Annotated in this window: 48 protein-coding genes (1 of these 48 running past the window's edge); 28 read left to right on the top strand and 20 right to left on the bottom strand. The window is 55.9% G+C overall.

Annotated features, from left to right (window positions below; translation table 11 throughout):
- The 10 genes from GH722_00970 to GH722_00925 form a co-directional block, all read left to right on the top strand.
- On the top strand, window positions 1-1,899 hold the 3' portion of the coding sequence (locus tag GH722_00970; GenBank protein MRG70326.1) for a hypothetical protein. Its footprint begins 486 nt before the window's first position; only the last 1,899 of its 2,385 coding nucleotides appear in the window; its start codon lies off the left edge, out of view; its stop codon occupies window positions 1,897-1,899.
- A gap of 2 nt (window positions 1,900-1,901) precedes the next feature.
- Window positions 1,902-2,336, top strand: coding sequence for a hypothetical protein (locus GH722_00965; GenBank protein MRG70325.1), 435 nt, complete (start codon window positions 1,902-1,904; stop codon window positions 2,334-2,336).
- Between the two features lie 73 nt (window positions 2,337-2,409).
- Window positions 2,410-3,384 (top strand): hypothetical protein, encoded by a 975-nt coding sequence (locus GH722_00960; GenBank protein MRG70324.1) that lies wholly within the window; start codon window positions 2,410-2,412, stop codon window positions 3,382-3,384.
- Window positions 3,381-4,790, top strand: coding sequence for a hypothetical protein (locus GH722_00955; protein ID MRG70323.1), 1,410 nt, complete (start codon window positions 3,381-3,383; stop codon window positions 4,788-4,790). The genes GH722_00960 and GH722_00955 overlap by 4 nt, the downstream gene beginning before the upstream one ends.
- A 9-nt stretch (window positions 4,791-4,799) precedes the next feature.
- Complete coding sequence (locus GH722_00950; protein MRG70322.1) at window positions 4,800-5,453, top strand: DUF4376 domain-containing protein; 654 nt, start codon at window positions 4,800-4,802, stop codon at window positions 5,451-5,453.
- A 25-nt stretch (window positions 5,454-5,478) separates the two neighbouring features.
- Window positions 5,479-5,823: a hypothetical protein gene (locus tag GH722_00945; protein MRG70321.1), complete on the top strand. Its 345-nt coding sequence runs from the start codon at window positions 5,479-5,481 to the stop codon at window positions 5,821-5,823.
- Window positions 5,824-5,937: 114 nt separating this feature from the next.
- The gene (locus GH722_00940; protein MRG70320.1) at window positions 5,938-7,383 is read left to right on the top strand and encodes a hypothetical protein; all 1,446 of its coding nucleotides are present in this window, start codon (window positions 5,938-5,940) and stop codon (window positions 7,381-7,383) included.
- A gap of 250 nt (window positions 7,384-7,633) precedes the next feature.
- The gene (locus tag GH722_00935) at window positions 7,634-8,521 is read left to right on the top strand and encodes a hypothetical protein (protein ID MRG70319.1); all 888 of its coding nucleotides are present in this window, start codon (window positions 7,634-7,636) and stop codon (window positions 8,519-8,521) included.
- A 123-nt stretch (window positions 8,522-8,644) separates the two neighbouring features.
- The gene (locus GH722_00930; GenBank protein ID MRG70318.1) at window positions 8,645-10,327 is read left to right on the top strand and encodes a formate--tetrahydrofolate ligase; all 1,683 of its coding nucleotides are present in this window, start codon (window positions 8,645-8,647) and stop codon (window positions 10,325-10,327) included.
- 73 nt (window positions 10,328-10,400) lie between these two features.
- The gene (locus tag GH722_00925; protein ID MRG70317.1) at window positions 10,401-10,700 is read left to right on the top strand and encodes a hypothetical protein; all 300 of its coding nucleotides are present in this window, start codon (window positions 10,401-10,403) and stop codon (window positions 10,698-10,700) included.
- On the opposite strand, the gene GH722_00920 is transcribed toward GH722_00925, so the two are convergent.
- Complete coding sequence (locus tag GH722_00920) at window positions 10,697-11,437, bottom strand: hypothetical protein (protein MRG70316.1); 741 nt, start codon at window positions 11,435-11,437, stop codon at window positions 10,697-10,699. The two genes, GH722_00925 and GH722_00920, sit on opposite strands and share 4 nt — an antisense overlap.
- 85 nt (window positions 11,438-11,522) lie before the next feature.
- On the opposite strand from GH722_00920, the gene GH722_00915 reads away from it, so the two are divergent.
- Genes GH722_00915 through GH722_00900 form a run of 4 tightly spaced genes read left to right on the top strand, consistent with a single transcriptional unit; the run spans window position 11,523 to window position 13,868 of the window.
- Window positions 11,523-12,587 carry a methyltransferase domain-containing protein gene (locus GH722_00915; GenBank protein MRG70315.1) on the top strand — a complete coding sequence of 355 codons (1,065 nt, stop codon included), beginning with the start codon at window positions 11,523-11,525 and terminating at the stop codon, window positions 12,585-12,587.
- A complete protein-coding gene (locus tag GH722_00910; protein ID MRG70314.1) occupies window positions 12,584-13,105 on the top strand; it encodes a hypothetical protein in 522 nt (173 codons plus the stop codon). Before GH722_00915 ends, GH722_00910 begins: the two co-directional genes overlap by 4 nt.
- A complete protein-coding gene (locus tag GH722_00905) occupies window positions 13,105-13,506 on the top strand; it encodes a hypothetical protein (GenBank protein MRG70313.1) in 402 nt (133 codons plus the stop codon). Before GH722_00910 ends, GH722_00905 begins: the two co-directional genes overlap by 1 nt.
- Window positions 13,503-13,868, top strand: a complete 366-nt coding sequence (locus GH722_00900) for a hypothetical protein (GenBank protein ID MRG70312.1) — start codon at window positions 13,503-13,505, stop codon at window positions 13,866-13,868. The genes GH722_00905 and GH722_00900 overlap by 4 nt, the downstream gene beginning before the upstream one ends.
- 30 nt (window positions 13,869-13,898) lie before the next feature.
- Here the strand turns inward: GH722_00900 and GH722_00895 are convergent, their stop codons facing one another.
- The 4 genes from GH722_00895 to GH722_00880 are packed head-to-tail and all read right to left on the bottom strand — an operon-like array spanning window position 13,899 to window position 19,136.
- Window positions 13,899-14,507: an isochorismatase family protein gene (locus GH722_00895; GenBank protein ID MRG70311.1), complete on the bottom strand. Its 609-nt coding sequence runs from the start codon at window positions 14,505-14,507 to the stop codon at window positions 13,899-13,901.
- A complete protein-coding gene (locus GH722_00890) occupies window positions 14,504-16,567 on the bottom strand; it encodes a hydantoinase/oxoprolinase family protein (GenBank protein ID MRG70310.1) in 2,064 nt (687 codons plus the stop codon). Before GH722_00890 ends, GH722_00895 begins: the two co-directional genes overlap by 4 nt.
- On the bottom strand, window positions 16,564-18,300 hold the full coding sequence (locus tag GH722_00885) for a hydantoinase B/oxoprolinase family protein (GenBank protein MRG70309.1): 1,737 nt from the start codon (window positions 18,298-18,300) through the stop codon (window positions 16,564-16,566). Before GH722_00885 ends, GH722_00890 begins: the two co-directional genes overlap by 4 nt.
- 14 nt (window positions 18,301-18,314) lie before the next feature.
- Window positions 18,315-19,136, bottom strand: a complete 822-nt coding sequence (locus GH722_00880) for a UTRA domain-containing protein (GenBank protein MRG70308.1) — start codon at window positions 19,134-19,136, stop codon at window positions 18,315-18,317.
- 72 nt (window positions 19,137-19,208) lie between these two features.
- On the opposite strand from GH722_00880, the gene GH722_00875 reads away from it, so the two are divergent.
- From GH722_00875 to GH722_00860, 4 genes are all read left to right on the top strand, one after another.
- Window positions 19,209-20,645, top strand: a complete 1,437-nt coding sequence (locus GH722_00875; GenBank protein MRG70307.1) for a hypothetical protein — start codon at window positions 19,209-19,211, stop codon at window positions 20,643-20,645.
- 199 nt (window positions 20,646-20,844) lie between these two features.
- Complete coding sequence (locus GH722_00870) at window positions 20,845-21,618, top strand: SDR family oxidoreductase (protein ID MRG70306.1); 774 nt, start codon at window positions 20,845-20,847, stop codon at window positions 21,616-21,618.
- 30 nt (window positions 21,619-21,648) lie between these two features.
- On the top strand, window positions 21,649-22,368 hold the full coding sequence (locus GH722_00865) for a hypothetical protein (protein ID MRG70305.1): 720 nt from the start codon (window positions 21,649-21,651) through the stop codon (window positions 22,366-22,368).
- Window positions 22,369-23,109, top strand: a complete 741-nt coding sequence (locus GH722_00860; GenBank protein MRG70304.1) for an SDR family oxidoreductase — start codon at window positions 22,369-22,371, stop codon at window positions 23,107-23,109.
- 73 nt (window positions 23,110-23,182) lie between these two features.
- Here GH722_00860 and GH722_00855 read toward each other — a convergent pair whose 3' ends face one another.
- Genes GH722_00855 through GH722_00845 form a run of 3 tightly spaced genes read right to left on the bottom strand, consistent with a single transcriptional unit; the run spans window position 23,183 to window position 26,072 of the window.
- Window positions 23,183-24,172 carry a hypothetical protein gene (locus GH722_00855; GenBank protein MRG70303.1) on the bottom strand — a complete coding sequence of 330 codons (990 nt, stop codon included), beginning with the start codon at window positions 24,170-24,172 and terminating at the stop codon, window positions 23,183-23,185.
- A gap of 28 nt (window positions 24,173-24,200) precedes the next feature.
- Window positions 24,201-25,496 (bottom strand): TRAP transporter large permease subunit, encoded by a 1,296-nt coding sequence (locus tag GH722_00850; protein MRG70302.1) that lies wholly within the window; start codon window positions 25,494-25,496, stop codon window positions 24,201-24,203.
- Window positions 25,497-26,072: a TRAP transporter small permease subunit gene (locus GH722_00845; GenBank protein MRG70301.1), complete on the bottom strand. Its 576-nt coding sequence runs from the start codon at window positions 26,070-26,072 to the stop codon at window positions 25,497-25,499.
- 137 nt (window positions 26,073-26,209) lie between these two features.
- On the opposite strand from GH722_00845, the gene GH722_00840 reads away from it, so the two are divergent.
- From GH722_00840 to ureG, 7 genes are read left to right on the top strand one after another with little or no spacing between them, the layout of a single operon-like run.
- Window positions 26,210-27,082 (top strand): hypothetical protein, encoded by an 873-nt coding sequence (locus GH722_00840; GenBank protein ID MRG70300.1) that lies wholly within the window; start codon window positions 26,210-26,212, stop codon window positions 27,080-27,082.
- 13 nt (window positions 27,083-27,095) lie between these two features.
- Window positions 27,096-27,398 (top strand): urease subunit gamma, encoded by a 303-nt coding sequence (locus GH722_00835; GenBank protein ID MRG70299.1) that lies wholly within the window; start codon window positions 27,096-27,098, stop codon window positions 27,396-27,398.
- 13 nt (window positions 27,399-27,411) lie between these two features.
- Window positions 27,412-27,723 carry an urease subunit beta gene (locus GH722_00830; protein MRG70298.1) on the top strand — a complete coding sequence of 104 codons (312 nt, stop codon included), beginning with the start codon at window positions 27,412-27,414 and terminating at the stop codon, window positions 27,721-27,723.
- A 2-nt stretch (window positions 27,724-27,725) separates the two neighbouring features.
- The gene (ureC, locus tag GH722_00825) at window positions 27,726-29,438 is read left to right on the top strand and encodes an urease subunit alpha (protein ID MRG70297.1); all 1,713 of its coding nucleotides are present in this window, start codon (window positions 27,726-27,728) and stop codon (window positions 29,436-29,438) included.
- Window positions 29,438-29,884 (top strand): urease accessory protein UreE, encoded by a 447-nt coding sequence (locus GH722_00820; GenBank protein ID MRG70296.1) that lies wholly within the window; start codon window positions 29,438-29,440, stop codon window positions 29,882-29,884. The genes ureC and GH722_00820 overlap by 1 nt, the downstream gene beginning before the upstream one ends.
- Window positions 29,881-30,564: an urease accessory protein UreF gene (locus GH722_00815; GenBank protein ID MRG70295.1), complete on the top strand. Its 684-nt coding sequence runs from the start codon at window positions 29,881-29,883 to the stop codon at window positions 30,562-30,564. Before GH722_00820 ends, GH722_00815 begins: the two co-directional genes overlap by 4 nt.
- Window positions 30,561-31,175: an urease accessory protein UreG gene (gene ureG / locus GH722_00810; protein ID MRG70294.1), complete on the top strand. Its 615-nt coding sequence runs from the start codon at window positions 30,561-30,563 to the stop codon at window positions 31,173-31,175. Before GH722_00815 ends, ureG begins: the two co-directional genes overlap by 4 nt.
- A gap of 32 nt (window positions 31,176-31,207) precedes the next feature.
- On the opposite strand, the gene GH722_00805 is transcribed toward ureG, so the two are convergent.
- The 3 genes from GH722_00805 to GH722_00795 all read right to left on the bottom strand — a co-directional run bounded on the left by GH722_00805 (window position 31,208) and on the right by GH722_00795 (window position 33,829).
- A complete protein-coding gene (locus GH722_00805) occupies window positions 31,208-32,455 on the bottom strand; it encodes a CoA transferase (GenBank protein ID MRG70293.1) in 1,248 nt (415 codons plus the stop codon).
- Window positions 32,455-32,931, bottom strand: a complete 477-nt coding sequence (locus GH722_00800) for a hypothetical protein (protein ID MRG70292.1) — start codon at window positions 32,929-32,931, stop codon at window positions 32,455-32,457. The genes GH722_00805 and GH722_00800 overlap by 1 nt, the downstream gene beginning before the upstream one ends.
- Before the next feature lie 304 nt (window positions 32,932-33,235).
- Entirely contained in the window at window positions 33,236-33,829 is a 594-nt protein-coding gene (locus GH722_00795) for a hypothetical protein (GenBank protein ID MRG70291.1), read from the bottom strand.
- A 208-nt stretch (window positions 33,830-34,037) separates the two neighbouring features.
- On the opposite strand from GH722_00795, the gene GH722_00790 reads away from it, so the two are divergent.
- Window positions 34,038-34,655 carry a glutathione S-transferase gene (locus tag GH722_00790; protein MRG70290.1) on the top strand — a complete coding sequence of 206 codons (618 nt, stop codon included), beginning with the start codon at window positions 34,038-34,040 and terminating at the stop codon, window positions 34,653-34,655.
- Window positions 34,656-34,864: 209 nt separating this feature from the next.
- On the opposite strand, the gene GH722_00785 is transcribed toward GH722_00790, so the two are convergent.
- The 9 genes from GH722_00785 to GH722_00745 all read right to left on the bottom strand — a co-directional run bounded on the left by GH722_00785 (window position 34,865) and on the right by GH722_00745 (window position 44,021).
- The gene (locus GH722_00785) at window positions 34,865-36,496 is read right to left on the bottom strand and encodes an NTP transferase domain-containing protein (protein ID MRG70289.1); all 1,632 of its coding nucleotides are present in this window, start codon (window positions 36,494-36,496) and stop codon (window positions 34,865-34,867) included.
- A 6-nt stretch (window positions 36,497-36,502) separates the two neighbouring features.
- Window positions 36,503-37,210, bottom strand: a complete 708-nt coding sequence (locus GH722_00780) for a xanthine dehydrogenase (GenBank protein ID MRG70288.1) — start codon at window positions 37,208-37,210, stop codon at window positions 36,503-36,505.
- On the bottom strand, window positions 37,207-37,536 hold the full coding sequence (locus GH722_00775; protein MRG70287.1) for an XdhC family protein: 330 nt from the start codon (window positions 37,534-37,536) through the stop codon (window positions 37,207-37,209). Before GH722_00775 ends, GH722_00780 begins: the two co-directional genes overlap by 4 nt.
- Window positions 37,518-38,777 carry a VWA domain-containing protein gene (locus tag GH722_00770; protein MRG70286.1) on the bottom strand — a complete coding sequence of 420 codons (1,260 nt, stop codon included), beginning with the start codon at window positions 38,775-38,777 and terminating at the stop codon, window positions 37,518-37,520. The genes GH722_00775 and GH722_00770 overlap by 19 nt, the downstream gene beginning before the upstream one ends.
- Window positions 38,778-38,781: 4 nt before the next feature.
- Entirely contained in the window at window positions 38,782-39,708 is a 927-nt protein-coding gene (locus tag GH722_00765) for an AAA domain-containing protein (GenBank protein MRG70285.1), read from the bottom strand.
- 73 nt (window positions 39,709-39,781) lie between these two features.
- On the bottom strand, window positions 39,782-40,576 hold the full coding sequence (locus GH722_00760; GenBank protein ID MRG70284.1) for a carbon monoxide dehydrogenase: 795 nt from the start codon (window positions 40,574-40,576) through the stop codon (window positions 39,782-39,784).
- Window positions 40,577-40,588: 12 nt separating this feature from the next.
- The gene (locus GH722_00755) at window positions 40,589-42,964 is read right to left on the bottom strand and encodes a molybdopterin-dependent oxidoreductase (GenBank protein ID MRG70283.1); all 2,376 of its coding nucleotides are present in this window, start codon (window positions 42,962-42,964) and stop codon (window positions 40,589-40,591) included.
- Between the two features lie 4 nt (window positions 42,965-42,968).
- Window positions 42,969-43,436, bottom strand: a complete 468-nt coding sequence (locus GH722_00750) for a 2Fe-2S iron-sulfur cluster binding domain-containing protein (protein ID MRG70282.1) — start codon at window positions 43,434-43,436, stop codon at window positions 42,969-42,971.
- A 129-nt stretch (window positions 43,437-43,565) separates the two neighbouring features.
- A complete protein-coding gene (locus GH722_00745) occupies window positions 43,566-44,021 on the bottom strand; it encodes a carbon monoxide dehydrogenase (protein MRG70281.1) in 456 nt (151 codons plus the stop codon).
- Window positions 44,022-44,089: 68 nt separating this feature from the next.
- Between GH722_00745 and GH722_00740 the strand changes: the two genes are divergently transcribed.
- Together GH722_00740 and GH722_00735 are read left to right on the top strand one after the other, a co-directional pair.
- Window positions 44,090-45,892, top strand: coding sequence for a class I poly(R)-hydroxyalkanoic acid synthase (locus tag GH722_00740; protein MRG70280.1), 1,803 nt, complete (start codon window positions 44,090-44,092; stop codon window positions 45,890-45,892).
- Between the two features lie 341 nt (window positions 45,893-46,233).
- A partial coding sequence (locus tag GH722_00735; protein ID MRG70279.1) for a hypothetical protein occupies window positions 46,234-57,671 on the top strand: 11,438 nt, incomplete at its 3' end.

Genomic DNA, 57,671 nt, shown 5'->3' with positions numbered 1-57,671 from the left:
GGCAATTTTCTGACCCTGAGAATAGGGACGACGGCTGGTGGGAGTGACATTCTTGAAGACACCGATTGTCAGGCAGGATTCCATACCCGTGCCTTCACACCGGGTGAAGGAAACGAGACATTTCATATCCGCTTTCTTTTTGGTGCGGGAACCCCGGCGCTCGATGATGTGCGCTTCATTGACGACATGGTCGTCGAAGTGGGTTCCCCTTATGGTCATGAAGACCTGTCAGACCTGCATTATACCCAGTCGGCGGATATCCTCTATCTCGCGCACAAGGACCATCCGCCGCGACGGTTAAGCCGGAGCGGGCACGGGTCATGGTCACTGGAGGAGATAAGCTTTACAGGCGAGCCCTCCGACTGGGAGGAGGGCAATTATCCGCGGGTTGTCGGGTTTTACGAAGACCGGCTTGGCTGGGGTTCAACACCTGACCAGCCACAGACGCTGTGGTTCTCGAAAACCGGTGATTTTGAGGACCTGACGATTGGCTCAGACGATGATGACGGTCTTGAGTTTACGATCTCTGCCGGGCAAGTGAACGCGATCCGATGGATTGCTGAAGACCAGCAGTTACAGATCGGAACGTCGGGTGCGACGCGGACGCTGGCCGGTGCCGGTGTTGATGAGGCGCTGACGCCGAACAGCGTGAAGGGAAAGCGACACACGACTTTTGGCTCTGCTGCCATTCAGCCGGTGCAGACCGGTGCCGTTACCCTGTTCATTGGCCGTAACCGGCGGCGCATCCGTGAATTTGTCTACAGTTTTGATGTGGACCGGTTCGTCTCTCCGGATCTGTCTCTGCTCAGCGAACATATGACACGTTCCGGAATTAAGGAAATCGCCTACGCGCAGGACCCGGACTCGATTATCTGGATGTGCCTGAATGATGGCCAGCTGGTTGGCATGACCTATGAACGGGATCAGGACGTTGTTGCCTGGCACCGGCACCATCTCGGCGGTCAGTCAGAAGACCGCAATTATGGTTTTGTCGAAAGTGTTGTGGTTGTTCCGGGGACTGTTCGTGATGAACCCTGGCTGATCGTCCGCAGGACCATCGACGGTGTTTCCCGGCGATATGTTGAGCAGCTCACATCCGTTTATGACTCCGTGACACTGGAAGGCGGTGCCGAAGAAGCTTTCTTTGTTGATAGCGGGTTGTCCTACATTGCGACGGCAGTTCCCGTAACGGGGGCGACATCGGCCAACCCGGTTGTCATTACGGCTGCCGGACATGGCATTCCGGAAGATGGCCTTGTCCGCTTCTCGGATATTACCGGAATGTCGCAACTGAATGGCCCAACATTCCGTGCAGTCAACCCGACAACTGACAGCTTCGAACTGGCAACAGCTGCCGGTGCTACCGTTGATGGCACGGCATTTGATAGCTTTGTTTCCGGTGGCAGTGTCCGATTGCTGGCAACTTCCGTGCAGGGACTGGATCACATCGAGGGAGAGGTCGTTTCCATCCTGGGTGACGCGGCGGTTTACCCGCCTCAGACTGTTACCGGTGGCGCCGTGTCTCTCGCCAATGGCGGTCAGGCTGCTGTTATTCACGTGGGCCTGCCCTACAAGGCTGTCGTCCGGACGTTGCGCCCGGAAGCCGGGGCTGCAGACGGAACATCCCAGGGGCGACGCAAGCGGATCCACAAGGTGGTGGTGCGCCTGCGTGACACTCTTGGACTGAAGATCGGTCGAAATGAATCCGAACTTGATGTGATTCCTTTCAGGCGGGCGGGCGATCCGATGGATGGTGCACCGCCCTTCTTCGAAGGCGAGAAAAGCGTTTCATTCAATGGCGGCTGGGACAGTGCCGGTCAGGTCACGGTCGTTCAGGACCAGCCTCTGCCGGCACATCTGCTCGCCATCATTCCACATCTGACAACGACGGAGGACTGATAATGTGTGGCGTTACAGAAACGCTGATGGCGGCAGGCACGATTATGAGTGCGGTCGGACAATATCAGCAATCGAAGGCGACGGCTGACGGCTATCGACGACAGAGCGAATTTTTGACGCAGAAGGCTGCTGTCGAACAGGAGCGGCTGCGACGAAAAACACGGTCGGACGCAGCCCGACAGAGGGTCCGCTATGCGACGTCCGGCGTCCAGATATCAGGGTCACCTGCTGAAGTTCAGCTGAACATCCTCAAAGAAGGTGATCTCGATGCCCGACTTGTCGGATGGGAGACTGCGAACCGTGCAAATTCACTTCAGGCAGATGCCAGTGCTGCGGGCAAGGCAGGTGAAAGCCTGCTGGCGTCCTCAGTCGTCAAGACCGCCGGACAGTACGGTGAGCCGTTCTATGATGAGTTGAAGAAAAAGTTCTTTCCCTGATTCCGGGCTATGCCTGAAGCGGGAGTCCGCAGAGCGATATCCATTCCATTTAGAAACTTAGCAGGAGCAGCTCATGACTGTGAGTAGCGATCAGAGTCGCGGCAGCTATGTCGCGAATTCAGGGCCGTACGTATTTGTTGTGCCGTTCTATTTTCTCGAAACATCTCATGTACGTGTTGTTCGGAGAAACCCCGCAGGGGTTGAGGAAATTCTGACGGAAGGCGTTGATTATGACGTCTCCGGAGCCGGTGATGCCAGTGGCGGGTCGATAACCTTCAAGGCTGGAAAAGAGCCGGATTCAGGAGATGGAATCGTTATCATCCGCAATCTGCCGATAACGCAGGAGACTGATTATGTCGAGAATGATGCCTTTACCGCGGAAACCCATGAGCGGGCTCTCGACAAACTGACGATGATCAACCAGCAGCAGACGGAGGAACTTAACAGGGCGATCAAACTGCCGATTGGCTATGGCGGGAATGCGGTGACGCTGAACGACCCGGTGGCCTATCGCTTCCTGCGGTTCTCGTCTGATGGAACGGCTATTGAACCGGTTGAGGTGACGTCTTCTGTGACGGAGTTTGCCCCCGTACTTTCCTCGCCGGTCGCAGAACATAGCCTCCTGAAATATGAGGGAGGCAACTGGAGTGATGCCTCCGGGCCTGAGCTGTTGTCTGATATTGGTGCTGAACCGGCCGATGCCGATATCCTCAAGGCAGATACGAGCGATAATCTGACGGCGGGTTTCACAACGGATCTGGAGGAGCTCGGCGACAGCGGAACAGCGACAGCGGTGATTGACCTGACCAGAGAGCACCTGAAAACGCTGACGGTTACCGGCAGCTTTACACTGGCTGCTCCGTCTTCCGGCAGCGGTGCCTGTGATGTTCTGGTAACGACAAATGCTACCGGTGGCTACACAATAGACACAAGTGATTATGATCATGTCGTCGGCAGTTACGACAATTCTGCCAACTCGGTTCACCTGTTCTCTCACCGCTCATTCGGTGACGTTCATGTGCTGCTGATAACGGGGCTGGGATCATGAGCCTGATATTGCCGTCGCCTTGCGCCGGTACTGCCGGGCCGGTGATCCGCAACAGTCTGGCTTTTAACAAGTCTGATGCGGGATACCTTAAATTCACGCCGTCAGGCTCTCCGACGTCACTCAAAAAAGGTATTGTCAGCTTCTGGATGCGCGGAACCGGTGTGTTCGACGGAAGCACCCATGACTACCGTCCATTCACGGTCTTTCAGTCGTCCGGAAATCTGCAGTTTGCCTGTGGCGCGAGTCAGGGTGGGGCAATCGATTTCTATCAGTATAACGGATCTGGTTTTACATTTCGTCTTACCTCAACTGCGACGACACTGATTTCTGACCGGGGATGGCATCACTTCATCTTTGTCTGGGATACGGCGCAGGCTGTCAGCACGGACCGGCTGGCTGTCTATGTTGACGGGAGCAAGGTTACTTCATTCGCAACGTCAAATTATCCGGCGTTAAATACAGATCTGTATCCCGGATCTGCCCGTGAACATTTCATTGGCAGGTTCGCAGCAGGCAATGTCACGTCAGAGGCCCTTGTCGCACTTCTGGTCTATCAGGACGGTCAGGGCTTTGGTGATGTTTCTGATTATTACAGTAGCGAGGGAATGCCTGTTGACCCTTCTGACCTGGCGCTCGGATCAGAGGGTGACATCTGGAAATTCCAAGGCTCGACACTCTCGGAGATCATTGCAGGTCAGCGGGGTCTGCATGTCATGTCCAGTTCCAACATCTCCACAGATGATCAGAGGATCGATATACCTGATGTCCCGTCCGGTGGAAATCAGGCGGGTGAATTTGCCATTTTCGACCTGGCAGATGCTGACACGGTTTCTGTCGGGCAGACCGGCGTTCTGGCAACTGGGAACAAGGCATCTGACAGTATTGAACTTTCTCAATCTGTCACTTCTGGCCGATGGTTTGCTGCTGTTATTCCGTCGACAGGGGCAAGCGAGATCAAGTTCGGGATCGTCAACCAGACTGTTTCAACACCGCCAGGCGCATTTGTCGATGCTGCGGGCGGTTGGGGTACCTACTGGAATCCGGGCGGCAGCTCGATCTATGCAGAGAACAACAATACGGTCATTACAAGCGCCTGGCCCGTTTCACTCACTTCCGGCGACTATATGCTTGTCGCCTTTGATGCGGATCACGGGAAACTCTGGCTGGGTCTGCATGATGTTTCCAGCGGCCTGAATTACTGGTTCGACAGTTCCTTTACCTACCGCACCACCGATGAACCGGGGTTGGGAACCAACCATACCTATACATTAACCGGCACTTCCTGGCGTTTCGCGGTCACTCTGGACAGTGCCGCGACAGCGACGCTTCTGACCGGAGCGGAACAGGTGCTTCAGGATGTGCCGCAGCCATCCGGCTTCAAATATCTCTCAAGCTCAAATCAATAGGAATACAACATGATGATCAGCAAGCGAAACGCCGACGGTGAACTCGTTGGCTTGTTCAGGAATGGTGACGTGCCGGGTATTGCCGGTCGGTTCACCTCGTTGCCTGTGGAACAGGGCGGGTTCACGTACCGCCAGGTCCTGGTTCAGCCAGAACCGGCATTGTATCCATGGGAACATATCACCGGTCAAAGCGGACCGGTGCTCCGGGATAATGATGCCGAGCAGCTTTCTTATGTCATCGAAAACCTGTCTCTCGATCAGGCCCGCCAGCGACTGAAGGAACTGCTGGCGGCGGAACGGTATCATCTGGAAACCGGGGGAATCACGTTCTCCCCGTCCTCCGGCCCGGAGGTTTCAGTCCCGACAGACAGAGACAGTCAGGTCCGGGTCTGGGGGTTCTATTTGCGGGTCAGCCAGATGGACGAGGCGGCGTCTGTCATCTGGAAACATCCGGACGGATATATCAGTCTCAGCAGGACGGATGCGCTGCGTATGGCATCAGAGGTAGGAAGTCACATTCAGGAAGCGTTCGATCGGGAAGCGGCTGTTGCCGCCCGGATTGATGCGGCTGTCAGTCTCGAAATGCTGAAGGAAATCAGCATTGATCTCTCCGGCAGCGCAGATGAGGACGCAGCATCATCTCAATCAGGAACAGGGACATGATGGACTCTCTGATGGCGGCCGGCCAATGAACGACAGTATAGCGAACTGGCAAATGGACCGGCGTATTCCGGTAGCTCTTGTTGCGGCCTTGCTGTTGCAATCGGCGTCGGTGATCTGGTGGGCCAGCGGACTGGAGGGACGGGTGTCTTCTCTGGAAAGTGAAATCAGCGCTGCTCTTGCCGAGCGGGCAGCATCCCGGGCCTTTCATATCGAACAACGACTCAGGTTATGGGACCGGGTTAATGAGGTTCAGGCGCAATCAAATGAAACCAACGCGCGTTTGTCACGTCTTGAAGGCTCGCTTGTTGAGATTTCATCAAACATGAACCTGCTGGTCGATCATGTGATTGGTGGTCAGCACAGCAAATGAGCCCCGGATTCTGTTCCGGCACTGAGGCGATGCTCTCTCTCCTGTTCTGAAGTCAAAATACAGTCCTGTCCAACCCGCCGGTGAGCGGGTTTTTTTGTGTCTGGAGAACCAAATATGGAAGTCATTTTTTCTAAAAACCAATTCTGGAAATCACAGCCTGGAAGCGGCTTTCAGCCTCATTCGATTGATGAAATGAAAAGGCTGGAGATATCGCGTTGGCCGACAGCCATTACTGTTCTGATCCATGGCTACTCATTTGATCCGATGACAACTGGACTGGATAATCCGTTCCAGAATCAGTACCCGATCTGGAAACGGGCCCTCGGGAAGAGGGGGTATATCGAATTTGGCTGGTACTCGGCACCCCGGTCCTTCTCCGCTATCCGGTCTGCCTGGCGATCCGGGCACTGGACAACTTACGGCTGGGCCTGGGGTCTGGCCAGGCAGGCGGGTGAGGCGCTGGCGCAGATCCTCTCCCTCTATGATGGTGAGATAGTTATCGTCGCGCATTCGCTTGGCAGCCGGGTTGCGAATTGTGCTCTGGAGAAACTGCCCGCAAACCGGGTTTCAAAAGTGATGTTCTGGAACGGAGCGGATTATGTTCGTAACGCCGAACGCGTGGCCGTCAGGTCCACAGAGACCCGGTTTCTGAATATCTATTGTCCTGACGATACAGTTCTGGAGCGGCTGGGTGATGTTTTTGCCCCGGACTCAGGCCGTTGTATCGGTAATGACGGTTTGTCAGAACAGGCTCCCGGGAACTGGATTGATGTGGACCTGGATGCCCCGGTCTATGCCGACTGGGCTGAGCAACTGGAGACAATAACCCGGGGAGATAACCCCTATGAGGTCGGTGACCACTGGGAGACATTTCGCTACCCCGGGAATTGGCCTCTGTATCGCGCTTTCCTGAATGATACGCCCCCGTTTGCTGCAAAAGCTGACATTCCGACTGTTCTGTCCGCAGATCAGGTCTTTGACAGCTTTCTGGTAAATCTACTGAAGCGCGAGGGTGGATTTGTTCATCGCAAGGAGAGTGATGACCCGGGGGGTGCGACCAGTCAGGGAATATCATCACGTTTACTTTCGTCTCTGAAGCTTGACGATCACTGGCCGGAGTTGCCATCTGATGTCAGAAAACTGACGGAAAGACAGGTCGCTGAAATTTACCGTGAGATATTCTTTGATCCGCTGCAATTGCCGGAGATTGCCTCGCTCTGTCAGGCGTCCGGGGCGGCGTTGTCTCTTCCCGAGTTCTTGTTCGACATCGCTGTTATGAGCGGTGTCCGCAATTCTGCGGTCATGCTTCAGAAAGAGCTTTCCGATAGTTTGAAGATACCATTGGAGGTTGATGGTATTGTTGGTCCGAAAACCATATCAGCGTTTTCCGACATGCTGGACCGAAGAAAATATGACCAGTGTCTCAGGTCGCTGGTTGCCAGCCGGTTGCGATGGCTGGAACAGTTATCCCATTCTGATGCAAACCCGGGCTGGATATCGCGAACGCTGAGTTTCTTACCTGTTGTCGATGAAATGGCTGATATTTCATCAGGGCGGTGATATCAGGCGGGCCCGGAGCGCCTCCGGGTATGGATATTCTTGTGTTCTCTGTCTTCCGGCGGCTTTGCCGTTCCCGGAATTTACTACGTATTTTCCGATATCGAAGCTTTCTCATTAACGGTAGTATAATAGTGGTGTCGTGTTGAATGGGACTCTGGATCGAGCCCTGTCTTTATTAAATGTATACGGGACTTGAATCTTGTCAGAGCCGGCAACAAAAGCAAACTCCACAGTTTCAATAGATGAGCTGATGGCTGAGAATGAGCGGCTCCGTAATCGGATCGGGCGCATGGTGAGCGACGTTGCCAGGCTGGAAGATGATATCGCCGTCATGATGCGGAGGTTTCAGGCGGATTCCGAGGCTGTAACCCTGCAGATGGCGAATTTTGCCCATGAATTCCGCAATCCACTCAATGTGATTGTCGGCTATTCGGAATTGCTGAGAGATACGCCGGACCTTAACTCGTCAGATAAACGCCATAGCGACTACTGCAATGCTATATATGATGCTGCACAGCTTTTGCTTGGTGTTGCGACCGGGGTGATTGACACATCATCCGCGGCAACGAACCTGCCGCCTGTTGCGCTGGAGAAGGTCGATGCCTCCCGGGTGATTGACGAGATGATCCGGATGTTGGCCGAAGAGGCGCGGAAAAAGAATATTTCCTTGCTGGCGCATTATTCCCCGAACTTCCCGTTAATTCAGGCCGACAAGCTGAAGCTTCAGCAGGTCCTGATGAACCTGATGTCTAACGCGATTAAGTTCACCAAGTCCGGAGGGCGGGTCACCATTTCGACCGAGATTTCTGATGATGGTGAAAATCTGATCCTTGTTGTTAGCGATAATGGCGTCGGAATGACTGAGAAGGAAACCGAGGAAGCGATGAAGCCCTGGGGCCGTATTGATTCGATGATTGATCGTCAGGCCGGGGCCGGGCTTGGTCTTCCGATCACCATGCGTTTGATTGAAATGATGGGCTGGAAATTTGCTCTCTCCAGCAACAAGGGTTCGGGGACTACGGCCCGTATCATCATCCCGCAGAGAGTCATCTTTGCTAAGTCCGGTGGGAAACAGTCTGCGGCCAGCGATGCCGTCATGACCAATACGGCATTGTCAAAAGTTGCCAAAGCCGGGTGAATGCGCCCTCGCTGGCGCATCGGGACAAACTTCTGTCGCAGCGATTGAAACTATCATGATACACCACGGTTACTGCTGACGAGTACGCCAAGGAGCGTATTCGCGATTAACCGGGAGGGTTTCATGGGAAATGACGTCAAAAGCGATATCGAAATCGCACGCGCTGCTGACATGCAGTCTATCGAGAAAATTGGTGCGAAGCTGGGCATCCCGTCAGAGGCCCTGTATCGCTATGGTCCAACCAAGGCAAAGATTTCAACCGAGTTTGTTGAAGGCCTGGCAGACCGGCCAGACGGTAAGCTGATTCTTGTCACGGCGATGACGCCAACTCCTGCGGGTGAAGGAAAAACCACGACAACGGTTGGTCTGGGCGACGGGCTCAACCGGATCGGCAGGAAAGCGGCGATCTGTCTGCGTGAACCAAGCCTTGGTCCCTGTTTCGGTGTGAAGGGAGGGGCGGCCGGAGGTGGATATGCTCAGGTTGTCCCGATGGAGGATATCAATCTCCATTTTACCGGTGATTTCCATGCGATCGGTTCTGCTCATAATCTTCTGTCGGCGATGATCGACAATCATATTTACTGGGGCAACGAACTGGGTATCGACCAGCGCCGGGTGACCTGGCGCCGGGTCATGGATATGAATGACCGGGCGCTGCGTTCTATTGTGAACAGTCTGGGTGGCGTGGCAAACGGCTTCCCGCGGGAAGATGGCTTCGACATCACGGTCGCCTCCGAGATCATGGCAATTTTCTGCCTTGCGACAGATCTTGCTGATCTGCAACGTCGCCTTGGCAATATCATTGTCGGTTACACACGGGACCGGGAGCCGGTACGGGCCAGTGATATCAAGGCCGACGGGGCTATGGCGGTTTTGCTGAAAGACGCACTTACGCCAAATCTTGTACAGACACTGGAAAACAACCCGGCATTCATTCATGGCGGACCATTTGCCAATATTGCACATGGATGCAACACCGTCATTGCGACCAAAACGATGCTCAAACTGGCGGACTATGTCGTCACTGAAGCGGGATTCGGGGCTGACCTGGGGGCAGAGAAGTTCTTTGATATCAAATGTCGTAAAGCCGGACTGAAACCGGCTGCGGTGGTGATTGTTGCAACGATCCGCGCTCTCAAGATGCATGGCGGCGTGGCAAAAAGTGATCTTGGTTCCGAGAATGTGCAGGCCGTGAAAGATGGTCTGGAGAATCTGGGCCAGCATATCAGAAATGTCGGGCAGTTTGGTGTTCCAGCCGTTGTCGCGATAAACCGTTTCAGCGGCGACAGTGCGGCAGAAGTTCAGGCTGTCAGAACCTACTGTGGTGATATTGGGGTTGAGGCCTATGAATGCACACACTGGGCAGAAGGTGGTGCCGGCACGGAGGCGCTGGCGACACGGGTTGCAGAAATCGCTGACAGCGGAGCCGCGCAGTTTAAGCCGCTCTATGGCGACGACTTGCCGTTGTGGGAGAAGGTCCGGACGGTTGCGCAGACAATCTATGGAGCTGAGGATATCACCGCCGACAAGAAGGTGCGCGACCAGTTCAAACAGTTTGAAGAGGCTGGTTTCGGCTGGTTCCCGGTCTGTATGGCAAAGACGCAATACAGTTTCTCCACGGATCCGGCCCTGAAGGGCGCGCCAAAAGGGCACACGGTGCCGATCCGGGAGATCAGACTGTCGGCAGGTGCTGAGTTTGTTGTCGTGGTTTGCGGTGAAATCATGACAATGCCGGGTCTGCCCAGAGTGCCGTCAGCCGAGAAAATTCACCTTGATAAGGAAGGTTTGATTCAGGGCCTGTTCTGACAAGCGCGGGAAAGCACTCTTGCCCTTGTTCCCGACTTCCGGTTGGATCACTTTGTTCAACCGGAGGTGAGACATGTCAGAACGAACTGGAAGTAACGGACCACGACCGGAACAGACTTTCTTTGATGACCCGGCGATTGACCGGCTGATGGGGGTCGTGATGTCGCTGGCTACGGAAGTCTATGTGCTGCGTGACAGACTTGGCGCGCTGGAAGCAGAACTCGATGATAAGGGGCTTGTCAGTCGCGCTGTTCTCGGTGCTGAGCCCTCTGAAGCGCAGAGGGCTCAATCCGCGGCGGACAGAGATGCCTTTGTTGAACATCTCCTCGGTAATCTGCTGGGGCAGCAGCAATCCAAAGGCGCGCTGCGTTAACTGGCAGGCCCCTTGCCAACAGACTCGTCATAGCCACCCTGGCCGGGCATGTCGGCCCAGGCTTTGAAGGTGGGGGATGCCGAGACTTCTCCGGCGGAAATCATTGTTTTCCAGTGGTCTGCCGCATCGACGAAGTTGGGAACGCCGCCGGGGAACATGGTGAGCGAGATGGCTTCAGCCAGATCACGCTCCGGAACTTTCTCCCGGTAGGCGCCGGCGATATGAAGCTTCAGGGCCCACCATTGACGATGGCAGGTGTGCGTTGCTGCAAGCGCCATTTCGATCAGACCTTTCGGGATATCATAGTCTTTTGCGATGGCATCAACCCCGGCCCGGTAGGAACGTTCGGCATCGTAGTCAGGAAGGTGCGGGCTCCAGTGTTCAGCGACAAATTCGAAACGGTCGACACCCATGGCGTAAGCACAGAGCCGTACTGCCAGTTCCAGTTCCTCGTCGGTTCCGCCACCATCCCTGAAACGTTTGATATGATGGGTTGCGATGGCTTCCTCGGTCGAGGTGAGGATCACCAGCCAGACAAATTCCTTGGCATGCTCAGACAGTGACCGCGGTGTCAGTGTCAGCGCAGTGTAGGTCTGATCATAAGCTTCAAGCAGGCTTGGCTCGGCCACAGCCAGCAAACCATGGTGCGGCAGAAGATATCCACGTTTGTCCTTCAGGGACTTCAGGCGTGCGGTAACTTCTTCCACAGAGTCGAGAGAACTTGATGAATCAGCCATGGCATGTCCTTTTCGTAGCCATTTTGAATGAGATAATGTTATTAATATAGGACATATAAAAACGACTTCATCAAGGGTGCCGGCCATGATTGATGGGAGAAGCTTCGTTGCAGCGCAGGATTTCCTGCTGGGTGCAAAGATCTACTGGACCACGCAGTTGTACCCTGAACTGCGTGAGGAGTTCAGGCAGCGGCAAAGCACAGCTCCCCAGCCCGCAAAAAATGCGGAAGATGTCGCCGAATTGATGGCCGACAATGTGCTGTATCAGAACTTTGCCTGGCTGGAACGTCACCTGCAGCGTTTTAAATATTCCGGCAGATACGGGCTTCAGCCCTGGCATGACCAGCAACGGGACAAATTGGCTGCGATGCTGGATGCGCCGGGGGCAGACAGTCTGCTGGCCCTTGATGATGATCTGGAGCTGCCGGCTTATTACACCAGTGTTGATATTCATCAGCATCCGGGTGGCGTTTATGGCGATGAGATTGCGGGCTTTGTTTATGAACGTGGTGCGCGTTCCACCACGCCAATGCTGGGCGGGTCGCACAAGGATCTGCATTATCGGTTTGCTGACATCCTGCTGAATGAAATCGGGAACGCGCGCCGTGTGGTTGATCTCGGATGCGGGTTCGGAAAATCGACCCGTCCGATTTATGAAGGTTTCCGTGACGCGGATGTTGTGGGTGTCGATCTTTCTGCTCCCTGTCTGAAACTGGCTGCGACGGAAGCGGCAAAAGCGCAGGCAAGAAATATCCGTTTCCGGCAGGCCTCTGCGGAAGCGACGGGTCTGGACGACGGTTGCTGCGATGTGGTGACGTCGACCATGTTGCTGCATGAGATGCCGCCGCCGGCCATCAGAGACCTGTTTTCTGAAAGCTTCCGGCTGCTGGAGCCGGGTGGGCGGATGTCACATCTGGATTTCTATCTGCTGCCGGACCCGTTTCTGCGGTTCATGCATTACAGTCACAGCCGCCGGAATAATGAGCCTTATATGGCGCCGCTTGCCGAACTGGATATCGAGCAGGAACTGTCGGACGCCGGATTTGTGAATATCAGTATTCAACCGTTCGAGGAAGCTGTCGGGGCGCTTAATAACAACAGGGCCTGGCGATTTCCCTGGACGGTCATCAGTGCGGAGAAACCGGCATGACGGGTAAACAGCTGACGCATTATCCGAAAGACCATCTGAAGGAAGATGGTCTTGATGATATCCGCGAGCCGCTTTCCAGGGCTCTGGACCTGTCATCGGAAGATTTCGACCGGATGTCACCGGAAGTGAAAAACCTGCTGTCCGGACGGCGGAATCTCGGGGTGACATGGCTCGACGATTATGAAGTTGTCGTCGAGGTCGTCAGTAATGAGCGATGCGGATGCGGTGTTTCTCCGGGCCAGAAGACGGTGTTCGATATGCGTCACCGGATAAAGCCGGAGAAGAGTGATGCCCCGATGTGCATGCATATGCTGGCACCCATCCTGCCAATTTTCTACATGACCTTTGACCGGGCATCTGAAGGCCTCAACCCGCTGACACGTATCTGGAACCATTATGAATGCGGTGATACCGGAGATGACGAAGGCGCGTCGAAAGCCCGGACGCTGGTTTATCTGAGACGCTCGGATACGCACGAGGTTGTGACAGATCCGGCCCCCGGACAGGGAGGCATCTGATGGCCACTAATCTCGATCAGCGCCGGGCGTTCAGACATCCGGAATGGAAAGACCGCTATGAACTGGTGGCAACAGTGACCTCGGCAATTCATTGCGCCAACTTCGTCGAGAAGGACCAGACTTACGTCTTCTCGCTGGATGGCATTCTTGATCCGGACAAGTCGACGGCGAATCTCTGTCTGGGTATGCTGGCCCGCCTGCAGCCGGCATTGCTGATGGCGGCTGACCGGGCGACATTGGGCGCGCATCCCGTCAGTAGTGGTTGGCAGACATTCGATTGTTATGACACGGGCCTCGACCATGGTGGCATGGGAAAGGTTTGTGTCCGGCTTTCACTCCGAGACAGAGCAAGTGGCGAACCGGTCGCAGACGCGGCAGCAGAGGAAGAGGTGAACAGATGAAACCGGCTGAGATGGTTGATAACTTCCTGCGCACGATGGAGGCCCGGGATCTGGAAAAGGCGAAGAGCTTTCTCGCACCCGGCTTTACGATGACCTTTCCGGGGGATGCTGTCATGAGCAGCCTTGAAGAGCTCGTTGTCTGGTCGAAGTCACGCTATCTGTGGGTCCGTAAAAGCTATGATCAGATCGACGTCGTCGATCAGGGCACACATCAGATCGTCTATTGTTTCGGACGCCTCGAAGGTGAGGGGCTGGATAACGTGCCCTTCTCTGGCATTCGTTTTATTGACCGGTTCTCGATTAAAGACGGCAAGTTTACGGATCAGAAAGTCTGGAATGACATGGCCGAAGTGCGGGGCTGATACAGGTTTTCTTCCCGGACGGTCGAACAGTCAGTTCAGGGTTTTGATGAAGTCGGCACAGGTCATGACCTTTGACATGGTGCGCATTGAGGCGATCGCGGCGTCATGAGCTTTTGTGCCGAATGCGGCACAGCCGTCTTCGAGAACAATCGGATGAAAGTCACGGACATGGGCACCGCGAACGGTGCTCTCGACACCGCCGTTCGTGACGATTCCGCCAAACACAACGGTTTCGATGCCGGCCCGGTTCAGGACGAATTCAAGCCGGCTCATATAGAAGGCATCGTAAGCGACTTTCTCGACCTTCAGGTCAATGGGCTGAAGCTCGTCAATCACATCATGGCCGAATGAACCGGGGGCAAAGTCTCCCTTTTGCAGGAACGGGCGCAGTTCCTTCAGATGGGGCAGGATAAAAGGTTCGCCGTTTTTGCCAGGGACCAGGGTGAAATGGGTGGAAACAATCCACCCGCCTTTGGCACGCACGGCGTCAGCGACAGGCTTCAGCCGGTGTTTCAGGCTGGCGATGCCATCATCTGAAGCTCCGCCACGGGCATAGGCGCCTTTCTCATGCAGAAAGTCGTTCTGCATGTCGACGAGAACAAGTGCCGTTTTTGACATCTCCATTTGTGCCATGATCAGCCCTTCCGCGAGATAACGATATTACCAAACCGGTCGACCTTTCCATAAAGGTCGGGGTCGATGAAGATTGTTGTATCCGGCTGTTCGAGCAGGGCCGGGCCGGGGATTTCCGCATCAATCGGCAGGCTGAGCCGGTCGAAGATTGCTGCCTTGTGCCATTCTCCATCAACGAAGACATCCCGTTCACCGGTTCGAGAGGCTTCAATGGAACCGCCGTCTTCCGGGGCCAGCAGCGAAAGGTCAAACTTGGGCCGCTTGCCGATCACGGATGTCCGGAGATTCAGAATGCGGATGCCGATACCGGAGAGAAGACGACCGTAGGTTTTTTCATACTGCGTCTCGAAGGCTTTCCGGAGAGTTTCCCTGGTCACACCTGTTGTCTTGTTCGAGACGGTCACCGGAATGGCAACCGGTACTGTATGGGTTTGGCCGAGATAAGACATATCCAGTTCAAAGACGGTGTTGAGTTCGTCCAGTGTGACGCCACTTTCATTCAGCAGACGGCGGCCTTCCGTGTCGGTGCGGACCATCTCTTCATCAAGTGAGCTGATATCGATGCTGTCGACCATATCGTTCAGCGTATGGACGAAATCGTGGCGCATATCGGCAATGACACAACCCAGCGCACTGGTGACGCCGGGATAGCGGGGGACCAGTGCGTTGGCGAGACCAACTTCCTTGATCAGCGCGCCGGTGTGGAGAGAGCCACCGCCGCCAAACGGCATGGCGACAAACTGCTCCGGGTCAAAGCCGCGTTCGATGGAAACCAGTCGGATCGCACCGGCCATGCGCGAGTTGGCAACACGGATAACGGCCTCTGCGGCCTGAACGGCACTCAGACCAAGTGGTTTGCCGATATGTTCTTCAAGGGCGGCCTCGGCGGCAGCGACATCAAGACGGGCCAGCTTTCCGCCAATCGGGCGGTCGGCATTGATGCGCCCGAGGACGACGTTGGCATCTGTGACGGTCGGCCGGGTATTACCAAGTCCGTAACAGACCGGCCCTGGATCTGAGCCTGCTGATTCCGGTCCAACCTGTAACATGCCACCGGCGTCGATTGATGCGATTGAGCCGCCACCGGCTCCAATGGTTGTGATCTCGATCATCGGTGTACGGACGACCATGCCGAAGTCGATGGAAGTCTGTGCCGCCAGTGCGGCTTCACCGCCGGCAACCAGACTGACATCGAAACTGGTGCCACCCATGTCACAGGTGATGATATTCGGAAAGCCTGCGTTTTCAGAAATGTAGGCACCTGCAATCACACCGGCTGCCGGACCGGACAACGCCGTGCGGACGGGCAGCTTCTGCGCTGTATCGACGGTCATGACACCGCCGTTGGACTGCACGATCAGCAATTGCCCGGCAAAGCCGCCATCGGTCAGGCTGTTGTCGAGATTCTTGAGATACTTTCCGACGGGCGGCTGGAGATAGGCGTTCAGTGCGGTTGTCGATGCACGTTCAAACTCCCGGATTTCCGGCAGGATGTCACTGGACGCATTGATATAATCATTCGGCCAGACCTCCTTGACGGCAGCCAGTGCGATTTGCTCGTTCTCAGCATTTGCATAGGCGTTGATGAAGAAGATGCAGATTGATTCGGCACCCCTTTCCAGCAGCAGCTTTGCCGCCTGCTTTACTTCTTCCGGGTCGACCGCGGTATGGACCTGTCCGTCAGCCAGCGTGCGTTCACTGACTTCGACACGTCGGTCACGCGCTACCACAGGATCGAAAGAACCCCATAGCCCCCAGGTTTCGGGACGGTCCCGGCGGCGCATTTCCAGCACATCGCGGAAACCCTTTGTGGTGATAACGCCGGCCTTTGCCCCCTTGCGTTCGAGCAGGGCGTTGGTGCCGACAGTGGTACCGTGAATTACGGTTGCGATTGTCGAGAGATCATCAACGCCGCTGCCAATACCTTCAAGGAAACCAACAGCCTGATTGGAGGGTGTCGATGGTGTCTTGCGGGTGAAGGCGCGACCTGACTGTTCGTCGAGGAAAAACAGATCGGTGAAGGTGCCGCCTACATCGACGCCGATAACGAAATTACGAGCGCTCATTGGGCAGTCTCCTGACGAAATGTTCTGGTTTTATCGGGATCGACCCTGCCATTTGCATCAACGACGACCCGGTATGTTTTTTCTGCCGCTGCCGGGGAGATGTAGCCCAGGTCGAGATCGCGCTGGATGCTGTCCAGTTTGCGTTCTTCCACATGGCCGTATCCGCCGCCGCCAGGTGTCTCCAGCAGGATTTTCTGCCCTTGTTTCAGCTTCATATTGACCATTTTTGAGACCATCGCAGGGTGATGCTCTCCATCATCCTGTTCGTAGGTGAAGACCGTCGGGAGGGCTTCGCCACCACCGAACACACCTTGCGGGCAGTATTTTCCGCGTTCTCCGAACAGGAAGACATCGGCATTCTTTTCGAGCAGCTCAAGTTCGTACTGAGCACCCAGTCCGCCGCGATGTTTGCCGGCACCGCCAGAATCCTGACGCAGCGCCCATTTTGTGAACATGACGGGGTATGCAGCTTCCAGAATTTCGACGGGCGGGATGGTTGCCGTTGAGATGGGCGCATTTCCGTGGTTCAGCCCGTCGCCTTTCGGGTTGCCGCCATGTCCGCCGCCAAAGAACGAGAACATCACCCAGCGTCGTCCGTCCTGCCGGTGGCCTGCAAGGCTGAGGGCGTTGATGGTGCCATAGGCATGGGCGTTGGTGCGCTCCGGCGCAGCCTGCGCCATCACGGAGAACATCACGTCAATGACGCGCAGAATGGTTTCCGTATAGCCGCCAACCGGCTTTGGTGCCTTAACCTTCAGCAGGCTGCCATCCGGAATGATGAACTTGATCGGGCCAAGCACCCCGGCATTGGCAGGCACATCGGTAAACACATGTTTCAGCGCGACATAGCAGCTGGCAACGGTGGTTGATTCTGAAATGTTCACCGGCCCGGCGCAGGCGGGGGAGGTGCGTGAGAAATCAAGGGTCATTTCGTCCCCCCTGATCGTCACATCCAGAGCGATCTTCAGCGGTTCATCGACGATGCCATCATTGTCGAGAAAGTCTTCAAAGGAATACTGACCATCAGGGATGCTCTCAATATTCGAGCGCATCAGTTTTTCAGCGCGGACAGTCAGTTCTTCAACACAATCTTCAACCAGCTTTGCGCCGTATTCATCAAGCAACTGGCCAAGGCGGCTGGCACCGAGGTCCAGCGCGTTTACCTGTCCATTGAGGTCACCGTACAGTGACCCCGGCAGGCGTGAATTGGTTTGCAGAATATCGACGATATCCTGATTCAGGACGCCCTTCCGGAAAAGCTTTACCGGCGGGATATGCATGCCTTCCTGAAAGCTTTCCGTGGCTGATGGATTGTAGTTGCCGGGGACGTTTCCGCCGACATCATGCCAGTGACCAACGGACGCCAGATAACAGAACAGCTCGCCATCTCTGTAATAGGGCCGGACCAGCTTGAAGTCGCTGAGATGGGTGCCGCCTTCATAGGGGTCGTTGAAGATATAGACGTCACCATCTTCCATATCGCCATCTTTGGCTGCCTTGTTGATCACGGCGCGGACGGCAAATGCCATAACACCGACAAAAATCGGCAGGCCCGATTTCCCCTGAACCAGGGTGGCTCCGGTATCACGGTGGTACAGACCATGGCTGGCGTCATGCGCTTCGGCGATGATCGGGTTGAAGGCAGACCGGAACAGGGTCGCGTCCATTTCGTCGGCGATCTGTTCGAGGCGCCCCTTGAGTACCGCAAGAGTGACGGGGTCGATATCAGGCATTGATTGGCTCCTTGTCAGATCGAATTCAGCGTGTCGGTGGCTTGCCAGAGGCTTGCACCATCATCCACAGAACGGGAGAGTTGCATGCGGTAAGCGTAACGGTCGGGACGGTAGAGGGCGGTGATGAACTCAATGACGCGACCATCGCTATCCTTGACGACCCGGTTGAGGGCAAGCAGCGGCGCACCCGGTTCAACCCCGAGATGAGTGGCGATCGTCGGCTCAGCCGAAATGGCGTTGATGGTCTGGCGGGCTTCGGTTGCAATCACGCCTTTGGCTTCAAGCAGAATGATCAGAGGTTTGGCGGTCAGTTCCTGCTGGGTATAGAGACGGCCAATATCCGCCGGTACATATGAGGTGACATGTGCCATCGGACCATCAGGTGTCGTCCGGATGCGGACAGCGCGCTGGACACTTGTGCCCAGAGCCAGCCCCATGGTTTTGGCGACGTCAGAGGGGGCGCCAGTCTCCGCAAATTCAAGATGCCGGACCCTGGTGGTTTCGCCAAGCGACATGACGTTTTCAAACAAGCCATGAACACTGGCGTTGACCGGCCGGGTTCGTGTCTGGGCGGCGACGCGGGTTCCCCGGGCACGCGCCCGGTAAACCAGTCCGTCTGCCGCAAGCTCGTCGAGAGCCCGCTTCGCCGTGATGCGTGATACCCCGAACAGATCGACGAGTTGCTGTTCACTCGGCAGCTTCTCGTCTTCTTCATAGGCACCGTCGAAAATCCGGTCGCGCAACAGCGTGAATAACTGATGATAAAGCGGCGTCGGGTTGGAGGGGTCGACCCCTCCGACCAGCCGGGACCGGTGAGAATCCATCTCTTGCTGCATATGGAAACCAAAGTACCGGTAGGTTGAAAAGACAGGTGACAGCTATACACATAATGATATATCAATGCAACCATGTTGGATGCAGCGACACCGATATTCAGCCTTGGGAATTTTCTCAAGGAAGCCAAGAATTCGGTCCATCATGTGGATGGGCCGATAAGCACGGCCTATGATATTACCGCCTTGCAATATGCCATTGGTGATCTTGGCCGGTTCCCCGTTATCTATGTCGAAAAGCCGCTGCTGATGGATGGTACGGTCAGCGATATTCCGCTGATCTGTAACCTGACGGCGAGCCGGGAACTGACGGCACGGGCACTTGGCCTTGATGACCACCGGTATGCAGCCCGGGTATATGCCGACCGGACATCAGCAACCATCGAACCTGTGATTGTTCCGTCGGCGGATGCCCCGGTGCAGGAGGTTGTTCTGCGCGGGGATGATGCGGATCTGACCAGACTTCCGGCTGTGCGTCAGCACATACTTGATCCGGGGCCTTATCTGACCTCGGCCCACGCGACGACCTATGATCCGGAGACCGGGATCGACAACACGGCGATTCAGCGTTGTTGGGTCAAGGGGCCGAAGGTCATGAGCTATTTCCCCTATCCGTCATCGCATAATGCCCGGAACATGCGGAAATTCTGGAGCAGGGGGCAAGCCTGTCCTGTCGCTTTCTGGATTGGCCATCATCCGGCTGTTTTGATGGGTACGCAGGCCAAGCTGAAATATCCGGAGAGTCACTGGGGGGCGACCGGTGGTCTGATCGGTGAGCCCTTGCGCATGGTACCGTCGGTCACGCATGGCAGTCATATCATGGTGCCGGCGGATGCCGAGATCGTTATTGAAGGCTGGGTGCCGGCAGATGTCCTGCAGGCAGATGGGCCGTTCGGTGAATATACCGGATATTCCGGACCGCAGACGCCGGCACCGATTTGTGAAATCACCTGTATCACCCGTCGCCGGAATGCCATCTATCATGACTATGGTTCCGGTTTGCCGGATATGCTGGTGCCGGACAATATGGTCATGGAAGGCAAATTGTTCTCGATGGTGAGGGGCGTTGCCCCTTCGGTGAGCAATATACATGTGCCTAATTCAGGCCGCCGCTTTCATGCTTATATACAGCTCGACAAACCGTCACTTGGCGAAGCCCGAGACGCACTTACTTCGGTGCTGTCCTATCGCCGGATCAAGACAGCTGTCGCGGTTGATACGGATGTGGATATTTTCTCTGATTCTGATGTGATGTGGGCACTTGCAACGCGGGTGCAGTGGAACCGGGACAGCTTCTCGATTGACGGGCTGTCCGGGTCGATGCTGGACCCTTCGATGTCGGCGGGTGCCCGGACCACTTCGAAACTCGCAATTGATGCGACAATGCCTGCAACCAGTGTCACCGGAGCACCGAACCCGGTTCCACCACGAGCCAGGGTGCCGGATGATGCGGCGGGCCGGGCACGCGACAGGCTGGATGGCATAGATTTCAGCAGATGGCCGGTCGCATGAAGCCTGGTAATACACAACATCTGACCATCGGCCAGTGGTGGGAGAAGAGCGGTAATGCGTCCTGGGCTCAGTGTCCGTCCTGCGATGGATGGTTCCATTTATCGGCGTCCATGCTGACCAGCGGCATTGATCTTCATTGTCCGCATTGTGCCTCTGGTTTCAGTCAGACAGACGCCAAGAAGCTGGTGAGGGTGGATTGATGGCTCAGAAGTTTGACCTTGTCCCACCAGCCGGTAGCCGGATTGTTGTCGTTGGCGGCTGTGGTGGTATCGGGCGTGCTGTGGTCGCAGCGCTGGTCGATGCGGGATGTCGTGTCGCCGTTCTGGATCTGCCGGCTTCTGTCGAACAGCACCCGCCCGGCTCCGTCGAGATGACGATCAGTCTTGATGCGAGTGAAGAGGCACCGGTCAATGCGGCCTTCAAGCGGCTGGCAGAACATTTCACCGCACTCGACGGACTGGTCAATCTCGCAGGCTTTACCAGAGCCAAAATTCCTGTAGCAGAAATGGCGGTGACGGACTGGGAAGATATCATCGCCGGCAATCTGAAAAGTACCTTCCTGTGCTGCAAGGCGGCAATGCCATTGCTGCGGCAGGGCATCAAGCCTGCCATCGTCAATATGGCCTCGGGACTCGCGACACGGCTGATGCCGGGATATGGCCCTTACGGTGCGGCGAAGGCTGGCGTAATTGCCATGACCAAGGCTCTGGCGATAGAGAATGCACCGGATGTGCGTGCGAACACGGTCGCGCCGGGTGCCGTTGATACCGCCTTTCTGCGTGGTGGCACGGGGCAAAGCCGGGAAAGTAATTCAACTCAGCTTGATGTGACGGCCTACACGAAAACCATACCAATGGGCCGCATCGCAGAACCAGCGGACATTGTCGGGCCTGTGCTTTTTCTGCTGGGGGGAGGATCTGCATATATGACCGGCCAGGTTCTGCATATAAACGGCGGGTCACTGACCCCCTGACCTAAATTCAGATATTCAAACAGGAGAGAAATGATGACTGCACTGATGGACAAGGAAACCTTTTTCGAGGCGCTGGAAGCCGCTCGTCAGCCACAGCATGGTGGCGGGCATCCCTTCAGTCGCGCCTTTGCGAATGGTGAACTGACAAAGGGCGAACTGGGGTTCTGGGCGACACAGCATTTCTATTATATTGATCCGATTCCGCAGCAGTTTGCGCATCTGTTCTGCCGTCTTCCCGACCTGGACGCACGTCAGCATCTGCTGGAAAACCTGCTGGGCGAAGAAATGCCGGAAACGCCGGAGAAGCGCCATCCGGACCTGCTGGTGAAGTTTGCGAAAGCCTGCGGCCTGACGGAAGCCGATGTCCGTGATGCTGAACAGCTTGGTAATGTTACAGCGGGCGCACGTGCGATGCGTGCCTGGATTTGGGAACTGGTGGCTTTCCGCAATCTGGCCGAAGCCTGCGCTGGCATCATGGTTGCGCTTGAAGGGCAGTTGCCGACACTTTATCCGAAATATGTCGAAGCCCTGCGCAAGATCGGCATGACAGACGATGATCTGGAATTCTTTATCGTGCATATCGAAGGGGATGAAGAACATGCGGGTATTGGTCTTGAACTGACCCATCGCTATGCGACGACGCCGGAATTGCAGCAACAGGCTATTGCCGCCGTGCGGGCCTCGGTGTCGGTCCGCTGGCAACTGCTGGACAGTGTTTATTCGGCTATCAAAGAAAAACAGGCGGCCTGAGTGGGGCCGCAGTTACTCGACGCTACCGGTAAAACCGCCTGCATTATTGGTGCAGCGGGCGGGATCGGCAGGGCTACCCTTGCCATGATGCGAGGCTGTGGTGCGCGGATCATTGCGATGGATTTGCCGGGATCGACCAGGCCGGATATGGGGTCTGGCGACCTCTGGTATGATCTGGATTGCAGTGATGAGGAAGCCGTAACCTCTGTCTTCGCTGACTTAGCGTCGAACTCCGTCACCATTGATTATCTGGTCAATGCTGCGGGCATTACCGGGCATGGAGCAATCAGTGAGATAAAGCTGAGCGACTGGCAGAACGTTATGGATGCCAATCTGACAGCGGCTTTTCTGGGTGCGCGGGAAGCGGCCCCCCTTATGGCAAAGCCCGGTGGGGCGGTTGTGCTGATGTCGTCTACCAATGGTCTGAATGGTGGAACGCGGTTTTCCGGCGCCGCCTATGGTGCGGCAAAGGCGGGGATTATTAATCTCACCCGGCATCTGGCGAAAGACTGGGCAAAAGAGGGAGTTCGCGTCAATTGCCTTGCGCCGGGGCCGGTTGATACCCCGATGCTGTACCGGCTGACGGAGGAAGAACATGCGGCTGTCCGTAATTCTGTTCCGCTGAGGCGCTACAGCACAGCGGATGAGCTGGCAGCGACGATCTGTTTTCTCTGCTCGTCACACGCGGCCTCGATCACCGGAACAATCACGAATATTTCCGGTGGTCTGGTGATCGACTGATCCGGACATGCATCAAAATGAAAGAGCCCGGAACCAGACTGGTCCCGGGCTCTTTTAAGTTAAGGCAGGATCGTCAGGCAGCGACGATCTTGTCCCATGTTCCGGCGCCGAAAACATCGTCTGCGAGAGACCGGTTTAGTGGCTCCATCGCTGTCTGGGCGGCAGCCGCATCCAATTCAACGGCAGTGCCTTCACCATTCAGCTTGTTCCAGTCGGCCCAGATGCCCGGCATTGAGTCCATGGTGTCCTGGAAATAACCGGCGGGTTCCATTTCGATGAATGTGCCGGTGAGGTTGTCCTGCTCGGATTTTGACAGGCTGCTCCAGCTGTTCATGTTCATGACCTGCTTATCAAGGCCGAACCCGAATTCATTCGTGTAGATATGCTTCACCACTTCGTAGAATTTCATGGTGACGCCGAGACTGGCCAGTGTGACCATACCGTCGACAACACCCTGTTGTAGTGCTGAATAAAGCTCGTTGAAGGGAACAACGGTCGGCTTTGCGCCCAGATGTTCCAACCCCTTGATCTGCCCCTCAATCTGGGGAGCACGAATTTTCATGCCCTTGAGGTCTGCAAACGAGGACAGTTTTTCTTTCGTGAAAAGCGCCCAGGGGCCGGCGCGACCGACATGCATGAACTTCGCATTATAGCGCTGCTCCAGAACCGCATCGAGTTTGGCGGGCAGCAATTTGTTGACGACGCTGGCGGCATGATTGCCGTCGCGGAAGAAATAGGGGGAATACAGAATATCGAATTCACGGGTGCCGGTATAGGCACCGTTGTAAATATCGATCGTTCCAAGTGCCACACCATCCAGCAGATCTTTCTCGCCACCCTTGGTGCCGGTGAACATCTGGAAAGTCAGATCGCCTCCCGTGCGTTTGGTCACTTCGTCGAGCCATGCCTTGGCGAATTTGTTGGAATTCGTCGTTGCGTTTCCGGCATTGGCGTAACTCAGTTTCTTTGCAGCAAGTGCTGAAAGCGGAGCACCCACAGTTGTCGCGGCGGCAATACCTGCGGCCGCTCGTCCGAACTGGCGTCTTGTCAGATTGATTGTCATATCCACCTCCTGTTTTGGTTTGATAATCTTATTGTGGGAAAACGGCGTTGGGAATGGCGAGTGTCAGTTCCGGGACATAAGTGATCAGCATCAGGACGCCGACGAGCACCAGAAAATAGGGAACAGCCTCACGGAATATCTCTATGACCCCGACTTTTCCGATGGCTGAAATGACGAATAGGTTCAGACCGATCGGCGGTGTTATCATGCCGATCATCAGATTCAGGACCATAACCACACCGAAATGAATCGGATCGACGCCAAGGTCGCCCAGCATCGGGAACAGAACCGGAGCCAGAATCAGCATGATCGGCAGAATTTCCATGAACATGCCGAGTATCAGCAACAGCACATTTATCAGGAACAGCAGAACATAGAGGTTGTCCGTCAGTGTCAGCATGGCGCTGGTCAGGATTTCCCCGAGCTGTTCATGTACCGCCAGCCAGGCAAACATCTTGGATGTCGCAACTGTCAGCATGATGACGGAAGTTGATATGGCGGTATTGCCGGCAGCTTCGATCACATCTTTGATAGAAGTGTTGCGGTAAACCACCATGCCGAGAAGAAGAACATAGGCAACGGCGACGGCCGCAGATTCTGTCGGTGTGGCGATACCGAAGATAATGCTGCCGACAATGATCAGCGGGGCCACTAAGGCCAGTGAACCGTCGAACAGGGCTGATCGTCGTTCAGACCAGTCCGCCCGGATTTCGATGGGATAACCACGAGACCGGCATATCCACCAGGTGAGGATGAACATGGTGCCGAACATGATGACGCCAGGCACGATGCCGGCGAGGAACAGTTTGCCGACAGAAATTTCGACGATCGCACCAAGCAGAACAAAAGAGATGGAAGGTGGCACGATCGGTCCGACCGTCGCAGCAGAGGCAATTACTGCGCTGGAGAATGCAGGACGGAAGCCTCGGCGTTCCATCTCCGGCAGCAGTACCGAGCCGGTTGCTGCTGCGTCGGCAAGGGCTGAACCGGAGCAGCCGGACATGATGAAATTTGCCGTAACGCCAACATTCGCGAGCCCGCCGTTCCGGTGTCCGACCATTGCGGCGGCCATCCGGACGATGCGCTGGGTTACACCGCTGACATTCATCAGTTCCCCGGCAAAGATGAACAAGGGAATTGCCAGCAGAACGAAGGCGTCGACGCCGGTTGTCATCTGTTGCGAAAACAGCACGTATGGCATGCTGCCACCGGAAAGCTGATTGAGGAACAGATAGCCAAGACAGGCAATACCAATTGCCCAGGCGATTTCCATTCCGATCAGGGAGAATATAAACAGGAAAATCAGCAGGGAGATTAGCAGCATTTAGCGATTCCCCGCACTGCGTTCGCCATATTCAACAAACCCGCGAAGCATGATTCTGATCTGATAAAATGCCATCAGCGCGCATCCGACGGGCAGCGCGGCGTAGGTCCAGGCATAGCTCCATCCCGTCGAGAGCATGGATCCGCGTGCCTGTAACTGAAGGATCGGGAAGCTGTTCCAGAAGATCACCACGATCATGATAATCACCAGCAAATGCATGATGGTTTCAAGAATCAGGCGGGGGCGGGGAGCGATTTTCTCAATAAAAAAAGTAACACGTATGTTCTGGCCGCGTTTTGTGGCAACGGCGATCCCGAGATAAACACTCCAGAGAAAAAAGACGCGAGGCGCATCCTCTGCCCATAAAGGGGGAGAGCCGAGCACATAGCGTGCAAAGACCGCATAGCAGACCAGAGCAGAAATAATCAGGACCAGCCAGGCCGATGTTTGAAAAAGTAACTTCTCAAGCAGGTCGTCAGCTTGTCTGAGCCGACGGATCAACGTGTCGTTCAAGCGAAATCTCCCTAATCTCCCCTGATGAAGCTTAGTGCATCGAAGAAAAATGGATAGTTGAATTTCCGGATTTCATCTGAAATTCCGGAAACGCCCTCTCACAAATGCAAAAAACCGTTTCAACGCCCTCCCGGCATCTGTTAGCGTTCCGGTGCGTTGTCGGTGGGGCGGCGCAAGTTTGACACTATGGAACTTGCCGAATGCTGCGAAGCGTTCCACCCATCGGTATGGAAACTCCTGTTCTGCCTGAAATGCAGCGGTCTCGTGGCCATTGCCGACTTTCGTTTGACGGATCCCGTCCGGAACAACAGTTGCGCCTGCTCGACCAGACGCCGCCTTGTCGGGTGCTGTTTCCCCGTCCGGCAAAAGCCGGTGTTCATGAGGCCGCGATCGTTACGACAACCGGCGGTATGACAGGTGGTGATCATATTACGATGGCGCTTGCTGCCCAGAATGATGCGCGCATCAGCATTTCCACTCAGGCTGCTGAGAAAATTTACCGGTCAACAGGTGATATCGCCGGTATCGAGGTGAGCATCGAGGTTGACGGGACATCCGCACTGGAATGGATGCCGCAGGAAACGATCCTGTTCGACCGGTCACGCTTTGACCGGAAATCGGTCATCAGCATTGCCGGAAGCTCCCGCTTGCTGGCCTGCGAGATGACGGTATTCGGACGGGAATCCCATGGGGAGACAAATCCGGATCTGGATTTCTGTGATCGCTGGCGGATATACCGTGACGGTGATCTGGTCTGGGCTGAGAATTTCGGGTTTCAGGGTAAGCTGGTGGATGTTCAGCAATCGCGTGCTCGTCTTCATGGGGCTGGTGCGGTTGCGACATTGGTCATCGCGGCTCCTGGGCTTGATGAAGGACTGGGGGACATTCGTGAATTGCTGAATACCTGCAAATCCGTGACGGCTGCTGTGACCAGTTTTGGCGACATGGCAGTTTGTCGTATTGCCGGTCGGCGGGCACTGGATGTTCGTAATGCGCTGATGTCGCTTTGGCTGATGGCCCGCCAGTCTTCACTTGATTTCGGCTCGCGCCTGCCGCGGGTCTGGTCCGTATGAAACAGGAAATGACATGCAGTTAACGCCAAGAGAGAAAGACAAACTACTGGTCGCCACAGCGGCGATGGTTGCCCGCCGGAGGCTTGAGAGAGGCGTGAAACTGAATCATCCCGAGGCTATCGCGGTGATAACCGACTTTGTCGTTGAAGGGGCAAGGGATGGCCGTTCGGTTGCGGAACTGATGCGCGATGGAGCAACGGTGCTGAGCCGGGAACAGGTCATGGATGGCATTGCCGAGATGATTCACGAAATTCAGGTGGAAGCCACCTTTCCGGACGGTACGAAGCTGGTGACCGTCCACCAACCTATCCGCTGATACGGGAGAGATCATGCGTCCTGGGGAAATTATGGTTGCTGACGGCGACATTACGCTGAACGCAGGCGCGCCGACAAAGCTGCTGGAAGTGGGTAATACAGGCGACAGGCCGGTTCAGGTCGGATCGCATTATCACTTCGCCGAAGTTAATGAAGGACTGTCGTTTGACCGGGCGGCGGCTGTCGGAATGCGCCTCGATATTCCTGCCGGTTCTGCAGTTCGGTTTGAGCCGGGGCAGACACGGGAAGTCCGACTGGTCAGTTATGGTGGCCTGAAACGCGTTGTCGGCTTCAACGGGATTTATAATAAAGTGGTAGGGGAATAATCATGGCATTTGAAATTTCCCGTGCCGCCTATGCGGATATGTATGGGCCGACCACCGGCGACCGTGTTCGTCTGGCAGATACGGAACTGGTGATTGAAGTCGAACGGGACCTCACGACCTACGGTGACGAGGTGAAGTTTGGCGGCGGTAAGGTTATTCGCGATGGTATGGGGCAGTCCCAGATCAGCCGTGCCGGCGGGGCTGTTGATACAGTTATCACGAACGCCCTGATTGTTGACCATACCGGCATATACAAGGCCGATATCGGCATACGTGACGGCCGTATATGCGGTATTGGCAAGGCTGGAAATCCGGATACGCAGTCAGGTGTCGACATTATCATCGGGCCGGGGACAGAGGCCATTGCGGGTGAAGGCAAGATTATTACGGCGGGCGGTTTTGATTCCCATATTCATTTCATCTGCCCGCAGCAGATTGACGATGCTCTCTATTCCGGTGTGACGACCATGCTGGGCGGCGGTACCGGTCCCGCCGCAGGGACAAACGCTACAACTTGCACTCCCGGTCCATGGCATATCGAACGAATGTTGCAGGCAGCAGAAGCCTTCCCGATGAATCTGGCTTTTTCTGGCAAGGGGAATGCATCGGAGCCGGCAGCATTGATTGAACAGGTCAATGCGGGGGCCTGTGCACTGAAGCTGCACGAAGATTGGGGAACAACGCCGCAGGCCATTGATACCTGTCTGTCGGTTGCAGACGATATGGATATTCAGGTGATGATCCATACCGACACTCTGAATGAGTCCGGTTTCGTCGAGAATACCATCAGCGCGATCCGGGGACGGACGATACATGCCTTCCATACGGAAGGTGCCGGGGGTGGCCATGCGCCGGACATCATCAAGGTCTGCAGTGAACCGAATGTCATCCCGTCCTCAACCAACCCAACCCGTCCCTTTACGGTCAATACGGTCGATGAACATCTGGATATGCTGATGGTCTGCCACCATCTGGATCCGAAAATCCCTGAAGATGTGGCCTTTGCCGAAAGTCGTATCCGTAAGGAGACCATTGCGGCAGAGGATATCCTGCATGACCTTGGCGCCTTCTCCATCATCGCTTCTGACAGTCAGGCGATGGGACGGGTCGGGGAAGTTATCATCCGGATCTGGCAGACTGCTGACAAGATGCGGCGGCAACGCGGTCGCCTGCCGCAGGAAACCGGAGAGAATGATAACTTTCGTGTGCGTCGTTATATCGCGAAATACACCATCAACCCGGCAATTGCTCATGGCATGTCTTCCCATATCGGCTCTGTCGAGGTCGGCAAGCTTGCTGATCTGGTGTTGTGGTCGCCGGCCTTTTTCGGTGCGAAACCGGATGTCGTTCTCAAATGCGGGACGATTGCAGCTGCCCCGATGGGGGATCCGAATGCATCAATCCCAACACCGCAGCCGGTTCATTATCGACCGATGTTCGGCGCGTTTGGCCGGTCGCTGACGATGAGTTCCGTCACCTTTGTCAGCGCAGCAGCACAGGCTGCCGGCGTTCGTGAGAAGTTCGGGCTGCAGCGTTCCACCATCGCAGTTGAAAATGTGCGCAGCGGCATCGGTAAGGCTTCGATGGTTCTGAATGATGCGACGCCGAAGATTGATGTCGATCCGGAGACATATGAAGTACATGCAGATGGTGAACTGCTGACCTGTGAGCCGGCGACCGTATTGCCGCTCGCACAACGATATTTCATGTTCTGATGTTACGCGTCACTGAACTGCACCATCGCGGTGACTGGCCGGAAGCAGACCGGGTGGATCATGTCCAACTGGATCATATTGTGCGCCAGAAACGTCGTCTGCGTGTTGCCGGAGAGGCCGGGACCGATATCATGATCGACCTGCCCAGGCAGGGTATGATGGCAGATGGTGACGGGTTGCTGCTGGAGTCCGGGGCATGGGTCGGGGTTGTCGCTGCGCCGGAAAAAGTGGCGATTGCAACTTGTTCGGATTCCCTGCATCTGGCCCGTCTGGCCTGGCATCTCGGCAACCGGCACACCGCAGCTGAACTGCACGGGGACTCGCTGGTCATTGCCTATGACAGTGTGCTGGTTGAGATGCTGAAACTGCAGGGTGCGTCTGTTGTGATTGAAATGCGCCCGTTCCATCCGGAGTCTGGTGCTTATCATGAGGCTCATTCGCATTGAGTACCGGGCTGTCAGAGATCAATCTTCAACGACTGATGACATGGTTGTCGCCATCCTTCCCGGTTGGGTCCTTCAGCTATAGTCACGGAATGGAACAGGCTGTCGAGGATGGTTTTGTGTCCGATGCTGAGGAGGCCAGCGCCTGGATTTCCGATATCCTGATGTATGGGGCCGGGATGACAGATGCTGCTGCCTGTGCCGCGGCGGGCCGGGCTTACCCGGACAAAACAGCATTGCGGGAGATTGCGAACCTGGCGGCTGCTTTATCTGCCAGCCGGGAGCTTCGTCTTGAGGCAACTGCCCAGGGACGGGCTTTCTGGCGGGCGGGTGCGGCTGTCTGGCCGGTTCCGGGGGAAACAGATCCCGGTGATCTCGATTTTGACATTCCGCATGCGGTCGCTGTCGGCTGGTTTTCTGCCGGGCATGATATCAGCCTGCGCATGACCGTTACGGCTTACGCCCATGCCTTTGCTGCGAATCTGGTTGCAGCAGCTGTCAAACTGGTGCCGCTGGGGCAAACCGACGGGCTCCGTTGCATGTCGACGCTGGAGCCGGTGATACAGCAGGTTGTTGCTCTGGGACTGGTAACGGATCTGGAAGAGGTCCGGACCAGCGTCAGTTTCTCGGATATTTGTTCAATGCGACACGAAACACAGAAAACAAGGTTGTTCAGATCATGACGAAAGACTTTCGCGGCCCCTTTCGGGTTGGCATCGGCGGCCCGGTCGGGTCGGGTAAAACCGCACTGACTGACAGGCTCTGCAAAGCGTTGCGTGATAACTACGATATCGCCGTGGTCACGAATGATATTTACACGCAGGAAGATGCCCAGTTCCTGACCCGCTCCGGTGCTCTGCCGCCAGAACGGATTGTCGGGGTCGAGACCGGGGGGTGTCCACATACGGCAATTCGGGAAGACGCATCAATCAATATTGCGGCGATTGAAAATCTGGAGAAGTCCTTTCCGGCGCTTCAGATCGTGATTGTTGAATCCGGCGGCGATAACCTGGCTGCTACCTTTAGCCCGGAACTGGTCGATCTTACGTTGTATGTGATCGACGTTTCTGCCGGTGACAAGATACCGAGAAAAGGAGGGCCGGGCATCAGCAAGTCTGACCTGCTGATCATCAACAAGATTGATCTGGCGCCGCTGGTTGGGGCTGACCTCAATGTCATGGACCGGGATGCAAAAATTCAGCGGGGTGACCGGCCGTTCTTCTTCACCAACCTGAAAGCGGGGAAGGGGGTCGAGGAAATCGCCGGTTTTGTGACCCACGCGGCGGGTTACTGACGCAAGCCCGGCAACGGCTGTTGTTGTCAGCTTTATTCAGCGGCAACTGAGCGTTCCAGCAGGTCGGCTATTTCGTCGTCTGATTTGCCGATTTTCTGCAGAATATATCGCGTGTCCTGCCCCAGTGTTGGTGCAGGACATCGCAGGCCACCGGGTGATTCCGATAGTTTGGGACTGATGCCGTGAATCGTGACATGCCCGACATCCTCATCGGGGACCTGTACCGCGATCTCGCGCTCGGCAAAATGCGTGTCGGTCAGTATGTCGTCGACATCATAGACTGGTCCGACGGTAACTCCGGCAGCATCGAAAATGCCAAGAGCTTCGTCACGGGTGCGTTCACCGATCCAGCCACCAACGATTTCATCGACCTCTGCACGGCGTTTGATCCGCTCGCTGTTTGTGGCAAAGGCGGGGTCATGGTTGAGATCATCGCGGCCGATGGTTCTGAATAATCGCTCTGCCATAGTCTGAATCGAAGCAGACAGCGCCAGCCAGTGCCCGTCGCTGGTCTTGTAGACATTTCTGGGAGATGAGGTGTTGGAGCCACTGCCGGATCGGGTTTTTCTGTTGCCGGTAACGGCATAGACGCCGGGTTCAGGCCCCAGAACGGAGAACATCGGTTCCAGCAGTGAAAGATCGATGATTTGTCCTGCACGGTGTCCGAGTTCCACTTCGCGCAGGGCGACCATGACACTGTAGGCCCCCTGCATTCCGGCAATCATATCCGCCAGCGCGAGCGGTGGTAACACCGGCTCTCTGTCATCAAATCCATTACGGGTAGCGAAGCCTGACATGGCTTCGATCAATGAGCCAAAACCGGGTTTGTTCCGGTAGGGCCCGGTTTGCCCAAAACCGGAAACCCGGACGATGATCAGATTGGGATTCTCAGCGAAAAGGACATCCGGGCCGAGGCCCATCTCTTCCATTCTGCCGGGGCGATAATTCTCAATCAGGATATTCGACGATCTTGCGAGGTCCCGAACCAATGCCTTGCCCGCATCAGATTTCAAATCGATGGCGATGCTTTTCTTGTTTCGCCCATAGGCTTTCCAGTAGATCGAATGCCCGTTTTCCCGCCAGGCCCGGAGGGGATCACCCCGGCCGGGGGCTTCGACCTTGAAAACTTCTGCGCCGAAGTCTGCAAGCTGGAGGCTCAGCATATTTCCGGCGACCAGCCGGGACAGATCGGTTACGACGATGTCCGACAACGGACCCCGGAATTCCGGGTCGAACTCAACTTTCCGCAATGTTGACGGCGGGCTCTGAACTTCGGTCATCAGGCGGATTTCTGACCAACCTGACGGAAGTTCTTGATATCTGAATCCTGTTCAACCGCTGTATCGAGCTGACGCAGTTCTTCGGACACATTACGCCGTAATTCAAAATATCTGCGTTTCTCATTTTCTGTCAGCCGACGGCCACCGGGGCTGTTTTCAGCGGTCGCTTCACAAATGAAGGCAAGCAGTTCACCCACGGCGACAGGGATGTCGAGGGCCTCGCCCCGGACATCCAGCATATGTTCCGGCCAGCCCCGCTGCTCATGCAGATTAGCCAGTTCGCGCGTCAGAATTGGCTCCCCGATCACACGCTCCAGCTCCATTGCAACATCGACCGGCATGAAGGCGGAGTGATCAAAGCTTTGATACTGGGAAAGGTTGGTTGGTTTGACCCGGCACTGACCAGCTGCTTCTTCAAGATTCTTAAACCGGCCCAGCAATTTGCGCGTCGCAAGCTTAAGGAGACGATACTCCATCTCGCGCAATTGGATGTTCATGGTATGTGCCTCTGGGCTATTTGAGTGACGGTATCAAGCATCAATCATATCGTCACCTCGTGCTCACGCAACCAAGGATCAAAAGAAAAGCAGCCCTTCCGGCGAAGTGATCCGAAACGCAAAGGTAGAGATCAGGTCTGTAGGACTAAACAGGCGATTGTTTGCGACTGATCTGCCGAAGAGCAAAAAGTTCCCCGCGTGTCTGGCATGAAAATGTCAGGCACACCCCAAGCGAGAAGGGCCCGTGTTCGAAAGACACGGGCCCCGATCCTTGTCTGGTTTCCTAATTTCTCGGATCTTTGTTGTTCTGGTCTTCTGCTAGGTCGCTGGCGGCACTGGCCAGTTGCTTCTGGATATTCGCGTCGCTGAGAGTTGAGGGTCGGGGAGTCTGGAAATAGATCGCCCGCATTGCCTTGTCCGGAGTGCAAAGTCCGGAATAAGAGCAGGCTGCCCGCCGGATAAGGGGCGTTCCACAGAGCACGATTGCGGCAGACAGGCTGTCGGCCGACCGACTTGCTGTCGTATGCGGTCCTTCGCGACAGGCGGCATCATAATCGATAGAGACCGGTGGATCGTAGTAGACCAGAACGTAGGTTCCGGGAGCAGCAACCCCCGTCGCTTTCAGCCCATAGGTCAGGCCGCTCCGTGCGCCACCGCGATTAAGGCCGGTCAGCGTTGCGCTGGCGATAGAGTTGGGGTCTTCGGCGGTTGGTGCACCAAATACTTTGACAGGGATCGGGCCGTCTTTCGAGGCCGTGCGAAGCACACTCGCAGCGCCATTTTCATCAATCGTCAGCTGCGAGGTCGCAACCTGACACCCGGTCAGGGTCAGCAGAATCGTCAGGAGACCTGAGAGAATTCCGGTGAATTTCGACATGATATATCTCCTGATTGATCTTCCCTAGTTTTCAACAGAAGCGACGAAAAATACACCGCTATCCACCAAAGCAGGAAATCTGCAGGGCAATTACGGCAACTGTTAGGCCCGGTTTTTCCTGACCGCCCCAAAATCTCCGGCAGAGTTATGGAGACTGGATTGCTCGCCCCATACCCAATAGTCTCGTTTGAAACAATCAGAGGACGACATGCTGACAATTTGGGGCCGTTTGAATTCGATTAACGTGCAGAAAGTTCTGTGGTGCGCGGACGAGATTGGCATTGAGTACGAGCGCATCGATGCAGGGATGGAGCATGGTGTCGTTGATACCGAGGCCTATCTGGCGATGAATCCGAGTGGCAAGGTGCCGACGATCCGGGATGGTGATGATATCCTGTGGGAATCTGCAGCTATTGTCCGCTATCTTGCTGCACGCTATGGCGATAGTGAAATTTATCCCGAGTCACCAATGCAACGCGGGCATGCCGATCAGTGGGCCGACTGGAATGCCTGGTGGATTCACCCTCCTCTGACGACAGCCTTCTGGGGGCTTGTCCGGACGCCGGAAAAGTTCACGGCAGAGCAGGTTGAACAGGCCAAGACGCAATTGGCTGATAGCTGGAAAATGCTTGAGAAAACGCTCGAACGTCAGCCCTTTGTTGCCGGAGACCGTTTGTCCTATGGGGATATTGTGCCGGGTTGCAGCTGGTATCGTTATCAGGTCATGGTGACTGACAGGCCGCATACCCCGGCACTTGATGACTGGTATGCACGTCTTGCCGAGCGCAAGGCATTTCAGGACAGGGTAATGCTGCCTCTCCGTTAGGTGGCCTGACAGAGGGCAGAAGCGGGGCACGAAACTCGATGGGTTTTCATTTGCTGCCCGCGTTTTCGTTGCTCAGCTTCTCCTCTGTCATTGGTTTGCTGTGGCTGGCAAACAGACTGACCGGCAAGGCACTGTATTCATGATGCATTTTCCAGATATTATCTGGAGATATTCCATCATGAACCGGCTCAGAAACGGGATGTCCGGGATCAGACAGTTGTCTGTGGAAGCCTGCCCAGCGCCATTTCCCAGGCTTCCGGAGAATCCAGATCAATCAGAATGCCATCATCCTCCATGGCGACCTCAACCACGACATCGGCATTCTCGCCGATCAGATGACGGGCGCCTGTGTCGCCCTTGATGGCCTTCATGTCTTCAATGAAGCGCCGGGACCAGAGCACCGGATTGCCACGCTTGCCGTTGAAGGTGGGCAGGCATATCTCACGCCCCTCCGTGGGATCGAATGCGGCGATGAGCTTGCCGATATGTCGGGCTGTCAGAAAGGGCATATCTGCCAGGCAGATCAGAACGCCATCACAATCCGGATCAAGTGACTGAAGACCGGCCTTCAGGGACGCACTGAGGCCGGATGCATAGTCCGGGCAATGAACGGTTGAGACGCTGATGCCCTCTATTGCTGCTCGTATCTTGTCGCTCTGATATCCGGTGACGACCGTCGTGTTCTGGACAGGCGCCTGTATGATTTCACCCAGCGTTCGCTGTATCAGCGGCTTGCCATCGAATATTTTCAGCAGTTTGTTTTCATCACCCATCCGGCGTGACTGGCCGGCTGCGAGCACAAGGGCCGCAATATTCTGTCTTGCCGGGCTTTTGTTTTTCTTTTTGCCTTCACGGGGCATGGGCCGAGCCCCTTCCGTCAGTAATCCGCCGACCCCCATTTCCATGATATTCCGGGATGACAGATCAACGCCTGCGGCGCAGCGATTCAGGATCCAGTCAAAACCGTTCAGCTTTGGTGAGCGGGCGCAGCCCGGTAATCCGATGACAGGGGCTGTGCCGATGCGGCCAAGTAACATCAGGTTGCCCGGGTCAACAGGCATGCCGAAATGGATGATTTCACCGCCAGCGGCAACGATTGCAGACGGTATGACATCCTGACGGTCGACAATGGCTGATAAACCGGAGGCGAGCACCATATCGCAGCCTGTATCCATCAGTTTTCCAATTGCGGCTGCAACGGACGCTGTGTCGTGATCGCAGGTCAGCGGGTCGAGCATCCGGCTGCCGGAAAGGCTGAGACGTTCGCGGGTGGCGCTGATGGTCTTCTCGACCACGGATGGTTTCAACTGCTCGGTTCCGCTGAGCACCATGCCGACGGTCAGATTTCCAAAGGCTTTGACGTCAAGGACAGGCGCCTGTCGTGCTGTTTCGACCCATCGTTCGACAAGTTCGTTTGCCACACCAAACGGGATGATCTTGATTGTCGCGACCATCTGGCCTTTGCGGACGACTGTGTCCGGGGCCAGCGTTGCCATGGTCATGGCTTCATCAATGGCATTCAGACGATTGACGGCTGTCGCATCGGCGATGACGAGGCCATCGGCTTTGGCGAACAGATTGACGCGACCGGTAAAGGGTTCTGAGGCGCGCAATGTGTCTGTTGTCAGTGGTTCGGAAATACGGCCTGCCGCAATGTCTTCGGCCACATCGTCCGGGCTGAGCCGGGCAATTGTGACTGTTGCGATATCGGCCTGCCGGAGGGCCTCGATATCTTCAGCTGACAGGACGCGGCCTTTTCTGAATTTGGCGCGGCCTACGGAAATGCTGTGCCCGAGAATATGAGCTTCGGCATCGTCTACAGGCACTTCACCAAAAAACATGATCACTCACCTTTCGTCAGGCATTGGCTTGTGCAGCTTCTCAATTACCTGAGACAGGGCGGAAATGGCTATCTCCTGAGGTGACCGTGCACCGATTGGCAGACCAAGGGGCCCGTGAATCCGGTTTGTCTCGGCATCGCTGAAGCCGGCATCATGGAGCCGTTGCAAGCGCAGGCCATGTGTTTTCCGGCTGCCCAGACAACCGATATAAAACGCATCGGAACGCAGGGCGATATGCAGGGCTGGATCATCCAGTTTCGGATCGTGGGTCAGGGTAATGACGGCTGTACGGGCATCCGGAGATAATCGTTCAAGCGCTTCGTCCGGCCAGTCACAGATCACCTCAACACCGGGGAATCGCTCTGGTGATGCAAAGGAGCGCCTGGGATCAATGATGCAGACTTCATATCCGGTAATGGCGGCAACGGGGGCAAGTGCCTGGGCAATATGCACCGCACCAATAATGACGAGCCGAAGCGGTGGATTGTGGCATTGCAGGAATAACTGATCTTCGGTCCGATCAAGTCGCCCGCTGGCATCATGCTTCAGGCGCTGGCGAGCCTGCTCCCGGATGGCGTCTGAAGTTTCCATGTCACCGGAAATTTTATCAGCTGTAATCAGTACCTGCTGGCCTGTCGTCAGATTGCTGAGGACGGCAACCGGGATCTTTTGTGCCCGAAGCCCCTGTAATTCGTTGAGTAGTGAGAGTTTCATTCCAGTGGCTCGACAAAAACTTCGACCTTACCGCCGCAGGCCAGCCCGACATCCCAGGCTTCCTCGTCACTGACGCCGAAGGTCAGCATCCGGGTACTGCCTTCCGTCATGACTTCGACGGCTTCACGAACAACCGCGCCTTCGATGCAGCCACCGGACACGGACCCGACAAACTGTCCGTCGCCATTGACGACAAGCTGACTGCCGACGGGTCGGGGGGATGACCCCCATGTCGTGACAACGGTTGCTATGGCGACGGATTGTCCGGCTGTTTTCCAGTTTCGGCCAACTTCAAGAACATCTTCGGTCATGCGACGCTCTCCCATTTGTTTTTTGTTTGTCCGCGAGGGGCTGTGTCTATTGTGCCGATTGCGGCGACCAGTTCGTCGATGCTGTTCAGGCTGTGGCAGGAACGCAGATCATCGACATGCGGCAGCATGGCCTGGGCACCGAGAGACTTCGGCTGGTAGCCATCATATCGCAATAGCGGGTTCAGCCACATCAGATAGCGACATGATTTGTGCAGGCGTTCAATTTCCTTGTTCAGACCAGCCCCTGCATCCCGGTCCAGCCCATCGGTAATCAGCAGGACGACCGGGGACTGCCCCAGCACCCGTCGTCCCCATACCTGATTGAACTCGGCCAGACTGGACCCGAGCCGCGTACCGCCAGACCAGTCTTCGACCTGTTCAGCCACTTTGGCGAGGGCTTCGTCAACATCACGGTATTTAAGCTGCCGGGTGATGTGCGTCAGGCGGGTGCCAAAAACGAAACATTGCACGCGATCCCGGTCATTCGAAACCGCATGCATGAAGTGGAGCAGCATCCGGGAATAACGGCTCATGGAGCCGGAAATATCACAAAGCAGGATGAGCGGAGGCTTTCGGGTACGCCGCTTCTTGTGGCTCAGTGGCATCAGTTCACCACCCATGCCAAGACCAGCCCGGAAGCTTTTGCGAAGGTCAACGCGCCTGCCGTTCAGTGCCGACTGAAAGCGACGGGTCGGCACTTCTGCCAGTGGCAGAGAGAGTTTACGGATCAGGCGTCGGGCGCGGGCTTCTTCTTCCGCGCTCATTTTTTCGAAATCCATTTCCTGAAGAACATCCCGGTCCGAGAAGGTCATGAAGGCATCGAACCTGAGTTCTTCCTCCATTTTCTCGATGGCTTCTTCCTGTGCAGATTTGGAATAAAGTGCCTCTGTAAGCCGCCGGTTCAGTTCCTGACTTTTGTCTTCTTCATTGCCGGGCAATCGCATCTCGGGCAACAGCAACGACATCATGCGTTCAAGAATGCGCGGATTCTTCCAGAAGACATGAAATGCCTGGTCAAAGATTTCCCTCTGATCCCGGCGATTCACCAGAATGGCATGAAGGGTCCAGTAGAAATCTTCCCGGTTGGTGATGCCCACGGCCTCGACGGCCTGTACGGCTTCGATGATCTTGCCGGGACCGACCGGCAGTCCTGCCTGCCGAAGAACGCGGCCAAAATGCATGATGTTGGCCGTAAGACGCCCGCCTGATTTCCCCTGCTGTAGTTGCCGGATCGCTGTCACGTCTTCACCTGTCATCGGATCAGGCTGCCGTACCTGATGCAATTTCGGACTTCACCTGATTGAGGATGCTCATAGCCTCGCTGCCGCGCAGACGTTCGATGTCATCCTGATATTTCAGCAATATACCTAATGTGGAATCGACACTCGCGGGATCAAGATCGATGACATCGAGCTGCATCAGCGCATTCGTCCAGTCGATAGTCTCGGCAATCCCCGGAAGCTTGTACAAATCCACATCCCGGAGCTTCTGGACGAAGGCAACGATCTGGCGGCTCAGGGCTTCGTTTGCGCCGGGTGCTTTTACGGCAAGAATTTCCGCTTCCCGTTCAGCTGTCGGATAGTCCACCCAGTAATAGAAACAGCGGCGTTTGATCGCGTCATGGATCTCGCGCGTCCGGTTTGAAGTGATGATCACGATCGGCGGTTCGGCGGCAACAATCGGTCCCAGTTCAGGCACCGTCACCTGATAATCCGAAAGCACCTCCAGAAGAAAGGCTTCAAACGGCTCATCGGCCCGGTCCAGTTCATCAATCAGCAAGACCGGCGGGCCTTTCCTGTCAGGGCGAAGGGCTTGCAGGATGGGGCGTTCAATCAGAAACCGTTCATTGAAGATGGCGGATGCCAGCTGATCGCGACCGGCATCGCCGGCTGCTTCGGCCAGACGGATTTCAACCATCTGGGCCGGATAGTTCCATTCATAAACGGCGGAACTGACATCAAGGCCTTCATAGCATTGCAGCCGGACCAGATTACGTCCAAGCGTGGCGCTCAGTACCTTGGCGATCTCTGTCTTTCCAACCCCGGCTTCGCCTTCAAGGAAAAGCGGTCGTTTCAGCTTGAGTGCCAGATGGATGGCCGTGGCAAGTGACCGGTCGGCCAGATAATTGCCTGAACGAAGGAGGTTGGAGGTCGCGTCGACAGTTTTTATCGGATCTTCAAGTGTCATTTCTCTGCTTTCCTGAACGGCAAACGGCGGCGGTCAGGGACCGCCGCCGTCTATAGTTCGCCAGGTCGGTATATCAGGCGGCTGCTTGAACAGCCCGTTTTGCCATAACACCAACCAGATGGGCGCGATATTCGGCTGAAGCATGGATATCGCTATTCAGGCCGCTGGCGTCAACCGTGATGCCATCAAGTGCCTTGGCTGAGAAATCAACACTCAGTGCTGCTTCCATTTCCGTGGCGCGGAAAACCGACGGTCCTGCACCGGTGACGGCAACACGCACACCGGATCCGGTTTTGGCGACAAAAACACCAACAACGGCATAGCGTGATGCCGGGTTCGGGAATTTTGAATAGGCCGCAGTTTCCGGCAGTGGAAATGTAAAGCCGGTAATCAGTTCACCTTCTTCAAGGGCGGTTTCAAACATGCCGACAAAGAAATCGTCGGCAGCAATGTCCCGCTTGTTGGTGTGAACCGTGGCTCCCAGACCAAGCACGGCTGAGGGATAGTCGGCAGCCGGGTCATTGTTCGCAACCGATCCGCCGATGGTGCCCCGGTGGCGGACGGCCGGATCGCCGATACCGCCGGCAAGAGATGCCAGCGCCGGAATGGTATTACGGACGTCTGCCGAGGCAGCCACCGTCGCATGGGTCGTCATGGCACCGATCGTGATGCTGTTGCCGCCGGCCTTGATACCGGCAAGTTCAGAGGCCGGTCCAAGGTCGATAACATCTGACGGACTGGCCAGACGTTGCTTCAGTGTTGGAATCAGCGTCATGCCGCCAGCCATATAGGTGGCGTCGTCTGCGGATGCGAATGCCTTCGCTGCTTCATCGGGTGAGGAAGCTTTCCTGTAGGTGAAATCATACATGTTTCTGCCTCCTTATTCAGCAGCGGCTTTGAGGGACTGGCACAGGTTCCAGACTTTCTGGGCTGTTGCCGGCATTTGCAGGTCTTGTCCGAGGGCGTCATAGACGGCGTTCATCAGGGCAGCAGGAGAACCGATGGCACCAGCTTCACCGCAACCCTTCACACCCAGCGGGTTATGGGTACAGGCGGTTCCGTCATGGATGTTCAGGTTGAATGTCATCGGCTGGTTATCAGCCCGCGGCATGCAGTAATCCATGTAGGAGCCGGTCAGCAACTGGCCGTCGCTGTCATAGACGCAGTTCTCCTGCAGTGCCTGGCCAAGACCCTGGGCGACACCACCATGAACCTGACCCTGAACAATCATCGGATTGACGATGACACCGAAATCATCAGCCGCAGTAAAGCTGACCACGTCGATGACGCCGGTTTCCGGGTCAATTTCGATTTCGCAGACATAGGTACCTGCGGGGAACGTGAAGTTTGCCGGATCATAAAAGGCTGTTTCATCCAGTCCCGGCTCAACCCCGTCTTCGTGCGGATAGTTGTGTGGAACATAGGCGGAAAGAGCAACTTCACCGAAGGTCAGGGACTTGTCGGTTCCCTTGACGTTGAACGCGCCGTCAACAAACTCGATATCCGATTCCGATGATTCCAGCATGTGTGCTGCAATCTTGGTGGCCTTGGCCACGATCTTGTCCATTGCCTTCACGATGGCCGAGCCGCCAACGGCGAGAGACCGGGAGCCGTAGGTGCCCATACCAAAGGGGATTTTCCCGGTATCACCATGAACGACAGCGACATTGCCGACGGGAATTCCCAACCGGTCAGCGACCAGTTGGGCATAGGTCGTCTCATGCCCCTGACCATGGGAATGACAGCCCGTGAAAACGGTGACGGAACCGGTCGGGTTGACCCGGACATTGGCGGTTTCAAAAAGACCGGCCCGGGCACCGAGCGCACCTGCAACCGCACTTGGCGCAATGCCACAGGCTTCGATGTAGGAACAGAGACCGATACCACGCAGTTTTCCATTGGCTTCGGACTGGGCTTTCCGTGCCGGGAAGCCTGCATAATCGGACGCCTGCAAGGCTTCATCGAGGGAAGCCTCATAGTCACCGATATCATATTGCAGGGCGACCGCGGTCTGATAGGGGAAGGCATCTTTCGCGACAAAGTTCAGCCGCCGGAATTCTGCCGGATCCATACCCAGTTCACGTGCGGCCAGATCAACGACGCGTTCCACGACATAAGTCGCTTCAGGCCGTCCGGCACCACGATAGGCGTCAACCGGAACCGTGTTGGTAAAGACCGCCTTTACTTCGGCATAGATATGCGGGATCGCATATTGACCGGAAAGCAGCGTTGCATAGAGATAGGTCGGAACACAGGACGCAAAGGTAGAGAGATATGCCCCCATATTTGCCTTTGTGTTCACCCGGAATGCGATGATCTTGTTGTTCGCATCCATGGCGAGTTCAGCATGGGTGACGTGATCCCGGCCCTGTGCGTCGCTCAGAAAGCTTTCAGACCTGTCGGCAGTCCATTTGATCGGACGGCGTACCTTTGCCGATGCCCAGGTCAGAATGGCTTCTTCTGCGTAATGGAAAATCTTCGACCCGAATCCGCCACCGACATCGGGGGCGACAATACGCAGCTTGTGTTCAGGAATGTTGAGCACGAACGCGCCCATCAGCAGTCTGATGACATGCGGATTCTGGCTTGTTGTGAACAGGGTGTAATCACCGGTGGCCGTATCAAATTCTGCAACAGCGGCCCGGGGTTCAATGGGGTTGGCCACAAGCCGGTTATTGACGATATCAACGGAGGTGACATGCGCTGCCTTGGCGAAGGCTGACTCAACCTCGTCTTTTTCACCAAGATGCCAGTCATAGCAGGTGTTGTTTTCAGCAATACCGGGCCAGACCTGTGCCGCATCGTCCTTGTCAGCAGAAGCGGTATCGACGCAGGCTTTCAGGACCTCGTAATCGACTTCGATCAGGTCCGCAGCGTCACGGGCCTGAGACCGGGTTTCTGCGATGACCACGGCAACCTGATCGCCAACATGACGGACATGGTCAGTGACGAGCGGGGGATGCCCCGGTTCGTTCATCGGCGAGCCGTCCTTGTTGTGGATCAGCCATCCGCAGGGCAGGCCACCAATCTCGTCGGCAGCCATGTCCGCGCCGGTGAAGATAGCAACAACGCCGGGAGCCGACTTGGCTGCGGAGATATCGATGCCGTTAATTTTTGCGAAGGCGTGAGGGGAGCGCAAGATGACAGCATGGGTCTGCCCCGGGCGGTTGATGTCGTCGGTGTAATTGCCGCGACCGGTCAGAAAGCGGAAGTCTTCCTTGCGAAGTACTGATGCGCCGATTCCATCATCTGGCATAATCTTAACTCCTCATTGCAGCCGCGCCGGCCTTGATGGCCTTCACGATGTTCTGATACCCCGTGCAACGGCAAAGATTGCCTTCCAGCCATTCACGAATTTCCTGGTCACTCGGATCGGCATTTTCTTTCACCAGATCGACGGCGCTCATCACCATGCCGGGTGTGCAGAAGCCGCATTGCAGGCCGTGATTGTCACGAAAGGCTTCCTGCATGGGATGCAGTTCATCGCCATTCGCCAGCCCTTCGATTGTCTGAATTTCAGCGCCGTCAGCCTGTCCGGCCAGCATGGTGCAGCTTTTTACAGATGTGCCGTTTACATGGACGACACAGGCACCGCACTGGCTGGTATCACAGCCGACATGGGTTCCCGTCAGTCCCAGATGTTCACGTAGCAACTGAACCAGCAATGTGCGGTCTTCGACATCGGCCGATACCGACTTGCCGTTCACCGTCATGGATACGGTGCTCATGGCAACCTCCCTAAGTTATGTGTCACTTATAATGTCTGCGCCGATTGCCGGCTGCACTTGTTACGAAGTATGTGGTGGCACTGCGCCTTGCGTCAAGCAAAGGCAGGGTGCCGAAACCACTGCAAGCGGTCAGCCCGCAGCTTCCTTTGCACTGACAACTTCAACGAATTTTCCGAAAAACTGATCGGCCATCTTGCGGGCCGTGCTGTCGACCAGACGGGATCCGATCTGGGCCAGTTTTCCACCAACTGTGGCATTCACTTCATAGCGCAGAATTGTCTCGTCACCGACTTCTTCAAGACTGACTTCAGCCCCGCCTTTGGCGAAGCCTGCCGCACCGCCTTTTCCCTGCCCTGATATTTTGTAGGACTGGGGCGGGTTGATGTCAGAAAGTTCAACCTCGCCGCCGAACTTGGCCTTAACGGGCCCGACCTTTGCTGTCACACGAGCCTCGAAAGAGGTTTCGGATGTTTTATCCAGGCTGTCACAGCCGGGGATACATTCCCGCAGGACATCCGGGTCATTAAGGGCCTGCCAAACGGTTTCCCTTGAGGCGGGAATCCGGTACTCACCTGACATATCCATGCTATTCTTCTCCAAGAAATCTGTTGGCGAGAGGCTACCTTTGAGCGTTCCACACTGCAATCGGTCAGTTGTCATACAAGAACAAAACCGGACATATGGTATTCCTGATGGCTGATCAGGATGATCATCTGCTCCGCGATGAATTGAGGCAGTCCTGCCGGAAATCAGGGGCTGCCTTGTTTGACAAGCTTGTCGGGGACAGCGCTCCTTTGCCGGCAGAACGCCCCTTCATGACGCAAGTGATGGATGTGCAGGCAGATGCCCTGCGCAGGTTCTGGGCGGGGGTTGCCGATAACCCGGAGGTTGCGGCTGTCTGGCATAATAAGCTGATTGAGATTTTCTCCGCGCCGCTGACTGAAGAGAGTTCCAGCACCGATACCACATCTCCTGACCGACGGTTTTCGGATGAGTTCTGGCAGAGTCACCGGGGGTTCCGGCATTTGCGCAGAACTTATGACCGCTTGTCGGAAAGTATGGCCGAGATTGCGGAATTACTGGCATCAGATAATGCAGCGGAGGGTGTACGGGGCAGATTTCTGACGAGACTGTCTGCTGAGGCGCTTTGTCCGGCCAATAGTCTGTTTACCAACCCTGCGGCGCTTCGACATCTGGTCGAAACAGACGGGGAGAGTTTTGTCAGATCGATAGGCAATCTTGTTGAACGACTGGACGTGGAAACAGGCAGGCTGGTTGCTCCGATGTCCCCGGCGGGGGCCTTTATGCCGGGGCGTGATATCGCTGTTACCCCCGGTTATGTCATTGCTGAAAATGCGCTTTGCCAGTTGCTCGTTTATGAGCCTGAGAACGGCCCGACCAACGCCTTGCCTGTCATGATTGTGCCGCCCTGGATCAATAAGTTCTATATCCTTGATCTCCGGCCGCAAAACAGCCTGATCAGGTGGCTGACGGAGCAGGGGCATACAGTCTGCGTTCTGTCCTGGATTAATCCTGATGCCGGACTGGCTGAGACCGACTTTGAAGACTACATGCTTGCCGGCCCCGTTGAGATGGGGCGGCGGCTATGTGAGTTGCTGGAGGTTCCGGCTTATCATGCGGTTGGCTATTGTCTTGGCGGAACGCTGCTGGCGGCGACAGCAGCCTGGTATGCTGCGGGAGGCGAAAAAGGCCCCTCGTCCTATAGTTTCCTGACGACGCTTCTCGATTTTTCCGAGCCTGGGGATATCGGGGCGTTTATCTCACCCGATGTGCTGACCCTGATTGATGAACATATGGCATCGGCAGGCTTTCTGGACGGCAGAGAAATGGCAGATGTCTTCTCGTTTCTGAGATCGAAAGACCTCTTCTGGTCCTTTTTTATCGAGCATTTCCTGATGGGACGAGACCCGAGGCCGTTCGATATTCTGCACTGGAATGCCGATAATACCCGGATGCCGGCTGCAATGCACAGTTACTATCTCCGGAATATGTATGAGGGTAACCGTCTGGTATCGCCGGGAGCGCTTTGTCTGGCCGGCCGCTCCATTGATCTTGGGCTGATCAATCGCCCGACATTCTTTCTGGCGACCGAAGATGATCATATTGCTCCCTGGCAGTCTGTCTGGAAAGGGGCCGGGAATGTCGGCGGTACACCGCAATTTGTTCTTGCAGGAAGCGGTCATGTTGCCGGTGTAATCAATTCGCCGGGGCAGAAGAAATATGGATTCCGGAACCTGACTTCGGCACTTGCAGATGGGGTGCCCGCAGAGCAGTTGCCGGTTGATGCACCTCGTGAAGAAGGCTCCTGGTGGCCTGGCTGGAAGTGCTTCCTTGATGCTGTCGGCAATTCTGAAGCAGATACCGTTCCGGTGAGTCCCATGGCGTATTTTATCGAGCCGGCACCGGGGCGATATGTCCTGAAAACTCAGGCGTGACTGCCATCACTGCGTCCGGTCTGCGGAGCGGATAAGTTCCGTTCCCGGGATGGAATCGCCGTGAAGATTTGCCGGTTAGGCGGTCGGCTACATCCCTCCAGAAATATTGATATAAGATCCTTTAAGTGATCTTGTTATAGTGTGTTTGTGCAGCTTTCTGCATTAAGGTCAATTGCGTGATTGAAGTCCCTGACGGTGGTCCGTTGGAGTAGATAGTAGCGGAAAACTGCGGGATTTTAGAGGATGAGGGTTTTTCCAAATGGCTCGTCGGCAGGTGCCGGTGACCGAATTGGTCTCAGAGATGGGGCAGGAAGCAGCAAAATTGCTGTCAGGTGGGTGACATGGCGACAGGAAATTCAGGCGGTTCAGAACGGGGCGCTGATCTCGTAATTGAGACAAACAGTTCGGGAAAGATAATTCTTCCTGATGGTTTGCAGCCTGCGACTGCTGATTTCAGCCGAAGTGGCCATGACATTGTTCTGGAATTTGGCAATGGCAAAACGGTAGTCATCCGGGATTATTTCGCTCAGGAACCTCTCGCGGATATTCAGTCTGTTACCGGCGCAAAGATTGAAGGTGCACTTGCCAGTCGGCTTGCCGGGCCGCTTGCTCCCGGTCAGGTCGCACAGGCCGGGGCGTCGGATGCGGAAGCCCAGCCTATCGGTCGTGTGGAATCAGCTGAGGGTGAAGTTTACGCCATTCGTCTTGATGGCACTCAGGTTGAGCTGATGGCAGGCGATCCGATCTATCAGGGGGATCAGCTTGAGACCGGCAGTGATGGTGCGGTCGGGATTGTTTTTGTCGACGACACGACTTTCTCGCTGGGTGCCGACGGGACGATGGTACTGGACGAGCTGATTTATGATCCGAACACAGAAAGTGGTTCGTCCAGCTTCTCTCTGGTTCAGGGTGTGTTCTCGTTTGTCTCGGGCAAGATTTCCAAGACCGGCGTTGATGCGATGCAGGTCAAGACACCTGTCGCGACAATCGGTATTCGTGGAACGAAGGGCGGTATTGACCTTGGTGATGGTCAGACACTGACGGTTGTTCTGACGCAGGAAAGTGACGGTCAGGTCGGTGAAATCGCCGTTTACAACGATGCCGGTGTTCAGATTCTGAACCAGCCGTTCCAGGCGACTCAGGTTCTCGGTATCAACGTGCCGCCGGTTCAGACCTTCACGGTTTCCGCGCAGCAGTTTGAACAGACATTTGCGCCCGCTCTGCGGTCCTTGCCTCAGAACACTTTTGATTCCGGCAATGCCGGCAATGAGAATGATGATCAGGCTGGTCCTGATGCGCCGGAAGACGAAGCCGGTCCGCCGGTTCCGGAAGAGGCCCTTGAGGGAGAGGAAACTCCGGAAGAGGCGGAGGAGGGCGAAGGCGAAGAGGTCGCGCTTGAAGAGGCTGCAGGACCGCCGGTTCTGGAAGGTGAGCTTGAGGCGGAACCAGAGGCGTTCGGACCGGATTTGTCGGGAGCGCCTGAGGAGGGCGAGATCGATGTGGTTACCGGTGGTGATTATGTCGGTAACCAGGGAATTGAAACTGTCGGCGGTGTTGATGTCGGCTCGATCAGTGCCGGCGATGCGTCGTCCGGCATGCAGGATGGTGATAATTCAATCGTCGGCGGCGTTGTTGAGCAGGAAGTTGTTCAGACCGTCTTTGGCCCGATTAACGGAACATTTGTCGGTAGTACGACGGGTGAAACCATTTTCGGTGGTGCTGGTGATGATACGCTGGATGGCGGCGGCGGTAGTGACCTGGTGCTTGGCGGTGGCGGTGGTGACGTTGTCATCGGCGGCTTAGGTAATGATATTCTGACCGGCGATGCCGGTAACGATTTTGTCTCCGGCGGAACCGGCGGTGATACGATTATTGGTGGCACCGGACTCGGTGACGACACCTACGACGGTGGCGAAGGGGACGACTGGGTTTTCTATATGAGTGCCAATACCTCGATCACGGTCGATCTGGGCAATGACACGGCTTCCGGCGCTGCAAATGAAATTGGCAATGATACGCTGATCAGCATCGAGAATATAATCGGTGGTGCCGGTAACGATACGATTACCGGTGGTGACGAAGCCAATACGCTGGATGGATATTCCGGTGACGATACCATCTTTGGCGGGGCCGGTGATGACCTGCTGATTGATCGTGGTGGTAACGACACCTATTCGGGTGGCGCTGGTGATGACAAGCTGCTGGTTGGCCTTGCGACAACTGCCGCAGAACCCACAGTTTCCAACAATGTTGTTGGCAGCCGGGTCTTCAATCTGGGTGCTGGCTCCGGGACCAACGAGTTTTCGGGCGGTGATGGCTCCGACACCCTTTCTTTTGAGCTGTACAGCACAGGTGTTACGGTTGAGCTGAACGGCTCTGGCTCTGTTGGAACGGTCAGTAACGGTACAGCAACTTATTCTCTGCCGGAAAGTGACCTGATCTATTTGTCAGCAGGTAATGACCGGGTTACCCAGGTTTCGGGTAATGATTCCATCGGATTTCATCTTGATGCGGGTGCCGGTAACGACAGCATTCAGTCCGCAGACGGTGCGGATACGTTGTTTGGCGGCAGTGGCGATGATGTCATTGATGGCGGTGGCGGGAGTGACTCGATCTATGGCGGTCTCGGGAATGACAGCCTTGTTGGCGGTGCGGGTGATGATCATCTCCGGGGCCAGACCGGCGTTGATACCCTGAGCGGTGGATTGGGTAATGATACACTGGAGGGCGGCGCCGGTTCCGATGTCCTGCAGATTTCCGAAGGCCATGACCTGATTATTCAGGGCGACGGTGCGGGGACAACCGGCGACGCTATCATGATCACCGGTTCCTTTGGCCTGCTGTCGGCTTACAAGGCCGGTGATGACATTATCTTCCTGTCAAATTCCGGCGGTTCTGATGTGCATTCCATGCGCGTCCTCAACCATTTCTCCAATTATTCCGTTACCAGCCTGATTTATGAGGATAATGGCGTTACCGGTCAGTATTTCTTTTCCTCCAGTCCTTCTGCCGATTTTGGTGCGGGATCCTCGGGTGATGACTTCCTGTTCACATCCGGTCCGGCGGCTTCTATTTCCGGCGGTGCCGGCAATGACCTGCTGCTTGGCGCAATGGGCGCCGATACGCTGATCGGTGGTGCCGGTGATGACGTCCTGATTGGCCATGGCGGTGGTGATACGCTCGACGGTGGTGCCGGTTTTGACGCCGTCAGCTTTGTTGGGGAGGGTGCCGGCGTCTCGGTGAATCTCAGCACAGGCACCACGATTGTAACTGGTGGTGGCGATGCGGCCGATACGCTGATCTCAATTGAAGCCGTTACCGGTTCGAATTTTGATGACATCCTGACCGGCAGTTCTGCCGCAAATATTCTGTCAGGCAAGGTCGGCAACGACACGATTGACGGCGGTGCCGGTGCCGACACCCTTTTCGGGGGGGACGGGGACGATCTTTTCATCTCTGACGCCGGCAACGATACGCTGTTTGGTGATGCTGGTTCGGATACGCTTTCGTACAGTAATCAGTCGGCGGCTGTCAGCGTTGATCTGGCGAACGGTACAGCTACCGGTTCTGCCGGGTCAGACAGTCTGTCCGGTATTGAGAACATCATCGGGTCGGGTTTTGGCGATGTTATTCGCGGCGACGCGGGCGCCAATATTCTTGATGCATCCGGTGGCAATGACACTGTCTTTGGTGATGCCGGTGATGACTCGCTGACCGGTGGTGCGGGGAACGATACCCTGAGCTTCTCGACATCGACAACAGGTGTCACAGTGGATCTCGCGGCTGGTACGGCCAGCGGGCTCGGCACGGATGTGATCGCGGGTTTTGAGAATCTGACTGGCAGCAGCGCTGCAGATATGCTCAGCGGCGACAGTTCTGCGAACCTGATTCAGGGTGGCTCGGGTAATGACACGCTCTCGGGCGGTGGTGGAAGTGACAGCCTTGTTGGCGGCGCGGGTGCCGGTGACTTTGTCAGTTATGGCTGGTCTGGCGGGTCGGTTACGATTGATCTTTCAAGCACGACCGTAATTTCGCAGAAAGTTACCTATTCCGGCGGTACGGATAGCCTTTCAGGTATTGAAAATGCCATTGGTTCGGCTTTCAACGATGTCATTACCGGCTCCAGCGGGAATAACACTCTTGAAGGCGGCCTGGGTGATGACACGATCAATGGGGGTGCAGGTTTCGACTTTGCCTCTTATGCGGGCGCAACCAGCGGTGTCACCGTCGATCTGTCGGTCACTTCTGGCCAGAGCACGGGTGTTGGCCAGGATACTCTGTCGAATATTGAAGGGGTCATAGGCTCCGCGCAGGGAGATACTCTGACCGGCGGGCTGGCCGGGCATTCTCTGGTTGGCGGGGACGGTGTTGATACGCTGTCTTATGCCAATGTGTCGTCTGGAGTCTTCATTGATGTATCCACCGGCTCCGTCAGCGGGTCAGCCGGAACCGATAGGTTTGATGGCTTTGAGGTTTATGCCGGCGGTGCCGGTAATGACACGCTGAAAGGTGGTTCGGGCAACGACTCCCTGCTGGCCGGTGATGGCAATGATATTCTGCAGGGCGGTGCCGGCAGTGATTACCTTAATGGCGGTGCTGGCAGCGATACGCTGAGCTATATCAACAGCCTGTCCGGTGTGACGGCGTCGCTGAATGATGCCAACAGTTCCGGGACGGGCTGGTCAGATACACTGGTCAGCATCGAGAATATCCAGGGTTCCGGCTTTGATGACCTGTTGTCCGGCAAGCATGGTGTCGCCGGTGACGACGGGGTGAATAACGTTATCGATGGCGGTGTCGGAAACGACACGGTGACTTATGCTGATGCAACCGGTGCCGTGACGGTTAACCTGTCGACAGGTGCGGTAACCGGTGCTGGCGGTAATGATACGCTGCAAAATATCGAAGCGGTTATCGGAACCTCTTATGCAGACAGCGTCACGGGTAGCGCGGCTTCCGACACGATTGATGCCGGTGAAGGTAATGATGCCATTAATGCTGGTGCGGGTAATGACTTTGTCATTGCCAATCTGGGCAATGATACGATTGCTGGTGGTGCTGGCAGCGATACACTCAGCTACAGCGCGGTAACAGGTGCCGTCGCTGTTGATCTGTCCACCGGTCTGACCTCAGGTGCGGCGGGTAATGATACGATCTCCGGCTTTGAAGCCGTTATCGGGTCGGCTTCTGACGACACACTGACCGGTGATGCAGGGGCGAATCTGCTGTCCGGCGGTGCTGGTTCCGACACACTCAGGGGTGGCGCAGGTGCCGATACGCTGATCGGTGGGGATGGCGTTGACCTTGCTGATTATTCGGATCAGTCAACGGCGGTGACGGTCAACCTTTCCACGGGCTCTGCCAGCGGTGGTGCCGGTTCGGACACGCTCTCCGGTATTGAAAACCTGACAGGTGGTGCCGGAAACGACAGTCTTACCGGCGATGCGAATTCCAACGTTATCCAGGGGGGCGCCGGAAATGACACGATCCGCGGCGGTCTTGGTGACGATACGCTTGATGGTAATGATGGCGCCAACACGGTGGACTACAGCACGGCTACCAGTGCGGTAACAGTCGACCTTGCTGCTGGCTCGGCGACGGGTGGTGATGGCAATGATGTCATCAGTAACTTCTCGTCTGTCATCGCGGGCAGCCATGCCGACAGCATTCTGGGCAGTGGGGCAGATGAAAACCTTGATGGCGGCTCAGGGAACGACATCATCAGCGGTGCCGGCGGTAATGACATCCTGACAGGCGGCAAAGGTGCCGATACTCTTCGGGGTGGTGATGGCGATGATACGATACTGGGCGGCGACGGAGCTGACTTCATTGAAGGCGGTGCCGGTGACGATTCTCTCGCAGGTGGCGCTCTCTCAGACACCCTGTCTTATGCCAATTCGACCGGGTCGGTTACGGTCAATCTGGCAACCAGTATTGCAACGGGTGAAGGCACGGATTCGATTTCCGGGTTTGAAGTCGTTGTCGGTTCCGGCAACAACGATACCCTGACCGGCAGCGCCTCAAACGAAACCTTTGTCGGTGGTCAGGGCGACGACCTGATTTCCGGTGCTGGCGGTAATGACCTGGCATCCTATGCGGACTCCACAGGTGCTGTAACAGTCAGCCTGACCAGTGGCGACGATACGGTGATTGGTGAAGGCACTGATACGCTGCAGGATATCGAACTGGTTACAGGTTCGGCGCAGGGTGACAGCTTCACCATTTCCGGTGGTTCAGGCACGCTTGACGGTGGTGCGGGAACTGACCGGGTAACCGTTTCGGCAACCGGCTCGGTTGTCGTTGATCTTGGCAACAATACGCTCAGCACAACCGGCTCAGCCTATTCAATTACCTCCTTCGAACATGTTGTGACCGGCTCGGGCGCAGATACCCTGATTGGTACTGCCGGTTCCCAGACTCTTGATGCAGGTGCCGGTAATGATTTGGTGCTGGATATTGGTGGTGATGACAGCCTGATCGGTGGTTCTGGCAACGATACGCTCTCCTACGCCAATCTTTCGGGATCAACCGGTGTTACGGTCGATCTGTCCACAAGCGGTGCACAGAATACGCAGGGTGCCGGGACGGATGCTCTCTCCGGATTTGAAAATCTGGTGGGCTCGGCAAATGCCGATCTGCTGACAGGAACCTCCTCGGCCAACCGGCTGACCGGCGGTGCGGGTAATGACACGCTGCGTGGTGGTGGCGGTAATGATACCCTTGAAGGTGGTTCCGGGGCGGGTGATACGGCCGATTATAACTGGAGCACCGGCAGTGTTGTTCTCAACCTTGGCGACAGTCAGGCCAGCTATGATTCGGGCTCGACTGATGTGCTCACGGGAATTGAAAATGCTATTGGTTCCGCCTCGAATGACAGTCTGACAGGGTCTGCCGGCAACAATACGCTGGAAGGTGGTCTTGGGAACGACTTCATCAGTGGTGGCAGCGGCGGCATCGACTTTGCCTCCTATCAGGGGTCGACAAGTGGTGTTACGGTAGACCTGTCAAATACGGGCGGGCAGAATACCGGTGCCGGGACTGACACACTGGTCAATATCGATGGTGTTATCGGCTCGAATTTCGCGGATCTGCTCAGCGGTGACGCCGCCAGCAACACGCTGGTTGGTGGTTCGGGCAACGATACCTTCAATATGGATGCCGGCTCCGACACGATCCTCGGTGGTGCGGGCGTTGATCAGGTCAACCTGAGCGGCGCGACAACCGGGATTACGGTTAATCTGGCAAATGAAACGGTTACGTCTGCCCAGTATGGCGCAGACAAGCTGACCTCGGTCGAGGTCATCAACAGCGGTTCGGGTAATGATACGCTGACTGGTAGTGCGGCAAATGAAACGCTGCTCGGTAATGCGGGTAATGACACCATCAATGGTGGCCTTGGCGATGACTCGCTGAACGGGGGGGCTGGCACGGCAGACAAGCTGGTCTTCAATCTCGACGGTTCAGCTGTGAATGTGCATCTGGGCAACGGTGTCGCGACCGGACAGGGTTCGGACTCTCTTGCAGGGTTCGAGATCGTCGAAGGAACAAGCAGCGGCGATACAATCACCGGCAGCGCGAATTCTGACACGCTGCTGGGTCTTGCCGGCAATGACACGCTTGAAGGTGGCAAGGGCAATGACACCATCAATGGCGGTACCGGCTTCGATTATGCGTCCTATTCTGAGGCAACAGCCTCGGTTTCTGTCGATCTGACAAAAACAGGCAGCCAGAACACGGGCGCTGACGGCACAGACAGTCTGATTAGCATCGAAGGTCTGATTGGTGGCCAGGCAGATGACAGCCTGACCGGGAACACAGAAACCAATACCATTCGTGGCGGTGCCGGTAATGACGTGATTTATGGCGGCAGCGGCGGTTCTGACTACCTTGCAGGTGAAGCAGGTGATGACAGTCTGACCGGTAATACGTCGGCAAACACGCTGGTTGGCGGCGATGGTAATGACCATCTGGAAGCCGGCCTTGGCGGTAATGATCTGCTTGAAGGTGGTGCCGGTGACGATACGCTGAATGGTGGCGCCGGTAACGATACGCTGTCGGGCGGTGACGGTAATGACCTGATCATCGGAACGGATGGCGGTAAGGACACAATTTATGGCGGTGCGGGCGATGATTCCGTTATTGCGGGTGTCGGCAATGACACAATCTTCGGTGAAGCCGGTAATGACAGCCTGGCTGGTGGCAGCGGCGGTACGGATACCATTGATGGCGGGTCCGGTGATGACTGGATTGGTTTCAGTGAAGGCGGAACTGATATCATTGATGGTGGTGCCGGCAATGATACGGTCAGTGCTGCAAACGCCAATTCAGCCGTAACGATTGACCTCAGCGCACGCGGGCCGGAAAGCGGCACGGTTAACCGTCTGAATACGGCGGGGACAACCGTCGTTAATCTGGCAGAGCTGGATAATGTCGAGAACGCAGAAGGTTCTGTTTATGCCGACAAGCTGCGCGGTAGCGATGGTGATAACCTCATTGACGATGGCGACAGCGGTGCCTCGGTCGGCTCTAACGATACGCTGATTGCCCGTGGTGGTAACGATACCCTGATCGCCTGGGGTGGCGACGATACTCTGATCGCCTGGGGCGGTGACGAATCGCTGGATGGTAATGGCGGCTTTAACACGCTGGTCGGTGGTGCCGGTAACGATATCATTGAAGGTGTGTTCGATGCAGACTGGCGTGATTTTGCTTCCTACCAGAATGCAGCGGGCGCCGTCACAGTCACGCTGACCGATAATGCCGGCAGCGGGACGTCCAGTGGTGCCGATGGTGTTGATAATTTCATCAATATCGAAGGTCTGATCGGTGGTGCATTCGGTGATCTGATCACCGGCGATACTCTCAGCAACGAGCTGCGGGGGCTTGCCGGAAACGATACGCTGTTCGGCGATGGTAACGACTCTATCAATGGCGGCAATGACACGATTTATGGCGGTAATGACCAGGACCGGATTTTCGGTAACCGCGGTTCCGATACACTCTTTGGGGATGCCGGCGATGACACGCTGGTCGGTGATGGCCGGCTGACAGGAAGCGGTTCGTCCGAGTCTCTCACCAGTGAAGGCCTCTATGACGATACTCTCGTTGGCGGCTCCGGTAATGACCGGTTTGTTGTAACCGGCGGTAACGACACCTTCTATGGTGATCACCTCACAGAGGGTGGCTCCGGTATCGGTTCTGGTGACCTTCTCGACTTCACCTTTATGGATGATCTTCAGATCAATCTGGCAGCAGGTGTTGATGACGATACCCGAACCTACGGAACGGCAACCTATATCCTTGGCAACGACACCTTCACCTCCCGCATTTATGACATTGAGGTTGTGAAGGGGACGGCGGCTTCAGATGGTCTGGACGGTGACTCGCTTGGTAACACCCTTATCGGGTCTGGCGGTGATGATACCTTTGCACCAAGCGGCGGGAACGATTCCATTCAGGGTGACGAAGGTCGCGATGCACTTAGCTATAAATTTGCATCCGGCGGCGGCATCACCATCGATCTTCGCGAAACAGACTACCAGAATATTGGAGCCGATCAGGGGTACGATAAATTCTCAAGCATCGAGAATGTGACCGGTTCGGATCAGGATGACCTTATCACTGGCGACGATTCCAATACCCATGACGATGGTTACGGTAACCGTCTCTATGGTGAAGGCGGAAACGATACGATCTTTGGTCTCGGTGGTGACGATGTCATTTATGGTGATGACTCGAACAGTTCGCTTGTCGGTAATGACACGATTGAGGGCGGTAGCGGTAATGACACCATCTTCGGTGGTCAGGGCAACGATCTGATCCACGGCCAGAATGGCGACGATATTATTGATGCAGGTGCGGGCGCTGACTCGATTACGGGCGGTGCCGGTGCGGACAGCATCATCGCCGGTACAGGCAATGATGCGATCGACAGTGGTACCGGCAATGATGTGATCGACGCCGGTGATGGCGACGATCTGATTTATGCCAGTCGCGGTGATGACAGTGTTGTCGGCGGTGCGGGTAATGACCTCTATGACTTCGGCGCCGTCTCCGGCCCGGTTACGGTCAATCTCGACGGCAATGCGGGCACCATCTCGGGCGATGGAGTGGATACAGTCTCCGGTATCGACCATGTCATCGGTTCTGACGGAAATGATACGTTCGGTGGTGGTACAGGTAGTGACACGCTTGATGGTCATGATGGTCTGGGCGATACCCTGACCTTCAGTGATACGGGCGTTGGCGCGGCAACGTCTGCTGTGACGATTGATATCGAGAACAGCTTGGCCAGCGGCTTTGGTACACATACGATTTCGGGCTTCGAGCGTATTGTCGGGTCTGCCTTTGGCGACACGATTACAGGTGGCACAGGTGCCGATGCGCTGACGCTGGATGGTGGTGTCGGTGACGATACGATCAATGCAAATACGTCGGATGAAAGCATCCTCGGCGGTTCCGGCACGGATACGCTGTCCTATACAGAGAAAGCGACCGGCGGTCTGACCGTTACCTTCTCAGGTGATGATGCAGGTACCGTGACCGGCCTTGGGTCTGACAGCTTCAGCGGTGTTGAAGTCTTTGTTTCAGGTAATCACGACGACACGATCACGGGTTCCTCTGCGGATGATAGCATCCTCGGCAGCGGCGGGGCGGATCACATTGATGCGGGCGCGGGCAATGATGAAGTCTCCGGCGGCACCGGTAATGACAGTCTGACGGGTAATTCCGGTGACGATACGCTGTTTGGTAATGAGGGCGATGACCTCATCGAAGGCAACCTGGGTAATGACACGATCAATGGCGGAACCGGTCAGGATACGCTGACCTTTGTGAATTCAGCGTCTGCGATTACGGCGACGATCACGAATGAAAGTGGCACGGTTACCGGTGAAGGCTCGGATACCTTCGATGAAATCGAGCATTTTATCGCTTCGACACAGTCCGACACGATCACGGATAATGCCGGGTCGGTGACGGTCAATGCGGGAACAGGCGACGATACAATCTTCGCGGGAACCGGTAATGACGTTTATGACGGTGATGCCGGTGCGGATATCCTGAATTATGCGAATATTACCGATGCGGTGACTGTTGACCTGTCGAATGACACGGCGACAGCTGGTGCCGGTAACGATGTGATCCGGGATATCGAACATGTCATCGGCACATCTGCAGATGACAGCCTGACAGCGAAAGATGGTGAATCCATCACGCTCGATGGTGCTATAGGCGCTGACTCCATCCTTGGTATGGATGGTGATGACTCGTTGATTGGTGGTGCCGGTAACGACATTATCGACGGTGGTGCCGGTGCGGACAGCATTACCGGCGGTACAGGTGATGACTCGATCCTCGGCGGTGCCGGTACAGACCGGATCGATGCCGGTGCTGGCGATGACAGCATTAACGGTGGTGCGGACGCAGACTCGATTATCGGCGGCACGGGTAACGACACTATCGACGGCGGCACCGGTGCAGACAGCATCACTGGTGATGCGGGTGCAGACTCTATTCTTGGTGGTGCCGGAACGGACACCATTGATGGCGGCACGGGTAACGACATTATCGATGGCGGCGCGGATGCGGACAGCATTCTGGGCGGTGGCGGTGATGACTCGATCATTGGTGCCGGTGGAACCGATACGATTGATGCGGGCGCAGGTGACGACAGCATCAGCGGTGGTGCAGATGCGGACTCAATCATCGGCGGTACGGGCAACGACACCATCGACGGTGGCACGGGCGCAGATTCGATCAATGCAGGCAGCGGTGATGA

The sequence above is a fragment of the Alphaproteobacteria bacterium HT1-32 genome, from assembly GCA_009649675.1.
In the GTDB taxonomy this organism is placed as follows: domain Bacteria; phylum Pseudomonadota; class Alphaproteobacteria; order Rhodospirillales; family HT1-32; genus HT1-32.
Note: the sequence above shows the minus strand (reverse complement) of the source record. Positions and strands in the feature narration are given on the sequence as shown.

Coding starts and splice junctions, on each gene's coding strand:
- GH722_00965 (MRG70325.1), top strand. CDS start 1,902: ATGTGTGGCGTTACAGAAACGCTGATGGCGGCAGGCACGATTATGAGT.
- GH722_00960 (MRG70324.1), top strand. CDS start 2,410: ATGACTGTGAGTAGCGATCAGAGTCGCGGCAGCTATGTCGCGAATTCA.
- GH722_00955 (MRG70323.1), top strand. CDS start 3,381: ATGAGCCTGATATTGCCGTCGCCTTGCGCCGGTACTGCCGGGCCGGTG.
- GH722_00950 (MRG70322.1), top strand. CDS start 4,800: ATGATGATCAGCAAGCGAAACGCCGACGGTGAACTCGTTGGCTTGTTC.
- GH722_00945 (MRG70321.1), top strand. CDS start 5,479: ATGAACGACAGTATAGCGAACTGGCAAATGGACCGGCGTATTCCGGTA.
- GH722_00940 (MRG70320.1), top strand. CDS start 5,938: ATGGAAGTCATTTTTTCTAAAAACCAATTCTGGAAATCACAGCCTGGA.
- GH722_00935 (MRG70319.1), top strand. CDS start 7,634: ATGGCTGAGAATGAGCGGCTCCGTAATCGGATCGGGCGCATGGTGAGC.
- GH722_00930 (MRG70318.1), top strand. CDS start 8,645: ATGGGAAATGACGTCAAAAGCGATATCGAAATCGCACGCGCTGCTGAC.
- GH722_00925 (MRG70317.1), top strand. CDS start 10,401: ATGTCAGAACGAACTGGAAGTAACGGACCACGACCGGAACAGACTTTC.
- GH722_00920 (MRG70316.1), bottom strand. CDS start 11,437: ATGGCTGATTCATCAAGTTCTCTCGACTCTGTGGAAGAAGTTACCGCA.
- GH722_00915 (MRG70315.1), top strand. CDS start 11,523: ATGATTGATGGGAGAAGCTTCGTTGCAGCGCAGGATTTCCTGCTGGGT.
- GH722_00910 (MRG70314.1), top strand. CDS start 12,584: ATGACGGGTAAACAGCTGACGCATTATCCGAAAGACCATCTGAAGGAA.
- GH722_00905 (MRG70313.1), top strand. CDS start 13,105: ATGGCCACTAATCTCGATCAGCGCCGGGCGTTCAGACATCCGGAATGG.
- GH722_00900 (MRG70312.1), top strand. CDS start 13,503: ATGAAACCGGCTGAGATGGTTGATAACTTCCTGCGCACGATGGAGGCC.
- GH722_00890 (MRG70310.1), bottom strand. CDS start 16,567: ATGAGCGCTCGTAATTTCGTTATCGGCGTCGATGTAGGCGGCACCTTC.
- GH722_00885 (MRG70309.1), bottom strand. CDS start 18,300: ATGCCTGATATCGACCCCGTCACTCTTGCGGTACTCAAGGGGCGCCTC.
- GH722_00880 (MRG70308.1), bottom strand. CDS start 19,136: ATGCAGCAAGAGATGGATTCTCACCGGTCCCGGCTGGTCGGAGGGGTC.
- GH722_00875 (MRG70307.1), top strand. CDS start 19,209: ATGTTGGATGCAGCGACACCGATATTCAGCCTTGGGAATTTTCTCAAG.
- GH722_00870 (MRG70306.1), top strand. CDS start 20,845: ATGGCTCAGAAGTTTGACCTTGTCCCACCAGCCGGTAGCCGGATTGTT.
- GH722_00865 (MRG70305.1), top strand. CDS start 21,649: ATGATGACTGCACTGATGGACAAGGAAACCTTTTTCGAGGCGCTGGAA.
- GH722_00855 (MRG70303.1), bottom strand. CDS start 24,172: ATGACAATCAATCTGACAAGACGCCAGTTCGGACGAGCGGCCGCAGGT.
- GH722_00850 (MRG70302.1), bottom strand. CDS start 25,496: ATGCTGCTAATCTCCCTGCTGATTTTCCTGTTTATATTCTCCCTGATC.
- GH722_00840 (MRG70300.1), top strand. CDS start 26,210: ATGCTGCGAAGCGTTCCACCCATCGGTATGGAAACTCCTGTTCTGCCT.
- GH722_00835 (MRG70299.1), top strand. CDS start 27,096: ATGCAGTTAACGCCAAGAGAGAAAGACAAACTACTGGTCGCCACAGCG.
- GH722_00830 (MRG70298.1), top strand. CDS start 27,412: ATGCGTCCTGGGGAAATTATGGTTGCTGACGGCGACATTACGCTGAAC.
- ureC (MRG70297.1), top strand. CDS start 27,726: ATGGCATTTGAAATTTCCCGTGCCGCCTATGCGGATATGTATGGGCCG.
- GH722_00820 (MRG70296.1), top strand. CDS start 29,438: ATGTTACGCGTCACTGAACTGCACCATCGCGGTGACTGGCCGGAAGCA.
- ureG (MRG70294.1), top strand. CDS start 30,561: ATGACGAAAGACTTTCGCGGCCCCTTTCGGGTTGGCATCGGCGGCCCG.
- GH722_00805 (MRG70293.1), bottom strand. CDS start 32,455: ATGACCGAAGTTCAGAGCCCGCCGTCAACATTGCGGAAAGTTGAGTTC.
- GH722_00800 (MRG70292.1), bottom strand. CDS start 32,931: ATGGAGTATCGTCTCCTTAAGCTTGCGACGCGCAAATTGCTGGGCCGG.
- GH722_00795 (MRG70291.1), bottom strand. CDS start 33,829: ATGTCGAAATTCACCGGAATTCTCTCAGGTCTCCTGACGATTCTGCTG.
- GH722_00790 (MRG70290.1), top strand. CDS start 34,038: ATGCTGACAATTTGGGGCCGTTTGAATTCGATTAACGTGCAGAAAGTT.
- GH722_00785 (MRG70289.1), bottom strand. CDS start 36,496: ATGTTTTTTGGTGAAGTGCCTGTAGACGATGCCGAAGCTCATATTCTC.
- GH722_00780 (MRG70288.1), bottom strand. CDS start 37,210: ATGAAACTCTCACTACTCAACGAATTACAGGGGCTTCGGGCACAAAAG.
- GH722_00775 (MRG70287.1), bottom strand. CDS start 37,536: ATGGGAGAGCGTCGCATGACCGAAGATGTTCTTGAAGTTGGCCGAAAC.
- GH722_00770 (MRG70286.1), bottom strand. CDS start 38,777: ATGACAGGTGAAGACGTGACAGCGATCCGGCAACTACAGCAGGGGAAA.
- GH722_00765 (MRG70285.1), bottom strand. CDS start 39,708: ATGACACTTGAAGATCCGATAAAAACTGTCGACGCGACCTCCAACCTC.
- GH722_00760 (MRG70284.1), bottom strand. CDS start 40,576: ATGTATGATTTCACCTACAGGAAAGCTTCCTCACCCGATGAAGCAGCG.
- GH722_00755 (MRG70283.1), bottom strand. CDS start 42,964: ATGCCAGATGATGGAATCGGCGCATCAGTACTTCGCAAGGAAGACTTC.
- GH722_00750 (MRG70282.1), bottom strand. CDS start 43,436: ATGAGCACCGTATCCATGACGGTGAACGGCAAGTCGGTATCGGCCGAT.
- GH722_00745 (MRG70281.1), bottom strand. CDS start 44,021: ATGGATATGTCAGGTGAGTACCGGATTCCCGCCTCAAGGGAAACCGTT.